General features: G+C 72.6%; 54 protein-coding genes, 1 pseudogene and 2 CRISPR repeat arrays. Of the genes and pseudogenes, 30 read left to right on the top strand and 25 right to left on the bottom strand.

The genetic code is table 11. The features are described from left to right. The first annotated feature begins 575 nt into the window (after nucleotides 1–575). On the top strand, nucleotides 576–1,406 hold the full coding sequence (locus H299_RS0121345) for a Scr1 family TA system antitoxin-like transcriptional regulator (protein ID WP_027750064.1): 831 nt from the start codon (nucleotides 576–578) through the stop codon (nucleotides 1,404–1,406). Next, complete coding sequence (locus H299_RS38515) at nucleotides 1,403–1,615, top strand: DUF397 domain-containing protein (protein ID WP_078512917.1); 213 nt, start codon at nucleotides 1,403–1,405, stop codon at nucleotides 1,613–1,615. Before H299_RS0121345 ends, H299_RS38515 begins: the two co-directional genes overlap by 4 nt. 180 nt (nucleotides 1,616–1,795) lie before the next feature. Next, a CRISPR array of direct repeats spans nucleotides 1,796–2,252; the repeat unit is 29 nt; unit sequence GGGTCCATCCCCGCGTGCGCGGGGAGCAG. Between the two features lie 776 nt (nucleotides 2,253–3,028). After that, a CRISPR array of direct repeats spans nucleotides 3,029–3,423; the repeat unit is 29 nt; unit sequence GGGTCCATCCCCGCGTGCGCGGGGAGCAG. Between the two features lie 178 nt (nucleotides 3,424–3,601). Here H299_RS38515 and H299_RS0121360 read toward each other — a convergent pair. From H299_RS0121360 to H299_RS0121385, 6 genes are read right to left on the bottom strand one after another with little or no spacing between them, the layout of a single operon-like run. After that, nucleotides 3,602–4,954: a serine hydrolase domain-containing protein gene (locus H299_RS0121360; RefSeq protein ID WP_027750065.1), complete on the bottom strand. Its 1,353-nt coding sequence runs from the start codon at nucleotides 4,952–4,954 to the stop codon at nucleotides 3,602–3,604. A 39-nt stretch (nucleotides 4,955–4,993) separates the two neighbouring features. Next, nucleotides 4,994–5,920 (bottom strand): ABC transporter permease, encoded by a 927-nt coding sequence (locus H299_RS35420; RefSeq protein WP_037759952.1) that lies wholly within the window; start codon nucleotides 5,918–5,920, stop codon nucleotides 4,994–4,996. Nucleotides 5,921–5,930: 10 nt separating this feature from the next. After that, nucleotides 5,931–6,878, bottom strand: a complete 948-nt coding sequence (locus tag H299_RS0121370; protein WP_027750066.1) for an ABC transporter permease — start codon at nucleotides 6,876–6,878, stop codon at nucleotides 5,931–5,933. 9 nt (nucleotides 6,879–6,887) lie between these two features. Beyond that, nucleotides 6,888–7,898 (bottom strand): ABC transporter ATP-binding protein, encoded by a 1,011-nt coding sequence (locus H299_RS35425; RefSeq protein ID WP_051262695.1) that lies wholly within the window; start codon nucleotides 7,896–7,898, stop codon nucleotides 6,888–6,890. Then, complete coding sequence (locus tag H299_RS35430) at nucleotides 7,895–8,752, bottom strand: ABC transporter ATP-binding protein (RefSeq protein ID WP_051262696.1); 858 nt, start codon at nucleotides 8,750–8,752, stop codon at nucleotides 7,895–7,897. Before H299_RS35430 ends, H299_RS35425 begins: the two co-directional genes overlap by 4 nt. Then, nucleotides 8,749–10,194 (bottom strand): ABC transporter substrate-binding protein, encoded by a 1,446-nt coding sequence (locus tag H299_RS0121385; protein ID WP_027750067.1) that lies wholly within the window; start codon nucleotides 10,192–10,194, stop codon nucleotides 8,749–8,751. The genes H299_RS35430 and H299_RS0121385 overlap by 4 nt, the downstream gene beginning before the upstream one ends. Before the next feature lie 437 nt (nucleotides 10,195–10,631). Here H299_RS0121385 and H299_RS0121390 point away from each other — a divergent pair, with 437 nt between their 5' ends. Then, a complete protein-coding gene (locus tag H299_RS0121390) occupies nucleotides 10,632–11,423 on the top strand; it encodes an IclR family transcriptional regulator (RefSeq protein ID WP_027750068.1) in 792 nt (263 codons plus the stop codon). Nucleotides 11,424–11,670: 247 nt separating this feature from the next. Here H299_RS0121390 and H299_RS0121395 read toward each other — a convergent pair whose 3' ends face one another. The 5 genes from H299_RS0121395 to H299_RS0121415 form a co-directional block, all read right to left on the bottom strand. Continuing rightward, a complete protein-coding gene (locus H299_RS0121395; protein WP_027750069.1) occupies nucleotides 11,671–13,776 on the bottom strand; it encodes a protein kinase domain-containing protein in 2,106 nt (701 codons plus the stop codon). 91 nt (nucleotides 13,777–13,867) lie between these two features. Then, complete coding sequence (locus tag H299_RS35435; protein WP_051262697.1) at nucleotides 13,868–16,330, bottom strand: protein kinase domain-containing protein; 2,463 nt, start codon at nucleotides 16,328–16,330, stop codon at nucleotides 13,868–13,870. Between the two features lie 45 nt (nucleotides 16,331–16,375). Then, on the bottom strand, nucleotides 16,376–17,335 hold the full coding sequence (locus H299_RS0121405; protein ID WP_027750070.1) for a hypothetical protein: 960 nt from the start codon (nucleotides 17,333–17,335) through the stop codon (nucleotides 16,376–16,378). Nucleotides 17,336–17,703: 368 nt separating this feature from the next. Beyond that, nucleotides 17,704–18,741 (bottom strand): LacI family DNA-binding transcriptional regulator, encoded by a 1,038-nt coding sequence (locus H299_RS0121410; protein ID WP_027750071.1) that lies wholly within the window; start codon nucleotides 18,739–18,741, stop codon nucleotides 17,704–17,706. Between the two features lie 10 nt (nucleotides 18,742–18,751). Then, entirely contained in the window at nucleotides 18,752–19,591 is an 840-nt protein-coding gene (locus tag H299_RS0121415) for a response regulator transcription factor (RefSeq protein ID WP_027750072.1), read from the bottom strand. A 177-nt stretch (nucleotides 19,592–19,768) separates the two neighbouring features. Between H299_RS0121415 and H299_RS0121420 the strand changes: the two genes are divergently transcribed. The 6 genes from H299_RS0121420 (at nucleotide 19,769) to H299_RS0121445 (ending at nucleotide 24,688) form a co-directional block, all read left to right on the top strand. Next, the gene (locus H299_RS0121420; protein ID WP_051262698.1) at nucleotides 19,769–20,674 is read left to right on the top strand and encodes an alpha/beta fold hydrolase; all 906 of its coding nucleotides are present in this window, start codon (nucleotides 19,769–19,771) and stop codon (nucleotides 20,672–20,674) included. Between the two features lie 150 nt (nucleotides 20,675–20,824). Next, a complete protein-coding gene (locus H299_RS0121425) occupies nucleotides 20,825–21,091 on the top strand; it encodes a MoaD/ThiS family protein (RefSeq protein ID WP_027750074.1) in 267 nt (88 codons plus the stop codon). Then, nucleotides 21,088–22,167 carry a hypothetical protein gene (locus H299_RS35440; RefSeq protein ID WP_051262699.1) on the top strand — a complete coding sequence of 360 codons (1,080 nt, stop codon included), beginning with the start codon at nucleotides 21,088–21,090 and terminating at the stop codon, nucleotides 22,165–22,167. The genes H299_RS0121425 and H299_RS35440 overlap by 4 nt, the downstream gene beginning before the upstream one ends. 173 nt (nucleotides 22,168–22,340) lie before the next feature. Then, entirely contained in the window at nucleotides 22,341–23,057 is a 717-nt protein-coding gene (locus tag H299_RS0121435; protein WP_027750075.1) for an LmeA family phospholipid-binding protein, read from the top strand. Nucleotides 23,058–23,512: 455 nt separating this feature from the next. Next, nucleotides 23,513–24,349, top strand: coding sequence for a sulfurtransferase (locus H299_RS0121440; RefSeq protein WP_027750076.1), 837 nt, complete (start codon nucleotides 23,513–23,515; stop codon nucleotides 24,347–24,349). Nucleotides 24,350–24,400: 51 nt separating this feature from the next. Next, complete coding sequence (locus H299_RS0121445; RefSeq protein WP_027750077.1) at nucleotides 24,401–24,688, top strand: DUF1416 domain-containing protein; 288 nt, start codon at nucleotides 24,401–24,403, stop codon at nucleotides 24,686–24,688. An 89-nt stretch (nucleotides 24,689–24,777) separates the two neighbouring features. Here H299_RS0121445 and H299_RS0121450 read toward each other — a convergent pair whose 3' ends face one another. Further along, entirely contained in the window at nucleotides 24,778–25,140 is a 363-nt protein-coding gene (locus H299_RS0121450; protein ID WP_027750078.1) for a DsrE family protein, read from the bottom strand. Between the two features lie 142 nt (nucleotides 25,141–25,282). Here H299_RS0121450 and H299_RS0121455 point away from each other — a divergent pair, with 142 nt between their 5' ends. The 9 genes from H299_RS0121455 (at nucleotide 25,283) to ygfZ (ending at nucleotide 33,272) form a co-directional block, all read left to right on the top strand. Continuing rightward, the gene (locus tag H299_RS0121455; protein WP_199782482.1) at nucleotides 25,283–26,149 is read left to right on the top strand and encodes a hypothetical protein; all 867 of its coding nucleotides are present in this window, start codon (nucleotides 25,283–25,285) and stop codon (nucleotides 26,147–26,149) included. Next, nucleotides 26,146–26,880, top strand: a complete 735-nt coding sequence (locus tag H299_RS35445; protein WP_051262700.1) for a hypothetical protein — start codon at nucleotides 26,146–26,148, stop codon at nucleotides 26,878–26,880. The genes H299_RS0121455 and H299_RS35445 overlap by 4 nt, the downstream gene beginning before the upstream one ends. After that, nucleotides 26,877–27,725, top strand: a complete 849-nt coding sequence (locus H299_RS0121465; protein WP_027750080.1) for a hypothetical protein — start codon at nucleotides 26,877–26,879, stop codon at nucleotides 27,723–27,725. Before H299_RS35445 ends, H299_RS0121465 begins: the two co-directional genes overlap by 4 nt. A gap of 221 nt (nucleotides 27,726–27,946) precedes the next feature. Further along, entirely contained in the window at nucleotides 27,947–28,525 is a 579-nt protein-coding gene (locus tag H299_RS0121475) for a heme-binding beta-barrel domain-containing protein (protein ID WP_027750082.1), read from the top strand. A gap of 182 nt (nucleotides 28,526–28,707) precedes the next feature. Then, nucleotides 28,708–29,787 (top strand): iron chelate uptake ABC transporter family permease subunit, encoded by a 1,080-nt coding sequence (locus H299_RS0121480; protein WP_027750083.1) that lies wholly within the window; start codon nucleotides 28,708–28,710, stop codon nucleotides 29,785–29,787. Continuing rightward, nucleotides 29,787–30,563, top strand: a complete 777-nt coding sequence (locus H299_RS0121485) for an ABC transporter ATP-binding protein (RefSeq protein ID WP_027750084.1) — start codon at nucleotides 29,787–29,789, stop codon at nucleotides 30,561–30,563. The genes H299_RS0121480 and H299_RS0121485 overlap by 1 nt, the downstream gene beginning before the upstream one ends. A 78-nt stretch (nucleotides 30,564–30,641) precedes the next feature. Further along, nucleotides 30,642–31,676 carry an ABC transporter substrate-binding protein gene (locus H299_RS0121490; RefSeq protein WP_027750085.1) on the top strand — a complete coding sequence of 345 codons (1,035 nt, stop codon included), beginning with the start codon at nucleotides 30,642–30,644 and terminating at the stop codon, nucleotides 31,674–31,676. 83 nt (nucleotides 31,677–31,759) lie between these two features. Then, the gene (locus H299_RS35450; RefSeq protein WP_037759954.1) at nucleotides 31,760–32,248 is read left to right on the top strand and encodes a Fur family transcriptional regulator; all 489 of its coding nucleotides are present in this window, start codon (nucleotides 31,760–31,762) and stop codon (nucleotides 32,246–32,248) included. 52 nt (nucleotides 32,249–32,300) lie between these two features. Then, on the top strand, nucleotides 32,301–33,272 hold the full coding sequence (ygfZ, locus tag H299_RS0121500; protein WP_027750086.1) for a CAF17-like 4Fe-4S cluster assembly/insertion protein YgfZ: 972 nt from the start codon (nucleotides 32,301–32,303) through the stop codon (nucleotides 33,270–33,272). Between the two features lie 72 nt (nucleotides 33,273–33,344). Here the strand turns inward: ygfZ and dtd are convergent, their stop codons facing one another. Then, a complete protein-coding gene (dtd, locus tag H299_RS0121505) occupies nucleotides 33,345–33,788 on the bottom strand; it encodes a D-aminoacyl-tRNA deacylase (protein ID WP_027750087.1) in 444 nt (147 codons plus the stop codon). A gap of 428 nt (nucleotides 33,789–34,216) precedes the next feature. Here dtd and H299_RS0121510 point away from each other — a divergent pair, with 428 nt between their 5' ends. From H299_RS0121510 to H299_RS0121525, 4 genes are all read left to right on the top strand, one after another. Beyond that, nucleotides 34,217–34,708: an RsiG family protein gene (locus tag H299_RS0121510; protein ID WP_486587363.1), complete on the top strand. Its 492-nt coding sequence runs from the start codon at nucleotides 34,217–34,219 to the stop codon at nucleotides 34,706–34,708. A gap of 215 nt (nucleotides 34,709–34,923) precedes the next feature. Beyond that, on the top strand, nucleotides 34,924–35,958 hold the full coding sequence (locus H299_RS0121515; protein WP_078512921.1) for an asparaginase: 1,035 nt from the start codon (nucleotides 34,924–34,926) through the stop codon (nucleotides 35,956–35,958). 80 nt (nucleotides 35,959–36,038) lie between these two features. Then, entirely contained in the window at nucleotides 36,039–36,461 is a 423-nt protein-coding gene (locus tag H299_RS0121520; RefSeq protein WP_027750090.1) for a hypothetical protein, read from the top strand. Nucleotides 36,462–36,529: 68 nt separating this feature from the next. Then, a complete protein-coding gene (locus tag H299_RS0121525) occupies nucleotides 36,530–37,783 on the top strand; it encodes a GNAT family N-acetyltransferase (protein ID WP_027750091.1) in 1,254 nt (417 codons plus the stop codon). A 65-nt stretch (nucleotides 37,784–37,848) separates the two neighbouring features. On the opposite strand, the gene H299_RS0121530 is transcribed toward H299_RS0121525, so the two are convergent. Continuing rightward, nucleotides 37,849–38,031, bottom strand: coding sequence for a hypothetical protein (locus H299_RS0121530; RefSeq protein ID WP_027750092.1), 183 nt, complete (start codon nucleotides 38,029–38,031; stop codon nucleotides 37,849–37,851). A 266-nt stretch (nucleotides 38,032–38,297) separates the two neighbouring features. Between H299_RS0121530 and H299_RS0121535 the strand changes: the two genes are divergently transcribed. Continuing rightward, nucleotides 38,298–39,209: a winged helix-turn-helix domain-containing protein gene (locus H299_RS0121535; RefSeq protein WP_078512922.1), complete on the top strand. Its 912-nt coding sequence runs from the start codon at nucleotides 38,298–38,300 to the stop codon at nucleotides 39,207–39,209. Nucleotides 39,210–39,266: 57 nt separating this feature from the next. Continuing rightward, the gene (locus H299_RS35455) at nucleotides 39,267–40,400 is read left to right on the top strand and encodes an aminoglycoside phosphotransferase family protein (RefSeq protein WP_051262703.1); all 1,134 of its coding nucleotides are present in this window, start codon (nucleotides 39,267–39,269) and stop codon (nucleotides 40,398–40,400) included. Nucleotides 40,401–40,409: 9 nt separating this feature from the next. Here the strand turns inward: H299_RS35455 and H299_RS0121545 are convergent, their stop codons facing one another. The 4 genes from H299_RS0121545 to H299_RS0121560 form a co-directional block, all read right to left on the bottom strand. Continuing rightward, on the bottom strand, nucleotides 40,410–41,546 hold the full coding sequence (locus tag H299_RS0121545) for an oxygenase MpaB family protein (RefSeq protein ID WP_037759973.1): 1,137 nt from the start codon (nucleotides 41,544–41,546) through the stop codon (nucleotides 40,410–40,412). Between the two features lie 93 nt (nucleotides 41,547–41,639). Beyond that, on the bottom strand, nucleotides 41,640–42,692 hold the full coding sequence (locus tag H299_RS0121550; protein WP_027750095.1) for a polyprenyl synthetase family protein: 1,053 nt from the start codon (nucleotides 42,690–42,692) through the stop codon (nucleotides 41,640–41,642). Then, nucleotides 42,685–42,963, bottom strand: coding sequence for a hypothetical protein (locus H299_RS0121555; protein WP_027750096.1), 279 nt, complete (start codon nucleotides 42,961–42,963; stop codon nucleotides 42,685–42,687). The genes H299_RS0121550 and H299_RS0121555 overlap by 8 nt, the downstream gene beginning before the upstream one ends. 184 nt (nucleotides 42,964–43,147) lie before the next feature. Further along, complete coding sequence (locus tag H299_RS0121560) at nucleotides 43,148–44,002, bottom strand: NAD-dependent epimerase/dehydratase family protein (protein WP_027750097.1); 855 nt, start codon at nucleotides 44,000–44,002, stop codon at nucleotides 43,148–43,150. Between the two features lie 127 nt (nucleotides 44,003–44,129). Here H299_RS0121560 and H299_RS0121565 point away from each other — a divergent pair, with 127 nt between their 5' ends. The 3 genes from H299_RS0121565 (at nucleotide 44,130) to H299_RS0121580 (ending at nucleotide 46,665) form a co-directional block, all read left to right on the top strand. Next, the gene (locus H299_RS0121565; RefSeq protein WP_027750098.1) at nucleotides 44,130–44,963 is read left to right on the top strand and encodes an MmyB family transcriptional regulator; all 834 of its coding nucleotides are present in this window, start codon (nucleotides 44,130–44,132) and stop codon (nucleotides 44,961–44,963) included. A gap of 744 nt (nucleotides 44,964–45,707) precedes the next feature. Next, nucleotides 45,708–45,854 carry a hypothetical protein gene (locus H299_RS39690; protein ID WP_158692368.1) on the top strand — a complete coding sequence of 49 codons (147 nt, stop codon included), beginning with the start codon at nucleotides 45,708–45,710 and terminating at the stop codon, nucleotides 45,852–45,854. Nucleotides 45,855–45,909: 55 nt separating this feature from the next. Next, nucleotides 45,910–46,665: a bestrophin-like domain gene (locus H299_RS0121580; protein WP_027750100.1), complete on the top strand. Its 756-nt coding sequence runs from the start codon at nucleotides 45,910–45,912 to the stop codon at nucleotides 46,663–46,665. A 136-nt stretch (nucleotides 46,666–46,801) separates the two neighbouring features. Here H299_RS0121580 and H299_RS0121585 read toward each other — a convergent pair whose 3' ends face one another. Together H299_RS0121585 and H299_RS0121590 are read right to left on the bottom strand one after the other, a co-directional pair. Continuing rightward, entirely contained in the window at nucleotides 46,802–47,383 is a 582-nt protein-coding gene (locus tag H299_RS0121585) for an SUKH-4 family immunity protein (protein WP_027750101.1), read from the bottom strand. A 199-nt stretch (nucleotides 47,384–47,582) separates the two neighbouring features. Beyond that, nucleotides 47,583–48,320, bottom strand: coding sequence for a MerR family transcriptional regulator (locus H299_RS0121590; RefSeq protein ID WP_037759955.1), 738 nt, complete (start codon nucleotides 48,318–48,320; stop codon nucleotides 47,583–47,585). A gap of 60 nt (nucleotides 48,321–48,380) precedes the next feature. Between H299_RS0121590 and H299_RS0121595 the strand changes: the two genes are divergently transcribed. The 3 genes from H299_RS0121595 to H299_RS0121605 all read left to right on the top strand — a co-directional run bounded on the left by H299_RS0121595 (nucleotide 48,381) and on the right by H299_RS0121605 (nucleotide 50,702). After that, the gene (locus H299_RS0121595) at nucleotides 48,381–48,854 is read left to right on the top strand and encodes a DUF6194 family protein (protein WP_037759956.1); all 474 of its coding nucleotides are present in this window, start codon (nucleotides 48,381–48,383) and stop codon (nucleotides 48,852–48,854) included. A gap of 649 nt (nucleotides 48,855–49,503) precedes the next feature. Further along, nucleotides 49,504–49,824 (top strand): MerR family transcriptional regulator, encoded by a 321-nt coding sequence (locus H299_RS0121600; protein WP_027750104.1) that lies wholly within the window; start codon nucleotides 49,504–49,506, stop codon nucleotides 49,822–49,824. A gap of 167 nt (nucleotides 49,825–49,991) precedes the next feature. Further along, complete coding sequence (locus H299_RS0121605; protein WP_027750105.1) at nucleotides 49,992–50,702, top strand: HAD-IA family hydrolase; 711 nt, start codon at nucleotides 49,992–49,994, stop codon at nucleotides 50,700–50,702. 48 nt (nucleotides 50,703–50,750) lie between these two features. Here the strand turns inward: H299_RS0121605 and H299_RS38525 are convergent. From H299_RS38525 to H299_RS35465, 5 genes and pseudogenes are all read right to left on the bottom strand, one after another. Then, nucleotides 50,751–50,945: pseudogene (locus tag H299_RS38525) on the bottom strand (TetR/AcrR family transcriptional regulator); the annotation flags it as partial. A gap of 97 nt (nucleotides 50,946–51,042) precedes the next feature. Beyond that, complete coding sequence (locus H299_RS0121610; protein WP_158692369.1) at nucleotides 51,043–51,585, bottom strand: hypothetical protein; 543 nt, start codon at nucleotides 51,583–51,585, stop codon at nucleotides 51,043–51,045. An 88-nt stretch (nucleotides 51,586–51,673) separates the two neighbouring features. Further along, nucleotides 51,674–52,066, bottom strand: a complete 393-nt coding sequence (locus H299_RS0121615) for a hypothetical protein (protein WP_027750107.1) — start codon at nucleotides 52,064–52,066, stop codon at nucleotides 51,674–51,676. A gap of 125 nt (nucleotides 52,067–52,191) precedes the next feature. Further along, entirely contained in the window at nucleotides 52,192–54,516 is a 2,325-nt protein-coding gene (locus H299_RS35460; protein ID WP_078512923.1) for an MMPL family transporter, read from the bottom strand. Nucleotides 54,517–54,573: 57 nt separating this feature from the next. Beyond that, nucleotides 54,574–55,356 (bottom strand): cytochrome d ubiquinol oxidase subunit II, encoded by a 783-nt coding sequence (locus H299_RS35465; protein ID WP_486587361.1) that lies wholly within the window; start codon nucleotides 55,354–55,356, stop codon nucleotides 54,574–54,576. Between the last annotated feature and the right edge of the window lie 37 nt (nucleotides 55,357–55,393).

Below are 55,393 nucleotides of genomic sequence, written 5' to 3' on the forward strand. Positions count from 1 at the left end.
CCACCCGCGCCACCACAACCCCCGCACACATCGGCCGCGCACACCGGCAGCACACCGCCGCAGCACGCAGCCGCACCCCGCTCACGACGCGACCCCCACCCGCACACCGCGGATGACCTCCGGCCCCAAATCGACGCCCCCCACCGCGAGAACCAGCACACGACGCCGCCCCCGCCGCTCCCACGCAGCCACATACGGCCGCACCATCGGCAACGCATCCGCATCAATCACCGTGTCATCGGGAAGATGACGGCGGGGAGTCGGCAACGGCAACGGCACGCAAGGCCGTACGACAGGCACACCACCCGCACGATGCCGCCCCCTCGACGGCGAAGCCAGAAACCCTCTCACCCGCACTGCGGCACGCCGGATACTCTCGAACATGTCCGTCCCTCTCACTCAGGCTCGGGCCACGCCCCCGGACCGGTCGCACGGTCGCGGGGGTTCTGTGTGCCCACTTCACGTCGTGATGTGTCAGTCACAGGATCGGCTCGCCCGCGTAGTCTTGACAGGGGGTCACGTTGGACAACTCCGGGTGTCCAAGAACAAGTTCAAGGCTTGATCGGAGTTCAGAAGTGAGTGTCGAAACGGCTTTCGCAGATCCGGCTGATCCGGCGGCCTCGCACCTTGCCCACTTCGGTGCCGAGGTGAAGCTAGAACGCGAGCAGCTGGGGTTGTCGCGCAAGCAGTTCGGCAAGGAAGCTGCTTGCGGGTACTCGCTCGTCGCGAAGATCGAGAGCGGGCAAAGAGTGCCGCCTCTGCACTTCGCCGAAGTATGTGACCGCCTGTTTCCGCACGGCAACGGCCGCTTCGTTCGACTCTGGCCACTCGTCCTGAAGTACGCGTTCCCTCCATGGTTCCGGAAGTATGTGGAGTTGGAAGGCGTAGCAACCTCCATCCATATGTTCCACCCGCAGCTCGTGCCGGGCCTCGTCCAGACAGAGCACTACGCGCGCGCTGTTCTGCGCACAGGCCGCCCCCGGAACCTGGAGGACTTGGTGACGCTTCGCATGGAACGTCAGCGGATTCTGTCGCGTGAGGTTCCGCCCAGGCTGTGGCTCGTCCTTGAAGAGAGTGTGCTGAGGCGAGCAGTCGGTGGAGCCGAGGTGATGCGGGGTCAGCTTGAACGGCTGCGCGACTTGGCCGAGACTCCGCCGCATGTCGTGCAGATAGTGCCGCAGACCATCACGTCGTATCACGCTTCGAGCAGCCCGTTCGGCATGCTGTCGTTCAGTGAAGGGTCTGACGTCGTGCACGTAGACGGGTTTCCCAGGGGTTACGTGTTGGCAGAACCGGACGATGTCCGCGCGGCAGATAATGCATATGATCTGCTGAAGGCAACGGCGCTGCCGCCCGAAGCGTCGGCCCCGCTCATCGATTCGATCCTGAAGGATTCGCACCCATGACCGACAACCACATCCCTAACGCAGTGTGGCGCAAGAGCACCCACAGCGGCAGCAATGGTGGGGAATGCCTTGAAGTGGCCGATGGGTTCGCTGGCATCCTCCCGGTGCGTGACTCGAAGTGCCCGCACGGCCCTACGCTGGTCTTCCCGGCGTCGGCCTGGACGTCGTTTGTCTCGGCGGTCAAGGGCGGAGCACACCCTGCTGCCTGACGCTCCGAGCGCGTACGCGAAGACGACGGCTCCCGCCACGGCGGGGGCCGTTTTGCTGAGCGGAGCGGCATAGACCAAGATCCCCCAATCTTGCCGACAACGCCTTGATCATGTTCTGACCTGCGTGGGTGCCTACTGGGGAGCGGCTTCCTGTAGGTAGTGCTCAGCGTCGCTTGACGAAGGCCCATCCCCGCACACGCGGGGAGCAGCAGGCCGACGCCCGCCGCCTGGCGCTATTCCCGGGACCATCCCCGCGTGCGCGGGGAGCAGTGGCGGCCGATCGTCTCCGGGTAGGTGCCGGTGGGTCCATCCCCGCGTGCGCGGGGAGCAGAACTGCTGGCGCTCTCCGACGCGCGGTTCATCGGGTCCATCCCCGCGTGCGCGGGGAGCAGTAGCCCGCCACCGGTGCTACAGCCCCCATCAAGGGTCCATCCCCGCGTGCGCGGGGAGCAGCAGTCCATGTCTTCCCCCTGGAAAATCACCGTGGGTCCATCCCCGCGTGCGCGGGGAGCAGCAGTCCGGGCCCCGCTGCACCAGCACCCGCATGGGTCCATCCCCGCGTGCGCGGGGAGCAGTCAGCAAGTCCATGAAGGATTTCATCGCCGGGGGGTCCATCCCCGCGTGCGCGGGGAGCAGGCTGGATGACCTGCGGGTTTATCCGGCCGGGAGCCTGGTTTCGTTCACTTCCCGAGAATGCGACAAAACGCTCGCTGGAGAACTCATCGGGCTAGGCTAGCGCACCGCTCAGCGCGTGAGCCGTACGAGGGCGGCCTCCTCGCGCGCCCGAATCGCGCAGCGGGCGCGCTCCGCCGAGCGGCTCGGGGAGGGCGAAGGAATCCCTGCCGAGCGTGGACGGTGATGTCGGTAGCCTGCCGGGCGGATTCGCTCCCTGGCGCACGTCTGCCCCCTGCGGTTGAATCTGACTGACACGAACGCGCAGACGGCTCTTGGGGGGCTCTGCATGGGGTGGTTACAGCGACGGCGCTTAAGGAAGATCCTCCAAGATCCCGCGACGCGCCGGATGTTGGCGGAAGATCTCCGGGCGGATCTGGTCAATCACCTGCGCGACGCGGTGCAGACCGTACTGGATTCGCGGAGTGCCAGTAGTGGCCGTTCGCGAACCTGCCACCGAACGAGCTGTGGCACACGCTGGAGGCTCCCCTGCGGGCGAGCATGAAGACCGAGTTCATCCGCCGACTCGGGGCCGAGGCCGCAGTCCAGATGGAGCCCGAACTGAACGACATCCTTGACCACGCACTGGCCACGCTACGGAATGAGTACAGGGCCCCCGACGATGCACGCGAGCCGTGAGCCGTCCCTTCTCGCGTATGTAGCCGGACACCCGCTCAGGGCGAGCGCCGTACGTCCATGCCCAGAAGGAACGCGCTCAGGAACCGGCCCAAGCACCTGAGCCGGCCCATCCCCGCGTGCGCGAGGAGCAGATCTTCTTCAGCTCCTCTCCCTTGCAGTGCTTGGGGTCATCCCCGCGTGCGCGGGGAGCAGGACGCGAGTGACGAGGACCTGCACCGTGCGCTGGGTCCATCCCCGCGTGCGCGGGGAGCAGCCGGCGTAGCGGGTGGCGGCGAGCTGGCGGTCGGGTCCATCCCCGCGTGCGCGGGGAGCAGCCCCTGAACCCCGCCACGCGGGGTTTCTGCATGGGTCCATCCCCGCGTGCGCGGGGAGCAGTTCACCCCGGATACCCGGTGGCATACCGGGTGGGGTCCATCCCCGCGTGCGCGGGGAGCAGACGCACGCGGGCCTGATGGCTGCGCAGCGGCGGGGTCCATCCCCGCGTGCGCGGGGAGCAGGCTGGATGACCTGGGGGTTTATCCGGCCGGGAGGCTGGTTTCGTTCGCTTCCCGGGAATGCGACAAAACGCTCGCTGGTCAACTCATCGGGCCAGGCTAGCGCAGCCCCCGCGAGTGGTGAACTGGACGCCTGCCCAGGCACGTTCGCGTCCGCAAGGCTGCGCCGCCCCGGCCCGGTTCAGGTGAGGCGGCGGTCGAGGCGGCCGTGGTAGCGGAGGGCCGTGACGGGGCCGTCGCCGTCGCGGACGAAGCCGACGAGGGAGCCCGGTGTCCCGTCCTCGGACAGCGTGACCAGTGAGTCGGGCCCGGCGAGCGCCACCCGGTCGGCGCCCTTCAGTTCGATCACGTACTGGCCCTCCTCGCCGCGCGCCCCGTCCGCGACGAGCGCCAGCTCGCCGGAGCGGGCGCCCGGGACGACCGAGACGGTGCCGTAGAACCCGCAGTCGTACGTCCCCCGCAGCGCCTCGGCGAGTTCGGCGGGCACCGGCTGCGCGCTCTGCGGCGTGGTGTCGACGCCTGCCGCGTCCAGGATCAGCTGCTCCAGTTCGCCCACGATCTCCCCGCCGTGCAGGGAGTTGGTCAGGATCGTGTACGCCAGTCCGGCCGACGGTACGAGTACGAGCCGCGAGGCGTAGCCGATGGTCAGGCCGCTGTGCGAGAGGGTGCGGTGGCCGCCGGTCTCCGCAAGGTGCCAGCCCAGGCCGATGTCGTGGCCCGCGATGCCCTGGCTGGCGAGGGTCTCGAAGAGGCGTTCCGGGGCGGCGTCGGAGACCGACCAGGCGGCGTACCGCAGGAGGTCGGTGGCGCAGGAGACGACCCCGCCGCCGGGTACGTCCCAGCCGGGCAGCTGCCAGTGCCGCTGCCAGCCGCCGTCGACCAGGAGTTCGGCAGAACGGTCGGCGCCGCGGCCGTGCGGCGCGGCCACCCGGTGGAAGATCGCCTCGTCGGCCGAGGTGCAGGTGAGGGCCATCCCGGCCGGTTCGATCACCAGCTCGCGCAGGAGGTCGCCGTAGCGGCGTCCGGTGGCGCGCTCGACGGCGGCGGCGGCCAGCATGATGCCCGGGCCGCTGTAGGTGAAGTCGCTGCCGGGCTCGAACATCAGCGGTTGGCCGGTGAAGTGCCGCAGGGACGCCTGGATGCTGTCGTCGGCGTGGTCGGCGAGGATGCGGGGCGCGTCGGCGATCATGTTCTGCGCGTCGGTGCCGGAGGTGTGGGTGATGGTGTGGCGCAGGGTGATCCGCTTGTCGATGCCGGAGTCCGCGTCGAAGAGCGGGGCGAGGGGTGCGTCGAGTTCCAGGACGCCCCGCTCCAGCAGCCGGCCGATGACGGCGCCGAGCAGCGTCTTGGAGATCGACCCCACCTGGAAGAGGGTGTCCGGGTCGACGGCGAGGGGGTGCGCGACGCTGGTGACGCCGTAGCCGGTCGTCCAGGTACGGCCGTCTAGCGCGATCCCCACCGCGGCGCCGGGGATGCGGTGCTCCGCGAGCAGTTCGGGGACGGCGGTGTCGAGCCGGTGGTGCAGGTCGGTCACAGGAACTCCTTGTCGGGGGGAGGGGGATGCCACCCTGGGTCAGGCACCGGCGCCGGTACGGCTGCGGGGGTCGAGCTGGTCCCGCAGGGCGTCGCCGAGCAGGTTGAACGCGAGGACGAGCGCCACGAAGAAGAGGGCAGGGTAGGCCGCCAGCCAGGGCTGGGTGAGCATGTACTGCTGTGCGCCCGCGATCATGTTGCCGAAGTCGGCGTCCGGTGGCGCGACGCCGAAGCCGAGGAAGCTGAGCGCCGCGTAGGCGCCTTCGGCCGTGGAGAGGTTGATGGCGGTCATGATGATCAGCGGTGAGCTGATGTTCGGCAGGATGTGGCGGCGCATGATCCACCACCTGCCGCGTCCGCACAGCCGGGCCGCGTCGACGTAGCTGCGTCCGGCGACCTCGATGGTGGCTCCCCGGGCGATGCGGGCGAAGCGCGGGATGATGACGAGGCCGATGGCGAACGCCGCGTTGACCATGCCGCTGCCCAGGATCGCGAGCACCAGGATCGCCAGGAGGTACTCGGGGATCGCGAAGAGCAGGTCGGTGATGCGGGACAGTACGCCGTCGGTGACCCCGCGCAGGAAGCCCGCGGCGGTCCCGATGGCGGTGCCCACCACGATCGCGAACAGCACCGCGATCAGGGCGGCCTCGATGGCGGGGCGGGCGGCGGCGATCACCCGGGAGAACTGGTCGCGGCCGAGGGCGTCGGTGCCGAGCCAGTGGTCGGCCGAGGGTCCTTGGAGCTGCGGACCGGTGTTCAGCTCGTTCGGCGCGTAGGGCGCGAGCTGCGGTCCGAAGATCGCGGCGAGCACGTAGAGGAGGAGGACGGCGAGGGCGATGTTGGCGAAGACTCCGCGGATCGGCCAGCGCCGGCGTCTGCGCGGGGTGTTCTCGGTGTCCTTCGACGGGCCGGGCGCGGCGGGGGCCGACGTGGCCGGGGCCGGCGGCGGGGCCGGAGTTGACGTCATGGCGGTCCCCTTAGGAACGAGTGATTCGGCGGTCGACGAGCGGGAGCATCAGGTCCACGAGCAGGTTGCCCAGGATGAACGCGGTGGCGAGCACCAGGGCCTGGCCGGTGGCCTGGCTGAAGTCGCGGAGTTCGAGGGAGTCGAGGATGCCGCGGCCGAGGCCGGGCAGGCTGAAGATCTGTTCGACGATGAAGAGTCCGCCGACCAGCAGCCCGAAGATCATGCCGATGAGGGTGAGTACGGGGGGCATGGCGGCCCGGAGCGCGTACACGTAGGTGACGCGCCATTCGGCGATGCCGTTGGTGCGCGCCGTCGAGATGTACGGCGTGGCGAGCACTTCCAGCATGGCGGACCGGGTCATCTGCATGATGAGCGGAGCGGTGGGGATGCCCACAGCCAGGACGGGGAGCAGCATCATCTGCGCGTTGGCGAGCAGACCGTCACTGACCGGGATGTAGTTCGGCGAGTACAGGTTCGGGAGGTAGTGCGTGGCGACGTAGAGCGCGAAGGAGCCGGAGACGAACGCCGGGAAGGCGAAGGCGATCAGCAGCGGCAGCCGTACCGCCCACACCCGTGCCTGCTTGGCGCGGGTGGCGGCGTACACGCCGGCGGGTATGCCGATGGCGACGGCGACGAGCAGGCCGAACAGCGCCAGCTGGAACGAGACGGGTGCCTGCTGGGCGATGACGTCGCGGTTGGCCTGGCCGGAGAAGGGCGAGGTGCCCAGATCGCCGCGCAGGGCGCTGCCCAGCCAGTCCAGGTACTGGGTGACGAGCGGACGGTCGAACCCCAGGGACTGCCTGATGTTCTCGACCGTCTCGGGGGACGCTTTCGGGCCCGCGATCAGCTGCGCCGGGTCGCCGGGGGCGAGGGCGCGGCCGGCCATGAAGACCAGCGCGGAGAGGGCCAGGAGGACCGCGATCGCCCCGGTCAGCTTGCGTATCGAGTAGAGAACCATGGGTTCGCCTCACTCACCTTCGACGGGGACGGCCGGAGTGAGGGCACCGGGCTTGACGCAGCGGACGAGGTGACCTGGTCTCTCCTCCACCAGCGCGGGCAACTCCGTACGGCAGCGGGGCTCGACCACCGGGCAGCGCGCGGCGAACCGGCAGCCTGGCGGCGGATCGACGGCGCTGGGCGGCTCGCCCTCCAGCACGATCCGCGGTGTGCGCTCCCCGGTGTCGTCGGGGAGGCGGGGTTCGGTGGACCGCAGGGCCACCGAGTAGGGGTGGAGCAGCCCGGTGTCGAAGTCGCGGGCCGGTGCGAGTTCGACGAGCTGCCCCAGGTACATCACCGCGACCTGGTCGCTGAAGCGGCGCACGGCCCGCAGGTCGTGCGAGATGAACACGTACGCGACGCCCGTGCGTTCCTGGAGGCGCTCCAGGAGGCCGAGCACCTGCGCCTGCAAGGAGGCGTCCAGCGAGGTGACCGCCTCATCCAGCAGGATCAGTTCCGGATCGCCGACGATCGCGCGGGCGATGCAGACCCGCTGCTGCTGGCCGCCGGACAGCTCGTGGGGGTAGCGGCCGGCGTACTCCTCGGCGAGGCCGACCTCTTCGAGCACCTCGGCGACGCGCCGGTCGCGCGCCGCCCGGTCCACGCCCGGGAGCGCCTCGGCGATGCTCTGCCGGACGGTCATCCGCGGGTCCAGCGCGCTGGCCGGGTCCTGGAAGACGGCCTGGACGACGCCGCGGGCGCCGGGGGTGCCCGCAGCGGTGGCGTCGCCACCGACGTGGACCGTGCCCGCGTCGGGTGCTTCGAGCCCGACGATCACCCGGCCCAGGGTGGACTTGCCGCATCCCGACTCGCCGACGATGCCCAGGGTCCGGCCCGCGTCGAGCGTCAGGCTGACGGAGTCGACGGCGTGTACGTAGGCGCGGGGACCGCGCAGCTTGGCCCGGCGGACCTTGAAGTACTTGCGTACGTCCTCGGCCCGCAGCACGAGGCGGGTGGCCTCGGCCGTCGTGGTGCTGGTCATGCGGCCTCCCCTGGCTGGGTGCGGTGCTCCGTGGCGTCGCCGCGTGCGGCGGCGAGCAGCGAGGCGGTGTAGGTGTGCTGTGGGTTGGTGAGGACGTCCTCGGCCGGTCCCTGTTCGACGATCCGGCCGCGGTACATCACCGCCACCTGGGTGCACAGTTCGCTGACGACGCCGATGTCGTGCGTGATGAGCAGCAGCGACATGTGCGCGGCGGTGACGCGCTCGCGCAGCAGCTCGACGATCTGGGCCTGCACGGTGACGTCGAGTGCGGTCGTGGGCTCGTCGGCTATGAGCAGCTGCGGCCGGTTGATCAGCGCCATCGCGATGATCACGCGTTGCCGCATGCCGCCGGAGAGTTCGTGCGGGAAGCTCCGGCGCTTCACCTCGACATCGGGCAGGCCGACCTGGCGGAGGACCTCCTCGGCGATGCCGATCGCCTCGGCCTTGGACGTACGGTGGTGGGCGCGTACGACGTCGGTGAGCTGCCTGCCGATGGTGAACACCGGGTTGAGGCTCGCCAGGGGGTCCTGCGGTACCCGTGCGATCCGGGTCGAGCGGATGGTGCGCAGCCCGTCCGCGTCGAGGCCGAGCAGGTCGCTGCCGCCGAAGGAGATCTCCCCCGCGGAGACGGTCGCGTTGTCGGGGAGGGTACGGAGCACCGCCGACGCCAGCGTCGACTTGCCGGAGCCGGACTCGCCGACGAGGCCGAGGCGTCCTCCGGCGGGCAGGTCGAAGCTGACCTTGTCGGCGGCGACGTGGAGGCGGCCGTCGCGCTGGTAGCTGATGGTCAGGTCGCGCACGGACAGGCCGGCGCCACCGGGAGACATGTCGGGGGCGGGGTGTGCGGTCGTCATCGCCGCTGCTCCTTCGTTACACCGGCCAGGAAGGCGCGGCTCTGGCTCGGCGGCACCGACACCTTGGCGAGCGTGTCGCGGTAGGCGGCGAACATGTTGCTGGCGAGCAGCGTGACGGTCGGGTAGACGAGCGTCGCCTCGTGCCGGGAGATCTCGGTCAGCTTGTCGTAGTAAGCGGACTGGCTGCCGGCGCTCCGGGCCTCGTCGATCAGCTTCTGCAACGACTTCGGGGTCGGCCCCTGCCGCCCCTCGGCGGGCAGGACGTACTGGAGCGGGTTGGGGTAGTAGGACTGCGCGTTCCACGACAGGGCGTAGTCCGGGCCGCCCAGCTTGGCGCTCCAGGCCGCCTGTTCCTTGGGCAGCAGCTTGACCTTGATCCCGACGCGGGCGAGCTGGTCCTGGAGCAGGGCCATCATGTTGTCGGTGCCCGGGTCGTATCCGCTGATGTACATCAGCGTGGTGGAGAACCCGCGCGGGAATCCGGCCTCGCGCAGCAGTTTCTTGGCCCGCGGGATGTCCGGCTGGTAGAAGGGCAGGTCCTTGACCTCCGGTGCCCATTCCGCCGACGGGACGTAGCCGCTGGGACGTGCGTCTCCCTGGTAGGCGCCGTCCGCCAGCTCCTGGCGGTCGATGGCCAGGGCGAGTGCCTGCCGGACGAGCTGGTTGTCGAACGGCTTGCGCAGGTTGTTGACCTGGAGGAAGAGCGTCGAGTCGGTCTTGGCCTCGCGCAGCGTCACGTCGGGGTCGTCGCGCACCGCGTCGGCGCTGGCCGAGTCGGGGAACATCAGGTCGATCTTGTCGGCCTGGAGGTTGGCCACCTGGGTGGCGACGTTGGGGATGTAGAGCACCGAGAGCGCGGGCGCGGCGGCCTTCTTTCCCCAGTAGCCCCCGTTGCGCTCGAGCTGGAGCTTGCTGTTGGCGCGGTACTCCGTCTGCTTCCAGGGGCCGGTCCCGACCATGGTGATCGCCGGGTTGGCCTCGTCGGCGGCCTTCTCGCTCATGATCGCGCAGCCCCACACCAGAGGGTTGGCCATGTTGTTGACGAAGCCCGCGTCCGGCTTCTTGAGGGTGAAGGTGACCTTGTCGGCGGCGGCCTTCTCCACCTTGTCCAGCATCGGGAAGACCTCCTTGTCGATGCCGTCCGGGCTGTTGCTCAGCCGGTCGAAGGAGAAGACGACGTCGTCCGCGGTCATCTCGGCGCCGTTGTGGAAGCGGACGTCCTCGCGCAGCGTGAAGGTGTACTTCAGGCCGTCCGCGGACTTCTCGTAGCCGGTGGCCAGGGCGGGCTCGACCCGGCCGTCGGCGGTCGTGGTGTAGAGGCACTCATAGGAGAGCTGCCAGGCGAATCGGTCCGCGAACATGCTGGAACCCTGCGGGTCCAGCGTGCTCGGGGGTGTGGTCTCGGCCACCACCAGGCCGTCCGGCCGCGCGCTCTTGGCCACGGGGGCGGAGCAGGCCGAGAAGACAAGGGCGGCCGCGAGGCAGAGAACAACCGCGGCGGTGCCACGTCGGCGCGCTGGGGGCATACGGTCCTCACTTCGCCGGCGCTCAGGGAGCGCAGTTCACGAGCACGGATTGTGCAGTGGATTGTGCAGTGGGTTTTGCAATGCAACACATCGCTTTGCATTGCATGGCGGTGACTATAATGCCTACGGCATATGACACAAGGGGCTGGGCAGAACCGGGAGGATGCTGTGATGAGGAAGCACCCGGTCCTCCCCCGGCTCCGCGCGGATCGCACCACACTGGCCGGTGCGTCGCCCCGTGCCCCCCGAAGCCTCCAGCGACGACCAGGCGGCGCACAGCGGAGAGCGAGTGCTCCGCGACAGCCGCCCGGGTTACACCACGGCCGACACCCCACTCGACGAGGAGACCTGTCTTGACCGACCAGCTGGCACCCACCCCCGGCGCACGCAACAACTCCGCCTCCGTACGCCGGGCGTTGGGGATACTCCTCAGACTCGGCGACGAATGCGAGGGCCGCGGATACACCCTCAGCCAACTCGCCGCGCACCTGGACCTGAGCAAGCCCACGACGCTGCGGCTGATCCAGCCGCTCGTCGAGGCCCACCTCGTCCAGACGCTGCCCGGCGGCACCTACCGGCTCGGCTGGCGCAACGCCCAGCTGGGCCAGGCGTACCTCGCCGGGGCCGACCCGCACCGGGACATGCACGACGTACTGGAGCGCCTCTCGGAAGCGACCCGGGAGACCGTGCACCTGGTCACCCAGGACTTCCCGCACGTGGTCTACGTCGACAAGGTCGACAGCCCGCTCGCGGTACGCATGGCGTCACGCATCGGCAGCACGCAGCCGGCGTACTGCACCAGCGTCGGCAAGGCCATGCTGGCGCACGCCGAGGAGGCCATGGTCGACGTGGTGATCGCGGCCGGGATGCCCGCCCGGCTGGAGAACACCCTCACCGAAGGCGGCGCGCTGCGCGCCGAGTTGGCGCAGATCCGGGCCCGGGGCTGGGCCATCGACGACGTGGAGAACGAGGCGGGGGTGCGCTGCGTGGCGGCGCCGATCTTCGACGCGACGGGAGCCGTGACGAGCGCGATCAGCGTCTCGGCACCCGTGGAGCGCATGTCGCTGGAGCACGCCGGGGAAGTGGCGTCACTGGTACGCGCCGCCGCCCGGGAGTGCTCGCAGCGGTGGGGCGGACACGGCTGAACGGCACCGCGTGTGCGCGCGGCGGGCGCGCGGACGGGCCCGTGCCTGGCGGGAGGCGGCCCGACAGCCGCCCCGCCAGGCGCGCGCGGCCGGACGACCGGCGCCGCCGAAAGCCTCCCACCGCACCTGCCCCGGGCAGACGCGCGCGGCCGGCCAGCGCACCACTGAGCAGACGCGCCGCCGGGCACACACCCTGCCAGGCGGGCAGGCGCGGCCAGGCATACGCGCCGCCAGCGCAAGCGCGCGGTCAGACGACCGGCATCGCCGTGAGTCTCCCGTCGCGCCACGTGAACATGCGGTTTCCCGCGCCCGCCAGGGCCCAACCGCCTTGCCCGGGCCGTCCCTTCTCGTGGCGGGTCCACAGCGGTTCCCCGGTGTCCTTGCGGAAGGCCCGCACCCCCTCCGCCTGCTGCGAGGACGAGACCCAGACCGTGTCGCCCGAGAGGACGGGCATCCCGGCGATGGCGTTCGCCAGCTCGCGCGTCCACTTCTTGGAGCCGTCCTTGACGCTGTGGCAGCGCAGTTGGCTGTCGGCGACGAGGTAGAGGTGGTCCTCGTCGGCGGTCCCCACGAACAGCCCCGCGTTGGTCGACGCGGGCACCGACCAGCCGGGGTCACCGTCGCTGAGCCGGAAGGAGCGCAGCGACTCGCCGCCCAGGCAGACGGAGTCGCCGGTGATGTACGGGGTCCACGCGCTGCCGGACTTCGCCGGGACCTTCCACACCTTGCCGCCGTCCTCCGTGTCCAGCGCGACGACCCCGTACTCCCCTGCGGCGAGCACCAGCCGGCCGCCGCCCGCGGCGGCTTCGATGTCGTCGGCTTCGAAGTCGAACGGCATCCGCTTCTGCCACAGTTCTTCCGGCGCTCCGCGCTTCCTGAGGCGGAGGGCCACCACCTTGCCGGGGTCGCCGGTGGACCAGTTGCTGGAGAGGTCGTCGTAGTAGTACACGTCGCCGGCCACGGCGAGTTTGCCCACGATGCCCACATCGTGCTTCCAGAGCTGTTTGCCGGTGCGGGGCGAGATGCCGTGGAGCGTGTCCAGGCTGGAGGCGAGGATGAGGTCGAGCTTCGGTACGTAGACCGCCGGCCAGCCGACGCCCTTCACCATCCACTTGCGCTTCCCCGTGGCGACGTCGTAGGCGATGAGGTCCGGGGACTGGCTGTCGAGGATGACCGTGTCCCGGACGACGAGCAGGCGGCCCCCGCTCGCCGACACCTTCTTGGGGCCCCACAGCGGGTCGGGCGCCTTGCCCTTCTCGTAGTCGCCCTCGGCGAGCGGGTCCGCGTCCCAGGGATGGGCGCGCGGCGGAGTCTCCTCGCGCCGCAACCACCAGGCGCCCGCGCCACCCGCCGCCGCGAGCACGGTCACCCCCGCGGCCACCCCGGTGAGCACGCGCCTGCGGGACGGGCCGCCGCCGCGCGGGGCGGCGCCGCTGAGCGTCGTGGCGGTACCCGTCTCCACCTCGGGGAAGGCCGCCAACTCCCGCACCCGCGCCTCGGACCGGCCGATCTCCTCGGCCACCGGGCCCTCCTTCCACAGCTTGTGCGCGCCGCGCGGTGCCGCCATGGCCGAGGCGACCTGGGCGGGGAGGGGGCGCTGCGCGGGGTCCTTGGCCAGGCACGGTTCGATCAGCTGCCGCAGCGCGGGCGGCAGCGCGTCCAGCCGGGGCTGCCCGTGCACCACCTCGTACTGCACGGCCGCCGCGTGACCGCCCGAGTAGGCGGGCGAGCCGGTCGAAGCGTAGACGAGGACCGTGCCCAGCGCGAAGACGTCGCCGGGCGGCCCGGTGCGCTGCCCGAGCACCTGCTCGGGCGCGCCGTAGCCCGGCGTGACGGGGGTCTGTCCGGTGGTGGTCAGGGTCAGCCCGTGCTCGGGGCGTGCGATGCCGAAGTCGATGACGCGCGGTCCGGCCGCAGTCAGCACGATGTTGGACGGCTTGAGATCGCGGTGCACCAGGCCCGCCGCGTGGATGTCGCCGAGCGTGCCGGCGAGCGCCGCACCCAGCGCCCGCACGTAGGGCTCCTGGAGCGCGCCGTAGTGCAGCACCGCCTCGTCGAGCGTCGGACCGGCCAGGAACTCCGCCGCGATGAAAGGCCTGCCGCTCTCGGTCTCCACGGACAGCACGCGCGCCACGCCCTTGCTCCGCACGGCCTGCGCCGCCTCCGCCTCCCGCACGAAGCGCTGCGACATCTGCGCGTCCTGGGCGAGTTCGGGGTGGAGCACCTTGACGGCGGCCGTACGGCCGGAGCCGTCGCGTCCGAGGTAGACCTTCCCCATCCCGCCCTCGCCGAGCACGCCGATGAGGCGGTAGGGGCCGAGCCGCAGGGGGTCGCCGTAGCCGAGGGGGTTCATCTGGTCCTTCTTCTCCTGCCGTTGCTTTCGCCGGACGCTGTCCAGGCGCTGTCCGGACGCCGTCCGGGGGCGGTGCCTGGTGGCGCGCCGGTCACTCCAGGGGAATGGCGTACGTGCCCAGCAGCGTGGAGCCGACGATCCGGCCCGACCCCTCGTCCAGGACGAGGCTCGTACCCGCTCCGTCCAGGCCGCCCATCGTGAACGTCCAGTCGGAGCGGTGGGTTTCGCGGTCGACCGCGCTGAGGTACGTGCGCTCCCGCTTGTCGACCACCAGGGTGTAGACGTAGCGCTCCCCGACGAGCGGCACGAAGCCGACCGAGGGCCGGTGTCCGGGGCGGCGCTCCTCCCGCCACAGCAGCCGCCCGTCAGCGGCGTCGACGGCGATCAGGCCCTGGCCACGCTCGGTCGCGTACACCACGCCGTCCCGCACGGACGGCGGACCGTAGAGTGCCACGAGGTGCCCCTGCTCGTCCTCCTCCACCCGGTCGGCCCGTGCGCTGGAGAACGCCCACGCCCTCTTCCCGTCCGAGAGGCGGAACGCGGCGAGCTGCCGGGAACTCAGGTAGAGGTGCCTGCGGTCGGTGGGGATCGGCGCGAGCGAGGCGGCGCCGTCGCGGGTGGCGCCGAGCGGCAGGCGGGTGCCCTCCCACAGCTTCCGGCCCGTACGGGTGTCCCGCGCCAGCGTCACGTAGCGGCTGAGGTCGTCCCGGTCCTCGCCGTCGGCCACCCGGGTGAGCAGCAGCCGGTCGCCGCTGCGGGCGGCCAGGTAGCCGCTGGTCTGGGCGTGCGTGGAGCCGTACTCGTAGTCCGCGAGCGGTGCGCGCCACAGCTCCCGGCCCGCGCGCAGGTCGAAGGCAAGGACGTACCAGCCCTTGGTGATCTCCTGGGAGGAGGCGTTCGCCTCGCGGGTCCGCGCCGCCAGGTAGAGCACGTGCCCGCTCGTGCGGAGCGGCTGGACGGTGGGCGCGCCGAAGCCGCCCTCGCGCTTCGGCCTGCCGTCGAAGTCGGGGAGGGTGCCGAGGGTTTCCCCCACGGAGCCCGAACCGGGGTCCAGCGTGCAGACGGCCACCCCCGCGCCACCGCCCTTCCGCTTGCCCCCTTTCCGCCCTGCGGGCTCGGGAAGGAGTACGTGAATCGTCTGTCCGTCGGTGCTGAGCTGCTGCGCGTGGAGGTCCGGGTTGCCCCAGCGCCGCTCCCCGCCCTTGGCATCGAACGCCACCAGGCCCTTCTTGTCCATGCTCAGCAGCAGACCGCCCGCCGCGATCGGCGGCAGGTCGTACTCGTCCTGGGTGTTCAGGGTCGGCGCCTGCCACACGGGCCGCGGCCCCCCGCCCGCCCCGCGCGAGGGCGAGGCCGCCGGTCCGGACGCACCTGCGGAGCCGCCCCTGCCGGACCACGCCCAGGCGCCCCCGGCCACGGCGGAGGCCCCGAACACGGAACCGCCCGCCCACGTCAGCACCCGGCGCCGCGAGGGCCGCCCCGGCTCCCGCGGCGCCCCCGTCGGTCCGCCCGCACCGCCCGGGGCCGCGCCTGAGCCGTACGCGCCTGAGCCGTGTGCGCCCGCGTCGTACACGCCCGCCGGCGGGGCCGCGCGCTGCGGGGCGATCTGCCAGACGGCACCGGCGTGCCAGGCGATCCGGGCCAGCAGGGCGGCCGGGAGGTGGTCGGCGAACTCGGCGCCGCCGGGGCCGTGAGGACCGCGCGGGTCGCGAGGATCGCCGGGGCCGCCGGACAGCTGCGCCGCCAGCTCCGCCGTGCCCGGCCGGTGGTGCGGCTCCTTGCGCAGCGCCCGCTCCAGCGCGGGCCGCAGCGCGTCCGGTACGCCGGCCAGGTCCGGCTCGCCGTACCGCACCCGGTAGAGCAGGTCGGCCGCCTGACCCCCGCCGAAGGGGCCGCGCCCCGTCAGCGCGAAGACCAGCACCCCGGCGAGCGCGAAGACGTCGCCCGCGGCGGTGTGTTCGCCGCCCGTGGCCTGCTCGGGCGACATGTAGGCCGGGGTTCCCGCCGCCGCTCCCGTGCGGGTCAGCCGTTCGTCGCCGATCGCGCGCGCGATGCCGAGGTCGATGACCTTGGGGCCCGAGGCGGAGAGAAGGATGTTCGACGGCTTCAGGTCCCGGTGCACGACATCCGAGCTGTGCAGCTGCCCCAGCGCCTCGCACAGCGCGGCCCCCAGCGCCCGTACGGCCGCCTCGGGTAGCGGCCCGCACTGCTCGACGGCCGCGTCCAGCGCGGGGCCGAGCACGTACTCGGTCGCCAGCCACGGGGTGGGCGCGAGCGGGTCGGCGTCGACGACCTCGGCCCCGTGACGCCCCCCCAGGACACGCGCCGCGTCCGTCTCCAGCCGGAAGCGGATACGGAATTCGGGGGAGGCGGCCAGCCGTGCGTGCGTCGTCTTGAGCGCGACCGTGCGCCCGCCGGCGTCCCGCCCGAGGTAGACGGTGCCCATGCCGCCGCTGCCGAGCCGGGCGATCAGCCGGTACGGGCCGAGCTGGTGCGGATCGTCGTAGGCGAGCGGGAGCGCGAGGGGGGTGCGGGGGGCGGGAGAAGAGGGCATCGGGTCAGCAGTCCACGGTGAGGGGGCGGTGGGGGCGGGCGCGGCTCAGCGTCTGTCCCCCGGCGCGGCCAGCGCCCTGGCGGACTGCCGGGCGAGCGCCGCGATCACCCGGCCCGGCAGCCAGCCGGGGCCGAACGCGTCGGCGCCCCCGTCCAGCGTCGTGACCGGCGCCGGCACGGGCGGAGCGGGCCCGGCGGGAGGGCCCGGCGGGACCGGCGCGGCGAGGCCCGCGCGCAGCGCGTCCCGCACCGCCGAGGCCTGCGGCCGGTCCGCCGGATCGGCGGCCAGACAGGAGCCGACCGTCTCCCGCAGACCCATGGGCAGCCCCGAGACGTCCGGCGCCAGGCGCCCCGTCGCCGCGTACGCCAGCACGGCGCCGAGCCCGTACACGTCGCCGGGCGGGCGCGGCCGTCCGCCCGAGAGCTGCTCGGGGGGCAGCGCCTCCGGCGGCAGCCCGGCCACGGCCCGGCGGTCCCGGCCCTCCGGGGCGAGGGCCCGTACGCTGCCGAAGCCGGTGAGCCTGGGCCCGTCCGCCCCCAGCAGGACGGTGCCGGGGGCCACTCCGGCGTGCGCGACGCCCTGCACGTGCAGGGCGGCAAGGGTCCCGGCCAGCTCCAGGCCGAGCGCACGCACCGTACGTTCGCCGAGGCCTCGGCCGTGCGCGGCCAGCGCGCCGGGCAGCGGCACCGCGGGTGCGTAGGGCGAGGCGTGCCAGGGCGGTTCGCCGGGGGCGCCCGCGAAGACCTCCACGAGCTGCTCCAGCGCGGGGGCGAACCCGCCCAGCCGCCGGGCCTGCTCGGCCTCTGCCACGAACCGCTGCCCGTACGCGCCGTCCCCGGCCAGCTCCGGCCGGGGCAGGGTGAGCAGCAGCGTGTGGTCGCCCCCGGGCATGCGCGCGACGAGGCGCCGCACGGGCACGGGGACCCCGGTGTCCGCCGCGTCGATCCCGCCGACGGGGCGGTAGCGGCCCGGGTGCCGTGGATCGTCCTGGCGCAGCGGCTCCATTCTGCCCCCATGGTTCAGCTGAGGGTGACGAGCCTAGACGAGTGACTCCGAAGGGGCGTCGTCCGCCCCTCGGGGGGGCTGGGCGGTGCCAGGCGCGTCCCCTGAGCCCGTAGGGCCCGGGGAGACCCCAGCGCTTGCTGCGCTCGCTTCGTCTCGGCTGCCTTTCCCGTTCCCGGATGCCGGGCGCGGTCCCAAGGCAGGGGGGAGCGCGGATGGGGCGTTCCGGTGCCGGCCGGCAGCGCAGCGGGGTGCCTCCCGGCGAAGCAAGGAGCGCCAGGAGCGTGGGGCGGGCCTTCCGCAGGCCCGAAGGGCCGGGGGGACAGGCACCGGAGGCACGCGCGCCGGGGCGCCGCCGCCCCGTCAGGGGTTCAGGCGGGGGCGGCCGTCTCGCAGCCGCAGGAGCGGCGGACGATCAGGCCGGAGGGGAACTGCCGGATGCGCTCGCGCCGCGAACCCGCCACCCGCAGGCCGTCGTCCAGGACCAGGTCGACCGCCGCGCGGGCCATCGCCTCCCGGTCGGAGCCGACCGTCGTCAGCGGCGGGTCCGTCAGTGCCGCCTCCTTGACGTTGTCGAAGCCGGTGACCGCCAGCTCGCCCGGCACGTCGATGCCCAGCTCGCGGGCGGCCCGCAGCACGCCGATGGCCTGGTCGTCCGTCGAGCAGAAGAGCGCGGTGGGGCGGTCCGGGCGGCGCAGCAGGTCGAGGGCGAGGCGGTAGGTGTCGTAGCGGTTGTACGGGGCCTTGAAGAGGCGGCCCTCCACGGAGCGCCCGGCCTCCTGCATGGCCCGGGTCCAGCCGTCGATGTGGTCGGTGACCGGGTCGCCGTTCGCGGGGGTGGACTCCATGCCGCCGAGGCAGGCGACGTCACTGTGCCCGTGCTCCAGCAGGTGGCGGGTGGCCAGTTGGGCGCCGCCCACGTCGTCGAGCACGACGGCCACGTCGTCGATCGCCTCGGGCCGCCGGTGCAGCAGGACGACGCGGGCGTCCCACGCCTCGATCTCGGTGGCCGCGTGCTCGCTGGGCCCCTGGCTGATGAGGATCAGGCCGGACACGCGCATGCCCAGGAACGCGCGCAGGTAGTGCACCTCGCGCTCGTCCAGGTAGTCGGAGTTCCCGACGAGGACCATCTTTCCCCGGTCGGCGGCGGCCTGCTCGACCGCGTGCGCCATCTCGGCGAAGAAGGGCTGGCGGGCGTCGGGGACGACCAAGCCTATCAGGTCCGTACGCCGCGAGGCCATCGCCTGGGCCACCCGGTCGGGGCGGTAGCCCAGCTCCGCGATGGCGGCGAGGACGCGCTCCTTGGTCGCCGGGGCGACCGGCCGCGGCCCGTTGTTGATCACATAGCTGACCACCGCGGTCGACGTACCCGCCAGCCTTGCCACATCGTCCCGCGTCACCTTGGCCACGGCGCTCAGTCTACGCGCGGCGATTCACCCCTTCGCCAGGGCGCGTACCGGCCTGGTTCACGCCCCCGGCCGCGTTCCTAGCGACCTCCTCGGCCGCCTCCGCGACGGCACGGGCGTCCGCCCGCGTCTTGAGGTCAGCGGCCTCCCGGGCCTCCCGGTCGCGCTTGCCGCCCTTGCCCTTCTCCGAGGCGACGAAGCGGTAGCCGACGTTCCGTACGGTGCCGATCAGCGACTCGTGCTCCGGGCCGAGCTTCGCGCGCAGCCGCCGCACGTGCACGTCGACCGTGCGGGTGCCGCCGAAGTAGTCGTAGCCCCAGACCTCCTGGAGCAGCTGGGCCCGGGTGAAGACCCGGCCGGGGTGCTGCGCGAGGTACTTGAGCAGCTCGAACTCCTTGAAGGTGAGGTCGAGCACGCGGCCCTTGAGCTTGGCGCTGTAGGTGGCCTCGTCCACGGAGAGGTCGCCGTTGCGGATCTCGGTCGGCGCACTGTCCGCGCCGGTCTGCTGGCGGCCCATGGCCAGCCGCAGCCGGGCCTCGACCTCGGCCGGCCCGGCGGTGTCCAGCAGCACGTCGTCCACGCCCCACTCGGCCGTGACGGCGGCGAGGCCGCCCTCGGTCACCACCAGGAGCAGCGGGCAGCCCGGCCCGGTGGAGCGCAGGAGTTGGCACAGCGAGCGCACCTGCGGCAGGTCGCGGCGGCCGTCGACGAGTATCACGTCGGCGCCGGGGGTGCTGACCAGGGCGGGGCCCTCGGCGGGCGAGACGCGCACCTGGTGCAGGAGGAGTCCGAGGGCCGGGAGCACCTCGGAGGACGGCTGGAGGGCGTTGGTGAGGAGCAGCAGCGAACTCATACGCGTGCGGCACCTCCGGTAGGCGGCGGTTGGTGTCCGGTTCGCTTGCCCATGACATCGTGTCCTTCCTCGGGCCCTGCGAGGACGCGGGCGACACAGCTCCGTACCGCCCGGAAAGCGCAAAAGGACCCGGGGGCAACGCTGCCCGGATCCCTCATGCGCAGCAGAATAGCCCACATGGGCAGCGCAGCGCAGTGTGAGACGGGCCGCATCCGCGTCCGCGAGAGCCCGCGCGAGCGCCTCCGCGGGGTGCTCCGGACGGACGACGGAGTGCGTATCGAGGCCGCCTACGAGCGGTACGCGGGGCCCGGTGACGGGACGGCGATCGTGCTCGCGCACGGCTTCACCGGTTCCCTCGAACGGCCCGCGCTGCGCCGCGCCGCGCGGGTGCTGACCGCGCACGGGGCGGTCGTCACCTTCTCCTTCCGCGGCCACGGCGGCTCCGGCGGCCGGTCCACGGTGGGTGACCGGGAGGTGCTCGACCTGGCGGCTGCCACGCGCTGGGCCCGCGCGCTGGGACACCGCCGGGTGGCGACGGTCGGCTTCTCGATGGGCGGCTCGGTGGCGCTGCGGCACGCGGGGCTGCGGCACGCGGGGCCGGGGGGCGCGGGGCTGGAGGACACGGGACTGGAGGACGCGGGGCCGGGGGACGCGGGGCCGGGGGACACGGCGCACCCGGACGCCGTCGTCGCCGTCAGCGCCGCCGCCCGCTGGTACTACCGGGGTACGGCGCCGATGCGGCGGCTGCACTGGGCCATCGAACGGCCCGCCGGGCGGCTCGTCTCACGCTGGGGCCTCGGCACCCGGATTCACTCGCAGGAGTGGGACCCCGTCCCCCTCCCCCCGGTGGACGCCGCCGCGATGATCACACCATTGCCCCTGCTGATCGTGCACGGCGACCGGGACCCCTACTTCCCGCTCGACCATCCCCGCTCCCTCGCCGACGCCGCCGACCCCGACCGCACACGGCTGTGGGTCGAACCGGGCTTCGGGCACGCCGAGAACGCCGCGCCCGCCGAGCTGCTCCACCGCGTCGGCGCGTGGGCGGCACAGGCGGCGGCGACGGGCGCCGTACCCGGGTGACCCGGCGCCGTCCGCGGCACGGGATGGCGCGGAACCGCACCGTGCCGCACCCCGCACCTCCGCGAGGCGCCATCATGGGTGCCGCACCCGTGCCGCGGCCACACCGCGCGCGGCGCGCACCGGAACCCGGCGAACGGCGAGAGGGACACCATGGCCAGCGGCACGATCCGCTACTGGGCGGCGGCCAGATCCGCGGCAGGCACGGCGGAGGAGGCGTACCAGGCCGGCACGCTCGCCGAGGCGCTCGACGCCGCCCGTGAGCGGCACGCCGGTTCGCCGGAGTTCGCCCGGGTGCTGGCGCGCTGCTCGTTCCTGGTGGACGGGAACCCGGCCGGGACCCGGGCGCGGGACACGGTCACGCTGAGCGAGGGCGGCACGGTCGAGGTGCTCCCGCCGTTCGCGGGCGGTGCCCGGTGACCGGCCGGTACGGCGACGGGTACGGCGCGCCGCAGCCGTACGAGCCGGCGGGCGGAGCGTGGGACGGGCCGCAGGGGCCGCCGCCCGCGGACCCGTACGGCTATGCGCAGCAGGGTCAGCCACAGCAGCCGCACCAGCACCAGCCGCACCACCACCAGCCGCACCAGCCCCGGCCGGTCCGGCCCCAGCCAGGCACCGCCACCGGCCCCGCCCCGCTCCCGCCGCAGCCCGCGGCCCCGCAGCCCGCAACCCCGCAGCCCCCGCCGCACCAGCCCGCCGACGAGCCCCGGCCCGAAGCCGCCCCCCGCGCCGCGCGCACCGGGCGCGCCGGGCGCGCCCGTCCCAGCCCGCTGATCGCGCCGGGCCTCCAGCCCGCCGTGCTCACCGTCGCGCTGGCCGCGCTGCTGGCCGGGACCTCCTCGCTGCCCCGGCCGGTGTTCGCGGTGGCCGTCGTGCTGCTCCAGGCCGTGACGGCCGCGGGCTGGTACCGGCTCAACGGCATGTGGCCCGCCCGGCAGGGCATCGCGCTCGCGTTCCTGGCCGGTGTCGCCACCGACGTCGCGCTACTGACCACGAGCCGCGCGCACACGGCCACGGCTGTCGTCGGCACCCTCGGCATCTGGTGCGTGCTGGTGATCGTGCTCCAGCTGCGCAGCCACGCCAGTCCGGACGAGCGCCTCTACGCGCTCACCGCCGGGCTCACCGCCACCGCCCTGACGGTGCTCGCCGCCGGGTACCTGGCCATCGCCCGCACCGTCGAGGAGGCCGTGATCGCGGGCGCCGCCGCGGTCGCCCTCGCCACGCTCGTACGGGCGCTGCCGCTGCCGCCGTTCGTCTCGCCGGTGCTCGCGGTGCTCGCGGGCGGCGGGGCGGGCGCGCTGGCGGGCAGGTACACCGACCTGGGGACCACGGACGGGTCGCTGCTCGGCCTGGCCGCCGCGGTGTGCGCGGTGACCGGACTGCGGGTGGCCAGCTACGACTATCCGTCCCGCTTCGTGCACATGACGGCCGGGGTCGTGCTGCCGCTGACGCTGGCGGCACCGGCCGTCTACTTCCTGGGCCGCGCGCTGGGCTGACCCGGGAGCCCGGTCCGGCCCGGCGTGCCGCGCCGTGCCGGACCGGGCCGGGCCGGGCCGGGCCGCCAGGTAGCAGCTCTGCCACGAGTCGTCTCCAGGCCCACTGCCGCCACCGCCACGCAGGAACGTCACGCTAGGCTCCGAGGCATCCGACGCCCTGGGGGAGCATTCGCATGCGCGCACTTCGCATCAGCCTGATCGTCTTCGTGGTCCTGGCGGTCCTCTTCGTCGCCGCCGACCGCATCGCGCTGAAACTGGCGGAGGACGAGGTGGCCGACAAGGTCCGCACCACGCAGGGGGTGGACGGCGCCGACTCGGCGTCCGTCTCGATCAACGGCTTCCCCTTCCTCACTCAGCTCGCGGGCAAGCAACTGGACGATGTGGACGTCGAGTTGAAGGGCATGACCGCCACCGCGGGCGGGCGCCGGATCAGCGTCACCCGGGTCGAGGCCCACCTGTCGGACGTGAAGATCAGCGGCAGCTTCAACTCCGCCGTGGCGCAGCGGGCCGAAGGCGAGGCGGAGATCTCCTACGAGGACCTCAACGCCCTGGCGCCGGACGGCGTGCGGGTGTCGTACGCGGGCAAGGAGCGGGCCGCCAAGGACCAGGTGAAGATCACCGCGAGCGTGCAGGTGCTGGGCCAGCAGGTGGAGATCCCGCAGCCGATCTACAGCACGCTGAAGGTCACCGGGAAGAACCAGCTCCAACTGCACGCCGAGTCGATACCCGCCTCCAAGCTGCCGGGCGCGGAGGGGGAGATCCGCAAGCGGGTCGACTTCACCGCCCCCATCGAGGGCCTGCCGGAGGGCCTGGAGCTGGACGAGGCGGAGCCGGGCGAGAGCGACGTCACCTTCACCCTTGAGGGCAAGGACGTGGCGCTGACGGGCTGACGCCGCCCGCTCGCTCCGGCTCCAGGCCCCGCCCCCGGCACCGCCCTGCCCAGACGCCGTCCCAGCTGGCGAGACAGCTCCGTCCGCTGGTCAGCCGTCCGCGCCCCGCCACCCGCCCCGGCCACGGCCGCACGGAGTCGGCGGGGCGTTCGAATCTCACATCACAGACAATCTTGTCTCATCATTCGGATACCCGGTGACATCACCTCCCGCCTTCCTTACGATCGGGCACATGAAGCGACAGGCGGACCTCACGAAGCGACGGACAGTCGACCTGTGCCGCGTCGCCGCCATGCTCTGTCGCACCGCCGCCTGACGACCGCCGTCCGGTGCCGCAGAGGCCGCCGTGACGCCCGCCGTCCAGCACCGCCGCAGCCCCATCCCGCTCGCGCGCCGCACAGCGCTGTGCGCGACGACCCCGCGCGCACGTACCACCGCTCCCCGGAGGAGAATCCATGAGCCGCAGTGACGTCCTGGTGGACGCCGACTGGGTCGAGTCCCGCATCGACGACCCGAAGACGGTCATCGTCGAGGTCGACGAGGACACCTCGGCCTACGAGAAGAACCACATCAAGAACGCCATCCGGATCGACTGGAAGCAGGACCTCCAGGACCCGGTCCGGCGTGACTTCGTCGACCAGGCCGGATTCGAGAAGCTGCTCTCCGAGAAGGGCATCGCCAACGACGACACGGTCGTGCTCTACGGCGGGAACAACAACTGGTTCGCGGCGTACGCCTACTGGTACTTCAAGCTCTACGGCCACGGCGACGTGAAGCTGCTGGACGGCGGGCGCAAGAAGTGGGAGCTGGACTCCCGCGACCTGGTCGCGGCGGTGCCCGAGCGCGCGAAGACCGACTACAAGGCGAAGCCGCAGGACACCTCCATCCGCGCCTTCCGCGACGAGGCCGTCGCAGCCATCGGCACCCAGAACCTCGTGGACGTCCGCTCCCCCGACGAGTTCAGCGGCAAGCTGCTCGCCCCGGCCCACCTCCCGCAGGAGCAGTCGCAGCGTCCGGGCCACATCCCGTCCGCGCGCAACATCCCGTGGTCGAAGTCGGCCAACGACGACGGCACCTTCAAGGCGGACGACGTCCTCAAGGAGCTGTACGAGAACGAGGGCGTCGACCTGGGCAAGGACACCATCGCCTACTGCCGCATCGGCGAGCGCTCCGCGCACACGTGGTTCGTGTTGCACGAGCTGCTGGGCCAGCCCAACGTCAAGAACTACGACGGCTCCTGGACCGAGTACGGCTCGCTGGTCGGCGTCCCGGTCGAGCTGGGCTCCAACTAAGCCTCCGACAGGCTCCGAGCCGACGACAACCCGACAAGGAAGCGGTATCCCATGTGCGGAGCACAGGCGGGCGGCCCGGACGCCGCCACCATCAAGCCCGGCGAGACGACGATCCAGGGCAGCGTGACGCGTGACGGCGAGCCCGTCACGGGCTACGTACGACTGCTCGACTCCACCGGCGAGTTCACGGCCGAGGTCCCCACCTCCGCCACCGGCCAGTTCCGCTTCTACGCGGCCGAGGGCACGTGGACGCTGCGCGCCCTGGTCCCCGGCGGCACGGCGGACCGTACGGTCGTGGCGCAGGACGGCGGGCTGGCCGAGGTCGCGATCGCGGTCTAGGACTGGATGCGGTGATACGAGGGGCCGCGCTCCCGGCGGAGCGCGGCCCCTCGTCGTGCGCGCCGTGCGCGCTGCGGGCGCCGTGCGCGTCAGTAGACGAGCGCCTGCACGCCGTCCTCCATCACCTCGCTCACGAAGACCTGTGCGCCCGCGATCCGCACGCCCTCCAGCAGGTCCTTCTCCTCGATGTCCCGCCGCGCCGCGCACTGCGTGCAGACGGTGACCCGCCCGCCCGCCCGGATGCCGTCGAGCAGATCCGGCAGCGGCGCCGCGTGCGGCAGCTCGAACTCCGCCGCCCGCCCCGGCAGTCCGAACCACGCGGACTCACCGGTCAGCCACAGCGAGACCTCCACGCCACTGGCCACGGCGACCGCCGCCACCGTGAACGCCTGCGAGCACCGCTCCGGGGCGTCCGACCCGGCCGTCACCTTGATCACGAGCTTCTTCGCCATGCCACCACGGTAGTCGGCCCCTGGCATGCAACCGTCCGGTCACCCACCGTGGCCTGATCGTTATCACCGTGCGTACAACCCCCCTCACTCTGCTCTGGTCTGCACCTACGCAACACAGCCGAGGAGAACCCGAGGAGAATTCGTGGAGCAAGCTCCTGCTCCGACTCCACCAGAGTCGAACACCCCCGCCACCCCCGCCACTCCGGACACCCCGGACACCCCCGCCACTCCGGACACCCCGGACACCCCGGACACGCCAGCTGCGGGCCCGCCGTCCGGGCAGCCACGGCGGCGAAGACGTACCGCCTTAACCCTCGCCTCCGCCACGGTGCTCGGTATCGTCGCGGGCCTTGCCATCGGATACACCGTGCAGGCCGACCGCGCCCCCACCCCGCTCCCGCCGCTGTCGCAGGACCGGCTCGCCTACCCGGACAAGCCCGCCCCGAAGGGCGCGGCGGAGCCGCTGTCCGCGAAGCAGGACCACAAGGTGAAGACCGACGGGGACCTGCGGAAGCTGCTGCTGCCGAAGCCGCGCGGGGCGCGGACGATGACCGCGGAGGGTGGTGAGGACGGCTGGCTGTCCCCCGTCGACTACGCGAGCTACCACCAGGATTCAGCCGGGCACTTCCGCGAACTCCTGAAGTCGGATGTACGCCGTATCGCCAGCCGCACCTGGGCCACGGACGAGCGCACGGTGATGATCGCCCTCATCCAGTACCGCAACGTCAAGGAACAGACCTCGGTCGAACAGATGCTGCGCGCTCAGGAGTCCTTGATCCGCTGGTCCGAGTACGGGGAGCCCGAATTCGGCACAGACATGAAGGACATCCCTCTGGGCATGTACTACCTCCGCGAAGCGGGCGCCGGCTCCTCGCCGCCCTCCGACACCGCGGCCGCCGCCTACGCCACGCGGGGCGACATCATGATGGAGATCACCGTCTTCAGTGCAGAGCCGGTGAAAGAGCAGGAGATCGCCGGTCTCGCCGAGCGCCAGTGGGAGCGGCTGTGAGGGGCGCCGGGAGGATCACGGCCACCGTCCTGACCACAGTGCTCGTGCTCGGCGCCGCAGGCGGCGGGATCACCTACACCGCCTTCACCGTCGGTGGAGCCGACCGCACCGCCCCGACCGACGTGTGGCGCAAGCCCGGCAAGGACCGCTCGGACGACGGACCGGCGGGCGACCTGGCCAAGGGCCGCACCGACACCGGGCTGAGCGCGCAGCTCCTGCCCGTCCCGGACGGCTACCGGCTGGGCCCGGACCACGGTACCGACGGCAACGATGCCGCCCTCGACGCCGAGGAGACCTACGCGCGCGCGGCGGAGGAGCAGAGCGCCGCACGCAGGGAGCGGATCAGGAGCTGGGGCCTCCAGGGCTCCGCGAGCCGCTCCTACACCCGCGACAACGCCAAGCTGACGTTCTCCGTCGTGCTCACCCAGGCCAAGAGCCGGAAGGCGGTGCGGGACCTGAGCAACGTACGCCACCTGGCGGCCGAAATGTTCGACGCCGGCCCGGGCCCCGTGATCGACGGCTACGACACGGCACGCTGCTATCTGCTGCACGGCCAGGGGGAGCTCAAGGTGTCCGAAACGAAGCTCCAGACGCTCTCCTGCTCGGGCTACCGGGGCAACACGGTGGTCTATCTGACGGCGAGCGGTGTCCTGCCCTTCCCCAAGGCGGAGATGGCCGAACTGCTGAAAAAGCAGCTGGACCGTCTGGAGCCGGAAGGGGAGCAAGTATGAGCGAGACCACCGGAATACCCGAACCGCGCGTGCCCGGAGCCGATCCGGTGCCGGACGCCGCACCGGCCACTGCCGCACCGCCTCCCCGCCCCGCGCTGCGCCCGGCCTGGCGCTGGGGCGCCGCCGTGCTCGTGTTCGCCCTGCTCACCGGCAGCGTCGCCTACGGTGTGACCCAGGCTGAACGCGGCGACGTGCCGGGCCTTGCCACCAAGAGCGACGGACGGTGGGACTACCCCCGGCTGAAGTTCCCGGCACTGCCCTCCGGCTCACCGCGCCCCTTCGCCAAGGGCAACCCGGCCCGCGTACACCACGCCGACCTCCGCGAGCTGCTGCTCCCCGCCCCTCGGGGCGCGAAGACGGACACATCACTTCCGGACATCGAAGGCGGCTGGATCACTCAGGACGACTACCTCGCGGTCTACGAGGAGAGCGAGCGGCGGACCCTCGGGCAGTTCGTGACCAGCTACGCGGTACGGCACATCGCCGCCCGTGGCTGGGCGATGCCGGACGGCACCCGGACTCAGATTCATCTGCTCCGGTTCAACACGCGCGCCTATCCGGAGCGTCTCGCCTACGGGACGCTGCTGGGGGAGTCGGACGTCGCACTGCCGCTGGAGGGCGGGGAGAACTCCGTGTGGGACCCGAGCTGGCCCAAGGACGCCAAGGTGCCGGGAGTCGAACGGCACGTCTACGACGAAGCAGCGCCGCGCGGCAAGCGCCACGTCCGGCATGCGTACCTCGTCGCCGGTGACACGCTGGCGCTGATCGTGCAGTCCCGGCCCGGCAGCGCCCCGGAGCTGCCGTTCCAGCAGACGGTGCTCCTCCAGTCGCAGCTGCTGGGCTGAGAACCGGCAGGCCACCGGCGCGTAGGGCGGCGGCGCACCTCACAGCGCCGCCGCCCGTGCGGACGACTAGACTCGGCGGCGGTCCCACGCCCGCCCAACCCCGCTCAAGGAGTGACCCCCGTGCTCGAGGCAGTCTTCCTGGCCCTGATGATCCTGGTAGTCATCGGGACGGGAGCGTTCTCCCTGCTGGTCGTCAAGAAGCTGTACCAGGGGCAGCGCTGATGATCGAGATCCCGTCCGACCTCCACCCCGACCTCGTCCCCCTCGCCTTCCTGCTCGGCAACTGGACCGGCGCGGGAGTGGCCGACCTGGAGGACGTCCAGGGTGCCGGGGCGGAGAAGTGCAACTTCGGGCAGGAGGTCTCCTTCCGCCACGACGGCCGGGACTTCCTGGAGTACTCCTCGCACAGCTGGGCGCTGGACGCGGAGGGCCGCAAGACCCACCCGCTGGAGACCGAGTCCGGCTACTGGCGGATCGACGAGGACCGGCAGGTCGAGGTCGTGATGATCCGCGACGCGGGCGTCGTGGAGATCTGGTACGGCTCGCTGGCCGACCAGAAGCCGCAGATCGACCTCGCCACGGACGCCGTCGCCCGGACGGCCCGCGCCACCCCGTACTCGGGCGGCAAGCGGCTCTACGGGTACGTCAACGGCGACCTGATGTGGGTGGGCGAGCGGTCCGCGCCCGAGGTGCCGCTGCACCCTTACATGTCGGCGCAGCTCAAGAAGGTCGTCGACCCGAAGGAATGGGCCAAGGACATCAAGGACCTGCCGGACGACGGCATCGCCTTCTTCCGCTAGGCTCCGCCCGCTCAACAACTCCACAGCCCACGCGCCCTACGGGGGAAGTCCGGTCCAAATCCGGCGCTGACCCGCAACGGTAGACGGAGCCGCATCTCTGCGGCCCCGTGAGCCCGATCACCCGTACGGCGCCCGCTCCTGTCGACTCGCCGTGGTCTGCGAGAAGGGTGCCGTCCTCCGTCGTGTCCGCCACCGCCGCACCACCCCGAGCAGCAGCGCCGCCGCGCCGGCTGCCCCTGCCTCCGCTGACAGCCGGGCTGGTCCTGGCCCTGCTGGTGTCCCTGATATGCGCCGTGGCGCTGGGGTCCTCGGACGTCGGCTGGGCTGAATCGTTCCGCTACCTCCGCGCGGGCCTGACCGGCGGCGGCATCGCGGCGGACGAGCAGGCCGCGTACACCATCGTCTGGGAGCTGCGCTTCCCCCGGGCCCTGCTCGCCGCCATCGTCGGAGCCGGGCTGTCGGCGGTGGGCGTCGCCGTGCAGGCCATGGTGCGCAACGCGCTCGCAGACCCCTTCATCCTGGGCATATCCTCCGGCGCCGCCGTCGGGGCCAACGCGGTGCTGTTGTTCGGCGCGTTCGCCTCGCTGGGGGTGTGGGCGCTGTCCGCCGGGGCGTTCGTCTCCGCGCTGGCCGCCATGGCACTGGTCTACGCGGTCGCCCGCACGGCGCACGGGCTCACCCCGCTGCGGCTGGTCCTCACCGGCACCTCGCTCTACTACGGCTTCACCGCCATCACCACCTTGATGGTCTTCGCCGCCGAGCACGGCGAGGCCGCCCGCTCGGCCATGATGTGGCTGCTCGGCAGCCTGGGCGGGGCGTCCTGGACCTCACTGCCGATCGCCGCCGTGGCGGTGGCCGCCGGGCTCGTGTACCTGCTCCTCTCCGCGGGCCGTCTCAACGCCCTGGCCATGGGCGACGAGACGTCCGCGACGCTGGGCGTGGACGCCGCCCGGCTGCGCCGCGAGCTGTTCGTGCTGGCCGCCGCGGTCACCGGGGCGGTGGTCGCGGTCAGCGGGGCGATCGGGTTCGTCGGCCTGATGGTGCCGCACGCCACCCGCATCCTCATCGGCGCGGACCACCGGCGGGTGCTGGTGGTGGCACCGCTGCTGGGCGCGGTGCTGCTGGTGTGGGTGGACGTGCTCTCCCGCGTCCTGCTGGCGCCGACCGAGCTGCCCGTCGGGGTGCTGACCGCCGTCATCGGCGTCCCCTGTTTTCTGCTGCTGATGCGCCGGCGCGGCGGCTATGCCTTCGGGGGTGCCTGATGCAGGTGGACGTCGAGAACCTGACCCTGACCGCCGCGGGGGCCACCCTCGTACGGGACGTCTCGCTGCGGGCGGGGAGCGGCGAGCTGGTCGGACTCGTCGGGCCCAACGGCAGCGGCAAGTCGAGCCTGCTGCGCTGCGTCTACCGCGCCGTACCGCCGGACGGCGGGACGGTGCTGCTGGACGGCGCCGACCTGCGCGCGCTCAGCCCGCGGGAGAGTGCCCGGCGGCTGGCCGCGCTGCCCCAGGAGACCGGCGGGGACTTCGAGTTCACCGTCGCCGAGGTCGTCGGGATGGGCAGACTGCCGCACCAGCGCGGCAGCGCGCGGGCCAGCGAACGCGACGTCGAGGTGTGCGCGGCGGCCCTGGAGCGGGTCGGCGCCAGGCACCTCTCCGAGCGGAGCTTCCCCAGCCTGTCCGGCGGCGAGAAGCAGCGGGTGCTGATCGCCCGCGCGCTGGCCCAGCAGCCGCGCGTCCTGGTGCTGGACGAGCCGACCAACCACCTGGACATCGCCCAGCAGCTGGAGGTCCTGGCGCTGGTACGGGACAGCGGGCTGACGGTGCTCACCGCGCTGCACGACCTCAACCTCGCCGCCGTGCACTGCGACCGGCTGTACGTGATCGCGGACGGCGAGATCGTCGCGGACGGCGCCCCGCACGACGTACTGGGGCCGGAGCTGCTGGCCGAGGTCTTCGGCGTACGGGCGCACCGGGTGCGGCATCCGGAGTCGGGCGCGGTGCAGCTGCTCTTCGACCGGCTCAAGGCGGGGCCGTAGCGCACGGCGCGCGCCCGCACGCTCCCGCACCGCCCTGTCCCGCGCTGTCCCGCTCCGCCGTCCCTGAAGGAGAGCCCCATGCCCGTACCCGCCCGCCGCCGACTCCGTACCGCCGCCCTCGGGCTGGCCCTCGGCGCGCTCACGCTGACCACCGCCGCCTGCGGCGCCGAGGTCGAGAAGGAGCCGGAGTCGGCCGCCGACAAGTCCGTCACGCTCACCAACTGCGGCAAGAAGGTGACCTACGACAAGGTCCCGGAGCGCGTGGTGACCAACGACGTCGGGATCACCGAGATCATGTTCGCGCTCGGCCTCGCCGACCGCATGGCGGGCTACGTCATGCCCGACGACAAGGGTGACCTGGACGGCGTCCCCTGGAAGGACGGCTACCGCGAGACGAAGTGGCTCTCCAAGAAGCGGCTCAACAAGGAGATCGTGCTCGACGCCCAGGCCGATTTCGTCTTCGCGGGCTGGAACTACGGCTTCAACGAGGCGGAGGGCATCACCCCGGCGGGGCTGAAGAAGCTGGGCGTCGACTCCTACCTGCTCAGCGAGTCCTGCCGCAACGGCGCGGAGACCTCGCGCGGCAAGGCCCGTGGCGTGATGCCGCCGCTCGAAGCGCTCTACACCGACCTGCGCAACCTGGGGAAGCTGTTCGGCGTGCCGGAGCGGGCCGAGAAGCTGATCAAGGGGTTCGAGCGGCAGATCGCCGACGCGCAGGCCCGTATCCCCGAAGGCCGGGACCGGCCGACGGTCTTCCTCTACGACGACGGGCGCGACAAGCCGTTCACCTCGGGCCGGTTCGCGGGCCCGCACGCGATCATCACCAAGGCAGGCGGCGACCACGTGATGAAGGACCTCGACGACAGCTGGACGACGGTCGGCTGGGAGACGGTCGTGGAGCGCGACCCGGAGGTCATCGTGATCAACGACTACGGCGACGTGAGCGCGGCGGGCAAGGAGAAGTTCCTCAAGTCGTTCGCGCCGCTGCGGAACGTCTCGGCCGTCAAGCACGACCGCATCTACACGCTGGACTACGTCGACCTCGTCGAGAGCCCGCGCAATCCGGCGGCCATCGCCGACCTTGCGGAGTACCTGCGCGGCCTCGACCTCTGAACCGCGCCCCGGGACAGCCCCCAAGGGCGCTCCCGCACCTCCGAGCCCGCCGGGAGGTGCGGGACAGCCCTTAGACTGGGCCCGTGGTTACCACAGACTGGCAGAGCGATCTCAGGGCGCGCGGTTACCGGCTCACCCCGCAGCGCCAGCTCGTGCTGGAGGCCGTGGACAAGCTGGAGCACTCCACACCGGACGACATCCTCGCCGAGGTGCGGCGTACGGCGGGCGGGGTGAACATCTCCACCGTCTACCGCACGCTGGAGCTGCTGGAGGAGCTGGACCTCGTCTCGCACGCCCACCTGGGCCACGGCGCTCCGACGTACCATCTCGCGATCCGGCACCACCACATGCACCTGGTCTGCCGCGACTGCGGCGAGGTGATCGAGGCCGACCTCGCGCTGGCGGAGCCGTTCACGGCGGCGCTGCGGGAGCGGTTCGGCTTCGAGACGGACATGCGGCACTTCGCGATCTTCGGCACGTGCCAGGACTGCGGGAAGGGCTCGGCGGCGAAGCAGGGCCCGGCAGGCGGTACGGCCACGGCAGGCGGGACAGGCGGGACAGGCGCAGCCTGATGAGGGCTGCCGGGCCCGCCGCCCTCCGGCCAAGAGCCGTACGCTGGGCGGTATGAAGAGCCCGCTCCTCGCACTCCCCGGCGCAGTGGCCGCCGAAGCCCCGGACGAAGGCGTCGCCGCGCACTACGGCGACCTCTTCCGTGAACAGCGCGCGCTGGCCGACGGCACCGGCTTCGTGGACCTCTCGCACCGCGACGTGGTCACCGTCACCGGTGACGACCGCCTCACGTGGCTGCATCTGCTGCTGACCCAGCACGTCAGCCAACTGGCCCCCGGCCACGCGACGGAGGCCCTGGTGCTCTCCGCCAACGGCCACGTCGAGCACGCCGTCTCCCTCGTCGACGACGGCACGACCACCTGGATGCACACGGAGCCGGGGAAGGCGGCGGACCTCGCCGGCTACCTGGAGAGCATGAAGTTCTTCTACCGCGTCGAGGTGGCGGACCGCACCGAGGAGTACGCGATCGTCCACCTCCCGGCGGGCTCGATCACCGAGGCCCCGGCCGGGGCGGTCGTGCGGGAGGCGGCGTACGGCCGCGAGCTGTTCCTGCCGCGCGGGGCGCTGGAGGAGTTCGCCTCGGCGCACGGCCCCGCCATCGGCGTGCTGGCGCACGAGGCGCTGCGCGTCGAGGGCCACCGGCCGCGTCTGGGGCTGGAGACGGACCACCGCACCATCCCGCACGAGGTGGGCTGGATCGGCCCGGCCGTCCATCTGGACAAGGGCTGCTACCGGGGCCAGGAGACCGTCGCCCGGGTGCAGAACCTGGGCAAGCCGCCGCGCCGCCTGGTCTTCCTGCACCTGGACGGCAGCGAGGTGCGCATCCCCGTGCACGGCGACGCGGTCCGGCTCGCGTCGGACGGCGCGGAGGGCCGCCAGATCGGCTTCATCACCACCTCGGCCCGCCACCACGAGCTGGGGCCGGTCGCCCTGGCCCTGGTGAAGCGGAACGTGCCGACGGACGCCGCGCTGATCGCGGGCGAGGAGGCGACGGCGGCGGCCCAGGAGGTCGTGGTCACCCCCTGAGAGAGGCTCTTGCGCCTCCCGCGCGCCACGGGCGCACCGTGGCACGGGAGGCGCACCGGGGAGCACGCCGCGTCAGACCTCCAGCAGGACGGTGAACGGGCCGTCGTTCGTCATCGAGACCCGCATCGGGGCGCCGAACCGACCCGTCGCCACCTCGGCGCCCAACGCCCGCAGCCGTGCGACGAGTTCGTCCACCAAGGGCTCGGCCACCGGCCCCGGAGCGGCGGCCTGCCAGGTCGGCCGGCGCCCCTTGCGCGCGTCGCCGTAGAGCGTGAACTGGCTGATGACCAGCAGCGGAGCACCCAGGTCCGAGCAGGAGCGCTCGGGCCCGGTGCCGTCCGGCGGCTCGAAGAGGCGCACGGTCCACAGCTTGCGGGCGAGCCGCTCCGCGTGCTCCGGCGTGTCCTGGTGTGTCACGCCCACCAGGACGCAGAGCCCCTGTCCGCCGATCTCGCCGACGGTCTCCCCGCCCACCTCGACCCGCGCCCCGTCCACCCGCTGCACCACTGCTCGCATGGCCGCCATCATGCCCCGTTCGCCCACGGGTGGTGGCATGCGGCCGTATGGGTGCGAGGGCGGTGCGACCGGCGGCCACGCAGTGACACGATGCGGGTACGCGATGCGTACACGAGGTGCGTACCATTGCGACGCGGGCAAAGGGGACGAGGGGACGAAATAGCATGACAACATCCGGAGCCGGACGGACGCCTCGCGGTGCACCGGACGTCCCTACGACCACGGCAGACACACCTGCCCCAGGAGTCCTGGAGGGACCCACGCGTCCTCACCACCGGCCCCCGCGCCAGCGCGGCCCGCACGAGACCCGTACGGCGCGAGAGGCCCGCGAGCCGCGAGAGGCCCGCGAGCCGCGTGCGGTCCGCGAGCCCGGCGGGCCGTACGAGGCGCGCGGCGACGCCCCCGGCGTCCGGGACGCCCTCGACGCCCTGTGGGCGGACCAGCCGCCCGACCTCCTGGCCCTGCACCTGCCCGAGCTGCGCACCCTGCGCCGCTCGGCCCAGCAGGAGGAGGCCGACCTCAGCTACGTCCGGCGCATGCTCCAGGGCCGGATCGACATCCTGCGGGCCGAGCTGACCCGGCGTACGGCCCCGACGTCGGCGCTGATCGACCTGCTGCCGCAGATCCTGGCGGACGGCCCGTCCCGGCACCGCTCCTCCGCCCGCCATGTGACACTCGGCACCCCGCACGGCGAGGAGTACCGGCAGCTGGCCGAGGACATGCTCGGCGAGGTGGAGCTGTCCGACCTCACCGCCCGTACCGACGAGGAGCTGCGCACCGCGATGGCCCGGCTGGTCGGCTACGAGCAACAGGTCTCCCGGGGCCGCCAGTCGCTCCAGCGGACGGCGGACGGGTGCAGCGCCGAGATCGCCCGCAGGTACCGCATGGGCGAGGCGCAGGTGGACGACCTGCTGCCCTGACACCCCCGGCGGGCGCACGGCGGCGCAGGTCCGGCGGGGGTGCGGACGGCGGGGGTGCGGACGGCGGGGGTGCCCAGGTGAGGCGCCTGTCGGGGCCGCGGCGCGGGCGGCTACCGTGAGAGGCACAGACCTGCCACACAGCGCACCGCCGCACCCCCGCCCACCACCCTCGGGCGAGCGGGAGCGGAGGGGCGCAGGGAACCGGAAGGCCCCCGATGTCCTCCACCACGCCCGCGGGCGCCCCCGTCCCGCCCGCCGCAGCGGCCTCGCGCGACGGCCGCGCCGGCCGCACCGGAGCCTCCGCCGCTCCGCCCGTGCTGGCGGAGGTGGTGCGTTCCGGCTTCGTGGAGGGGCGGCACCGCGGCTCGCTGGTCGTGCTGGACGCCGACGGCGGCGTACGCGAGGACCTGTCCCTGGGTGACGTCGCCTCCCCCGTCTTCCCCCGCTCCGCCAACAAGCCGGTGCAGGCCGCCGCCGTGCTGCACGCCGGGCTCGACCTCGCCGGGGAGCGCCTGGCGCTGGCGGCGGCGAGCCACTCCGGCGAGGCGTTCCACCTGGAGCTGGTGGAGCGGATGCTCGCCGAGGAGGGCCTCACCGAGGGGGACCTCCAGTGCCCGCCGGACGCGCCGCTCGACCCGGTGGAGGCGGCGGCGCACCTGGCCGCCGGGCGGCCCCGTACCCGGCTGGTGATGAACTGCTCGGGCAAGCACACGGCCATGCTCGCCGCCTGTGTGCGGCAGGGCTGGCCGCGGGAGAGCTATCTCTCCCCGGAGCACCCCTTGCAGCGGCTGGTCGCCCAGCGGCTCGCCGCGCTGGCCGGCGAGCCCGTCGCGCACACCGGCACGGACGGCTGCGGGGCGCCGCTGCTGGCGATCTCGCTCACCGGGCTCGCCCGTACGTTCCGCGCCTTCGCGCTCGCCGACGGGCGGAGCCCGGAGGGGCGGGTGGCGGCGGCGATGCGCGCGCACCCCGAGTACGTCGCCGGGACGCGGCGCCCCGACACCTGGCTGATGCGCGAACTGCCGGGCACGCTGGCGAAGATGGGCGCGGAGGCCGTCCAGGCGGTGGCGCTGCCGGACGGGCGGGCGCTGGCGTTCAAGATCGAGGACGGGTCGACCCGCGCGCTGGCCCCGGTCCTCGCCCGTGCGCTGTCCCGGCTCGGTGAGCGCGCCCCGGTCCTGGACCGGCTCGCGGACGCCCCGCTGCTGGGCGGGGACGCGCAGGTCGGCGCCGTGCGGGCGGCGTTCTGAAGGGTTGGCGCAGGCCCCGCGCGGGCGCCCGCCGGGTCTGACGCGTGCGCGGAGCCCGCCCGCACCTACACTCTCGGCGCATGAAGCAGATCCTCTCCCTTGCGCCCAACTCACCGCTGGCCACAGCTGTTTCCGAGGACGGGGGCCTGGTCCCGCTGCGCGTCCCCGCCGGCTGGCAGGTCATCCACAACCAGATCTTCGCCCGGCGCCTGCCGGATGGAAGGGTCGAGGTCAACGACTCCGAGGACCTGTACTGGGCGCGTACCGCACCCGCACCGTGGCTGACGGCGGAGGAAGTGGCGGAGCACGGCGGCCTGCGGGCCCGGAAGATCACCATAGACGCCGGCTGGTACAGCGGCGCGGGCTTCCGCATCGTCGTCCTCGACCCCGGCTGGGACGAGGAGCGGGCCTCCTTCACCACCGAGGACCTCGACGAGTTCGTCAGCACCCTGGAGGAGTGGATGCGGATGATCACCCAGGAGGAGACGCTCCCCACGTCGTGAACACACCCGCGCGAGGCCGCACCCGGGGCGGACACCGCCCGGCAGAACACACCCTCTAGCTTGTGGTCATGACAGTCGACATCCGCACGCCGACCGAGGACGACCTCCGCGGCTGGCACTCCGCCGTTTCCACCGCCTTCCTCACGGGGCCGCAGGTCAGCGACGCCTGGATGGCGGCCCGGCGCCCGCCCATCGACCTGGACCGCACCCAGGGCGCGTACGACGGGGAACGCTGCGTGGGCACCTTCCGCACCACCCCGCAACGGATGACCGTCCCCGGCGGCGCCGAGCTGCCGTCCTGCGCGGTGACCAACGTGACGGTCTCCCCCACCCACCGCCGCCGCGGCCTGCTGACCCGCATGATGGGCAACGCGCTGACCGCCGCCAAGGAACGCGGCGACGCCTTCGCCTCCCTCGTCGCCGCCGAGTACCCGATATACGGGCGCTACGGCTTCGGCCCGGCCGCCTGGTGCACGCAGTACGAGGTGGACGTCTCCCGCAGCGGGCTCGACCCGCGCTACGCGGGCCCGCCGCCGGGCGAGGGCACCGTCACGTTGGTCGACACCGCCGAGGCCCGCCGCATCGGCCCCGCCTTCCACGACCGCTTCCGCGCCCAGCCGGACCGGGCCGGGGTCATCGACCGCATCCCGCACTGGTGGCGGCGCCACACCCGCGAGATCGACTACGACGACGGCCTGACCGTCCCGTACGTCGCCGTGTACCGGGACGCGTCCGGCGAGGTCCAGGGCCTCGCCACCTACCGGGCCACCGTGGACTGGCCCGGCAAGGTCCCCGACTGCACGCTCACCGTGGCCTCCCTCACCGGCACCACGCCCGCCGCCGAACGCGCGCTGTGGCACTACCTGCTGTCGGTCGACTGGGTCACCACCGTCCGCACCGGTCTGCGCGCCCCCGACGACCTGCTGCCCCTCCTGCTGCCGGACCCGCGCGCCGCCCGGATCAGCGCGCACGCGGACTTCCTGTGGCTGCGGCCCCTGGACGTGCCCCGGATGCTGTCGGCCCGTACGTACGCCGCCACCGGGACGCTGGTGCTGGAGCTGCACGACGCCGCCGGGCTGGCAGGCGGGCGCTTCCGGCTGGAGGCGGCGGCGGGCGGTGGCGGGGCGAAGGCGTCGCCCACCTCGGACTCCCCCGATCTCTCCCTGGACGTGGGCGAGCTGGGCACGCTCTACCTGGGCGACGAGGCGGCGACGCGCCTGGTGGCGCTCGGCCGGATCACCGAGCACACCCCGGGCGCCGCCGTGACGGCGGACGCCATGCTGCGCACCGCGCGCCGCCCCTGGTGCCCCGACGTCTTCTGACGGGCGCCGGGCGCGGGCGCGGGCGGGCACGCTCAGGCGCGGGCGGGCGTGCCTGGGCGCGGCCGTCAGGCGTGCACGAGGAGCATGGCCAGCAGCGCCGCTCCGGCGCAGCTGCACTTCACGTTCCCCGCCTTGATCCCGATACTCAGCAGCGAGAATCCGACCACGCCCAGCACTCCGAAGTGCCACTGCACCAACTGTTCGAAACCGACGACGAAGGCCGCGAAGGCCAGGGCGAGGACAGGCATGGCGATCCCTCCTTCTGGAGGACGTGGAGACAACTCATGACGGACGCCGGGGCCGGAGGCCCAGGGGCCGGGCCCCTGTGGCGCGGGGGCATCCGTACGCCATCGGACGGGGTGCCGGACGAGAACCAGTCACACGCGGTGGATTCCTCCACCACCATCGTTAGGTTGGCCACCAACTATGCTGCAATCTTTCCCAGTTGGCGCGAAGTTGAAAACCCTTGACAGACAACTCCCGCGAGTTGAGCGCAAGTTGTAACCTTCTCCGGGTGAGTCCTGATGAGACCGCCCCCGGAGCACACCGTCCCGAAGCCAGCAGAGAGGTGGCCGACGCACTGCGCCTGCGCATCCGCCAGAGCCTGTTGGCCCCCGGCGCCCGCCTCCCCACCCAGCAGGAGCTGGCGGCCGAGTTCGGCGTCCGGCGCACGGTCGTACGCCAGGCCCTCGGCCTGCTGGAGAGCGAGGGGCTGGTGGCCATGGGCCGGGGCGCTCCCGCGACCGTCACCGAACGCCCGCCGGAGCGGCCCGCGCCGTCCCGGGGCCCGCGCCAGGCGAGCGTGGAGCTGGCGGACCGCGTCCGCGCCGCCCTCGGCGCCGAGCACGTCACCCTGGACGCCTTCTCGCTCACCACGGAGACCCTCAACTCCGCCCTCTCCGGCGCGATGCCCGAGCTGACCACCGGGCGGCTGGCCCCCCGCTCCCTGACCGCCCGCGTGTTGCTGCCCAGCCCGGAGGCCCGGCTCGCCTTCCCCCGGGTGGTCTCCGAGGACCCCGCCGTCCCGGCCGCTTCGGCCGACTCCCGGCCGCTGTGGCGCCTCCAGGACAAGATGCGGCTGTACGCGGGCGCGCTGCGCGACCAGATCCTCTCGCTCCAGGAACTGGAGCTGGTCCCCGAGGTCTCCGTCGAGATCCGCACCGTGCCCCTCACCCCGGTGCACAAGCTGTACGTGCTCAACGGCGCCGAGTCGCTGATCGGCTACTACCAGCTGGTCGAGCACTCGGTGGAGATCGACGACGAGGAGCTGGAGATCTACGACTCGTTCGGCTTCCGCACCAAGCTCTTCCGCTCCACCAGCGGCCCGGGCAGCCGCGACGCGCAGGGCGCCGCCTTCGTCGAGGAGTCGCGGCTGTGGTTCGACTCGCTGTGGTCGACCCTGGCGCGGCCGTTCACCTTCGGCTGAGGGATAGTCTCAGCTCCCTGTGAACCCGTGAGCCCCACCAGCCCCGTACGGTGCCCGATGACGAAGCCGTCCCTCTCGCTGATCCCGCAGCCCTGGAAGCCCCTGTGGTGGCGCTTCGAGCAGCACCGCCGCCGGGCCGGCGGCATCACCCTGGAGGGCCACCACAACCGGAACTACGTCGTGGAACTGCGCGAACCCTTCGCCTCGACGGTGGGCGCGCGCGAGGGCGAGTACGCCAAGTTCCGCCGTCCGCTGCGTACGGTGCGGGTCGTGCCCCGGCTCTGGCGCAACGAGGCCGAGGTGCTGCGCGCGGTGCGCCCGTACGTGCCGCACGTGCCGCGCTGCCTGACCGCCTTCGGCCGCACCGCGCTCTACACCTACGCCGACGGCGTCCCGCTCTCACGCCTGGCACCGGCGGCGGGGCCGGTGGGTGAGGAGGCGATGGCGCGGATCGCGGAGATCTTCGGCCAGCTCGCGGCGGTCCCCCCGGCCGTGCTCCCCGCGCACCGCGAGCGGCTGCCGGCCGACGGGGACAGTGCCGGATTCCTGTGCCACCTCGCCGACTTCGCGGAGCACCGCGTCCACCAGCCGAGCCGCCGGGTCTTCGGCGAACTCTTCGACGCGCTGGGCATCCCCCGCGACGCCGTCACCCGCTTCCGCACCGAGGCCAAGGCGCTGCGCCCCCGGCCGTTCGGCCTGCTCCACACCGACCTGCACCGGGCGAACCTGGTGGTCCGGCCGGGCGGCGAACTCTTCGTCCTCGACTGGGAGACGGCACTTCTGGGTGACCCGCTGCACGACCTCGCCACGCATCTGGTCCGGATGGACTACGCACCGGACGAGCGCCGCAGGATGACGGAACTCTGGCAGGCCCGGATGTGCCGGGGCGGACTGCACGACCGGCTGCTCGGCTTCGAGGCCGACCTGCCGGTCTACCTCGGCTTCGAGTACGCGCAGTCGGTCTACCCGGACACGCTGCGCGCGGCGCTCTCGCTGGGGCCGGACGCGCCCACCCCCGCGTTCACCCGCGCCGCCGAGGCGGTCCACCGCGCGCTGGCGCGCGCCCGCGAACCGCTGGGCCTGACCGGCGTACCGTCGCCGGAGGAGGCGTACGAGGCGCTGCGCGCCTGGCACGCCACCCGCCGGGGGCGGTGGCGGCGGCGTACCGGACAAGACCGGCCCCGCGCCTGACGGGGCCGCTCACACCGTGGCGGGGGGCGGGGTCCAGCGGTGTGAGCGGGGCACCGCGCCGTCCACGCCGTAGTCCTTCTTGAGCTGTTCGGGGATGGCGTAGTGCATGACGCGGCCACGGGTGAGCGTCGACAGTTCGAGGACGGTCGTCAGCTGCCCGAGCCGGTCCAGGGCCCAGGCCCCGAAGGGGGAGCGGTCCTCCACGGTCTCCAGCACCTCCAGCAGGCTCGGCGCGATCCGCACCACGCTGTCCCAGGCCGTGCGCGGCACGCCCAGCCAGTCGGCGCCGGTGTCCCCGACCAGGTAGCGGATCAGTGCGGAGACGACCGGGTCGAAGAACGTGCCGGGCACGATCTCCTCGTACAGGTCGATGAGTTGGCGGGTCAGGTGCGCGCCCTCGTCGGAGGGCCCCATGTGGCGCAGCATGTACAGGTCGAGGAACTGCCGCGCCTCCTCGATGGTCTTCGGGGCCGCCTCCTGGTCGACCCCGAGGATGGCGCCCACCACCCGCCACGCGTAGAAGTAGGCCTCCGCGCCCTCGGTGGACATGTGGATGCCCAGGCGGTGCAGGCTGTCCAGTACGAGCAGGGAGAAGAACATCTGCCCGCCGATCAGGTCCTCCTGGCAGATCGGCGTCCCGAGGGCGGCGGTGTCCCAGCGGCCCTCCCGGGTGAGGTGGTGGCGGATGGAGGCGTGCAGCAGGCGCACCTTCTGCGCGGCGGGCAGGAAGCGGCCCCCGGCCTCGAACGCGTCGGGCTGCATCAGGTAGACGGTGAACTGGCCGGTCTCCGCCATACGCTTGGAGGGGTACTTCAGACCGTGGGTGGCCGAGAGCAGCCTCGCCACATTCGGCACGAGGTAGCAGGCGGGCATCGAGGCGAAGGAGAGGGCGGTCGAGATGTGCACGTTGTTGTCGAGGAAGAAGAGCCGGGCGCGCTCCATCTCGTCCCAGTCCACCCACGCCGGGGGTGTGCCGGTCGCGCGCAGATAGGTGTCCGCCGCCTCGGGCAGGCCGTCCGGCAGCGGGGCGCCGGCGGTGGACACGTACCGCATCAGGGAGTTGAAGCGGCCCACCTCGCCGCGCTCGAAGAGGGTGGCCACGACGGCGTCGGCGAGTGTGTCGCCGCTGCGGCGCAGGGCGTCCATGGAGTCCTGGGTGTACGTCGTCACGGGTGCGTCCTCACTTCGGCGGGCTGGTGGGCAAGGGGGCGGGGCGGGGGGGTGCGCCGTACGCAGGGGTCAGTGCAGCCGGTCCGTCGCCGACAGCGCGAGGTCGCTCAGGGCGCGCCGCGCGGGTGCCGGCGCGGCGAAGCCGTCCAGTACGCGGGTGGCGTCCTCGACCCGCGCGCTGATCATGTGCTCGATCCGCTGCGGTGCCCGCAGCGCCTTCATCAGCTCTCGGACGGCCGCGAGGTGGGCGCCGTCCAGCTCCTCGTGGCCCAACAGACCTGTCAACTGAGCCCGTTGGGCGGCGTCGGCGCTCTTCCAGGTCTCGGCCAGCAGCGCGGTGGGCCGCTGCGTACGGAGGTCGTCCAGGCTGGCCTTGCCGGTGCGCTCCGGGTCACCGAAGAGGCCGAGCAGGTCGTCGCGCAGCTGGAACGCCTCGCCCAGCGGCAGGCCGTACGCGGAGTAGCCCGCGCGCAGCCGCGGCCCGGCTCCCGCGAGCAGCCCGCCGATGAGCAGCGGCTGCTCCACGGTGTACTTGGCCGTCTTGTAGCGGATCACCTGGAGAGAGGCGGCTGTGTCCGGGCGGGAGCCGGTCCGCAGGAGTTCCAGGCACTCGCCCGCGATCAACTCCCGTGCCAGCGTGGCCCACAGCGGCCGGGCACGGGCGAGGTAGGCGGCGGGAAGGCCGCTGGTGGCGAAGAGCTGCCCGGCGAGCGCCATCAGCAGGTCGCCCACGAGCATCGCCAACGCCCGTGCCTGGGCGTCGCTTTGCGGCTGCTGCGCCACCGCGCTGCGCAGCGCGACGTGCACGGTGGGACGGCCGTGGCGCAGCGGGCTGTCGTCGATGAGGTCGTCGTGGACGACGGCGGCGGCGTGCACGAGCTCCATCGAGGCCGCCGCCCGCAGCAGCGCCTCGCTGTCCGGCTGCCCGGCGGCCCGCCAGCCCCAGTAGCAGAACGCCGCCCGCAGCCGCTTGCCCTCCCCGGCCGCCGCCAGGACCTGTTCCGCCACCGGCGCCAGTTCGGCGTCGACGGCCAGCAGCAGCCCCGTCTCCTCCGCCAGGAACGCGCGTAAGACGGCGTCGACACGGGCCTTGAACGCCTTCGGCTCCCACCGTTCAGACATCGCTGCGCGGCGCCGCCCGGCGGGCCAGCACCTGCTGGGCCAGCACCTCCAGGTGGGCGGGCGGCGCCACCGCGTAGCGGTCCAGGACGAGTCGGCCGCGCGCGCTCAGCTCCTTCTCGGCGTCGGCGGCGAGTTCGGCTCCGTCGGCGCGGCGCAGCAGCCCGCGCACCTTCCCCACGGCGGAGCCGACCCCGCTCACGGCCACATCCGCCAGGCCCACCGCCAGGACGATCACCTGCCGGTCCAGGCCACGGCTCGTCTCGTACGTCATCCGTCCCCCCTTCGTCCCGGCTCAGCGCCTCGCCGGCCGGACACGGTCGACCACAGGCTCCCGCGCCTGCGACGGGCGAAACGGCGAATCCCCCCAACGGGTGAGGCGCGAGACATACGTCCGAGAACGACCCGGCGGGTGTCGGGTGGACAGCGGCACGCTCCGGCCGGTGCCGCGACCCGCCCTACATCACCCCCGCGTCCCACGCCGCCCACACCGTCGGGAAGTGCGGGCGGTAGCCCAGTTCGTGGCGGATGCGGGCCGTCGAGAGCACGCTGTGCCAGGGGTCCGGGACCTCCCTGCCGTACGCCTCCGGAGGCACCGGCAGACCGTGGAGCTGGAAGAGATCGACGGCGGTGACCGGGGCGTCGTCCGCGATGTTGTAGACACCCCGCGCCCCGGGCGCGTACAGGAGCCGCCGCAGGCCCTGCGCCACATCCGCGTGGTGGCCCATGTGCAGGCGCTGCATGGCGGGCCAGTGCGCCGCCCGCTCCATCGCGTCGGGCAGGTGCGGGTCCCCGTCGCCGTACACGAACGGCAGGCGTCCGATGCGCAGGTCCGCCAAGCCGTCCAACGCCGCGAGCCCGCGCTCCGCCTCCCACTTGGACTCGGGGTACGCGCTCCACAGCTGGCCGCCCGGCACCGTCTCGTCGTCCTCCACCAGCGCCCTGCCCCGCCCCGTGCCGTACACGAGTCCCGTGCTGACCTGCACGAACCGTCGCACGCCGGAGGCCACCGCGGCCCGGCCCAGCTCGATCGCCGCGTCCCGGTTCACCGCCCGCGCCTCCTCGTCCGGCACCCCGCGGAACGCGGCGGCGACGTTCACCACCGCGTCCACGCCGGCCGTCGCCTTGCCGAGGACCTCCGCGTCGCGCAGATCGCCGACGCTCACCTGCGCCCCGAGCCCGGCGAAGTGCTCACCGCTCGCCGCGTCCCGCACCAGAACCCGCACCTCGTGGCCGGGCACCGCGCTCCCCAGGAGCCGCGGCACGAACCGCCGCCCCACCTGGCCCGTCGCTCCCGTCACCAATGTCAGCATGGCCGCCTCCTCGTCGTCGTCGCCATCTCCGAAGCCTGCGGGAGCGCCGTCGGCGGCGGGAGAGACGCGGTTGTCCAGGGACCGGCGCTCCCTGGATACGGCCTCGGCTCCGGGGGATGCTGGCACCGTGGACCGAATCGAACTCGCCGACTTCCTGCGGCGCGCCCGCACCCGCCTGGCCCCTGCCGACGTGGGCCTGAGCGCGGGTCCGCGGCGCCGCACTCCGGGCCTGCGCCGCGAGGAGGTGGCGCAGCTCGCCGGCATGTCCACGGACTACTACACGCGGCTGGAGCAGCGCCGCGGCTCCCACCCGTCGCGGCAGCTGCTCACCGCGCTCACCCGCGCCCTGCGGCTCACGAGCGCGGAGCGCGATCACCTGTTCCACCTGGCAGGCGTGGAGCCGCCGCGGCCCGGCGGCTCCTCGGACCACGTCCGCCCGGGGCTGCTGCTGATCCTGGACCGGTTGCACGACCTCCCGGCGGCGGTGCTCAGCGACTGGGGCGAGGTGCTCGCGCAGAACACGATGTCGGTGGCCCTGACCGGCGACCACACCGGGGCGAATCTGGTCCGCCGGTGGTTCACGGTGCCCGGCACGCGGCTCCTCTTCCCGCCCGAGCACCGCGAACAGCAGGCCCGCGCACACGTGGCAAGCCTGCGGGCGGTCGCCGCGGCCCGCCCCGACGACCCGGGTCCGGCCGCCCTGGTGAGCGAACTCCGTACCGGCTCACGGGAGTTCGAGGCGCTGTGGACGTCGCATGACGTCGCGGTGCGGCGCCCGTCGCCGAAGCGCTTCGTGCACCCGGTCGTCGGCATCCTCGACCTCGACTGCGAAGTGCTGCTCAGCGACGGCCACAGCCAGCAGCTCGTCGTGCACTCGGCGCGGCCGGGCACGCAGACGTACGAGCGGCTCGAACTGCTGCGGGTCGTCGGCCCCCAGGACCTGGTCCCCAGTTCGTCCTGAGCGGGGGCACCGCAGCCGTTCCCGCGCCGGGCGCACCCCCGACGGGCGAAGCGTCGGACGTATGACCGACACCTCGCCCAGCGAGTGTCGGGTGGACAGCCCGTCCCGGCACCGTGTCCTTGGGACCGCTCGCTCGTTGCTCAGACGCCAAGGCCGCCACTGAGGCGCGTCGAGGGGGGACGGACGATGAGCGATTGGTTCACCGCCGGGATCGCGGCAGCAGCCGTACTCTGCCCGGTGCCTCAGCACTCCGGTACGTCCGTGGCGGTCGAGCACGGGCCCGCCGGGAGCAGCGTGGTGGTGTGCGTGGGCGACGCGCGGGTGCAGCTCGGCGGCACCTGGCCGCACCCGCCCCGGCACCCGCATCCGCCCTGGCCACACTGGCCACCCTGTCCGCCGCACCCGCCGCGGCCTACCCCGCCCGCGCCCTCGCCGACACCTACCCCCCCGCCTACGCCCACCCCGACACCCCCGCCGCCCGAGCCCTCACCCCCGACTCCGACACCCACTCCCACGCCCGCACCTCCCGCGCCCTCACCCACCCCCACACCCCCCGCGCCGCCCTCACCCTCCGCCGCCCCCGCGCCCCCTCCACGGCCGACACCGACCCCGCCCCCGGCGGCGCCCCGCGCACCGGCGGACGAGACCACGGCGGCGGCCCCGCCCCCGCACCGGCCGCCGCCTCCCCCGCCCCCGCCGAGCGCGCGCCCAGGCCCCACCACCTCACCCTCGGAGTTCCGCTGGGTGGCCCGCGAGCACTACGTCGGCGGATCGCACCGCCCGGCGCCCGCGACGCTCTCCGTACTCACCACGACCGTCGTGATCACCATCCCCGCGATCCTCGCCGGAGCCGCCCTGCGGCCCCGCTCCCGCCCCCACAGCCGCAGTTGACCCGCTGCCCCCTCTCCCGCCATCCCTCCCCGACGGCTTGCTTGGAGTGAACGCTGTGCCCGAATGGCTGATCTACACCCTGACCTCGGTCCTGGTCTGCGCCCTGGTCGTCATCGCCACGATGGTGCGGCAGCGCCGGGTGGCGGACGAGGACACCTCCGGCACCCCGGACGTACTCGAGTACCTGGTGATGATGGTCGGCGTCGTCTACGCCATCGTCCTGGGCCTGGCGGTCGCCGCCGTGTGGGAGGCGCGCAACGCGGCGGACGACACCGTGCAGCGCGAAGCCCAGGCGCTCTACGAGATCGACCAGCGCCTGGACGTCTACCCGGCCGACTTCCGTACCCAGGTCCGCGACCGCATCGACACGTACGCCCGCCACGCGGTGCGGGACGAGTGGCCGGCCATGCGGGCGGACGAACAGCCGGGCGCGACGGGCGGCAAGCTCCTGCGCCAGATCCGTACCGACCTGGCCCGCCACACCCCGCAGAACGAACTGCAGGCGCAGGCGTACCAGCCGCTGATGGACCAGGTCGCCGCCGCCGACGACGCCCGCCACCAGCGCCTGGACACCTCCGGGACGACCCTCCCCGGCACGGTGTGGTTCGGCCTGGTGGCCGGGGCCGTCGTCATCCTGGGCCTGATGTACATCCTCCAGATCCGCCGCTCCGCCCGCGAGTTGCTCCTCGCCACGGCCTTCAGCGCCCTGATCGTCTTCCTGCTCTTCCTGGTGTGGAGCTTCGACGCCCCCTTCGGCCACGACGGCGGCGACTCGGCCCAGCCTCTGGCAGACCTCTACTCCGCCACCTGACCGCGCCCCCGCCGTCGGCCACGTGCCGCAGGCCCGTCACGACGCTTCACCCATGGTGCGCAGATCGTCAACCTCAAGAAATGAGAGCGCCGAACATCGGGTGGCAGGCCACGGATATTTCGGTGGTTGACAACTCCTACTCCGCCGCAATGGATTTCAAGGAAAACAGCAGCACATGTTGCCAGTACATCGCGGAACTCTCGAAGGACGGTGGGTCGATGTCACGCAGCTCCGCTACCAGGCGGCGAAGCTCCTCACCGATCTCGGCCGGCGATCCCACGTCGTCTGACGCATAGGCCAGGTTGAGATCCTTCAAGTGCAGCCAGACTTGGTGCAACGTCTCGACGAACAGCTCCAGGGACGAATTGATGAGTGCACGGTTCCGCTTCTCGTCCCCGGGTGCGTACCAATAGACGCAGTGCTCCGCACGGGACAGACAGGCCAGGCCGCCTATCCCGTTGGCGATCACGATGTCGTCCTTGATGTCCGGCGGATCGGTGCCCTGTTCTCCGATGTGAAGAACCTGGGCGAGGGTGCGGGGCCGCGCGGTCCCGATGCTCTCGAAGACAAGCAGGTCCATGAGCGCGTCGGGCAGGCCCACCTCGGTAAGGACCCTTCTGTCCTCCGGATTGCCGAAGTACCGCTCAGCGATCTCCGACGGCATGGTGTCGACCCGGTCCGAGCCGAATGCTGCCGCCAGTTCCGCTTGCGTGACCATGTCGGGCTCCTCAGTCACCCAAGAACCACAAGTAGCTGCCCGACGTCTCCGCACATACTTGAGACGCTCGGCGAGGTCGGGCAAAGCCGCCTCCTGCTGGTCGTCAGTACACTCTGCATCAGGGCGGCGTTTTCCCGGCGGGCGAGTTGGGCTTCCTGTTCGTTGAACAGAGTAGCTGCCCTGCGCCGCCCGGCACAGGTCAGGCGGTCGTCGGGGCCTGTGCGGACGTCACGACGGCTGCCAGGTCCGTGCCCGCCCGGAGCAGCGCCACGGACCTGGCCGCGATCTGGTCGAGACGCCGCTCCAGGATGCGCGGCGTCTCTCCCCCGCCGTCGAGCCTGCGCAGGGAGTCCATGAGCTCGCGCACGGCGGGAATGCCGTATCCGGCGCCGCGCAGGGCCGCGACGATACGGGCCGTCCGCACCGCCGCAGGCCCGTAGCGACGCGCTCGCAGTGACGTGACGCGCTCGGGCACGACCAGTCCTTCCTGCTCCCAGAACCGCAGAGCGGAGGGACGTACCGCGAGTGCGCCCGCGAGCTCCGTGATCGTCATGGTGTCGCCATCGCGCTCGTACTCGCCCGCGTTCGCCTCCGCCTGGATGGCACGCAGCGCTTCCTGCGCGCGCAGAGCCTCCTCCCGTTCCCGCGCGAGCCGCACATGCACCGCGTTGACCGCCGAGGCTGCCGCCTCGATCGACGCTGTTCGCAGCTGCGGGAGCAGTTGCCGGGCCGCGACAGGCCCGACAGCGCTCGCGAGCCCCCGATAGGCGCGAAGGGCGTGGATGTGGACCGGGCCGTAGGCACGGTAGCCGTTGCTCGACCGGGGAGCGGGGGGAATGACTCCCAGCCGCTCCAGGTCGCGCACCTGCTGCACCGAGTATCCCGACTCTTCAGCCACGTCGGCTGTCCTCAGCAGTGCCCGCCGCGCAGCGCCCATGCTCTCGCTCACCAGGCAAACCCCACAGAAGCACTTGAAGGTGATGCTTGAACCATGAGTATGGAACAGATCACCATGTCCGTGCGAGGGCTCGACGGCGCGCTCGTCCTTGCCCCGGAACCAGGCAGCGCCTTTCCCGAGCTTGCGTGGGGGGACGCGTTCTTCTACTACGCCCCCGACGGCCAGGTGCCCACGAACGTCCAGCCCTACGGGACGATCGTCACGAAGGACTACCCCGACGACGCCGCTTCCGATCTTGACCCTCCGGGCCGCTGGCGCGTGAACATCCACGTCGACCGTGCGACGTTCCAGCAGCTCACCGGGGAGGAGCCGCGCAGCCTCAGCCGCCCTCGCGACTACGCAGCCTCCGACAGCGTGATGCCGCACCCGGTGTACGGCGCGGCCGGCTGGATCTCCGTCGTGAATCCCGGCGAACGGACGACGGACACCGTCATCCGGCTTCTGCGCGGCGCCCATGACGCCGCTCGCGACCGGTTCGCACGGCGGCACGGACGGACCGCCGCCGAGCACTGACCGCCCCCGCCCCCGCCCCCCGCCCGCAAGGGCCGGGGGCGAGGGCGGACTGCTGTGCCGGGGCGTTCTGGCGTGGTGCCCGGACCAGCAGCTTTCGCCCGTTCGGTGGAGGAGCTTCCCTTGTGCGGCGGCGGCAGAGGACCGGCTCTCCGACCCGGCATAAAATCTGTCGTGGACGGAGTAGACATTCGGCAGCTCCGTGGTTAGTGTTTTCCCCGTAGCCAAGACAGCGAAGAGGGCGGGGCAGACACGAACTGCCACGCATGCAGGTCACCGCAGGATGCGGAACGGCAGTGGAGCGGCGGAGCCGGAAGTGGTGGGTTCCTTCGCTGACTGCCGGGCCGGGCGGCCCGAGGGGCCGCAGGTAGCACCGCAAGATCCGTAGTAGCGAATCACCGCAGGAACGAGGTAAGGAGCAGACGCCATCAGGATCGCCCGGGCGAGGAACACGCCGCTCGGGTACCGCAGACCCCAGAACGGAAGGTGGTCCCCGGTCACGCATTCGCGATCCCCGCATCTCCGCCCCCATAGGTGGACCTGCGGAAAAAGAGGCCCGGCGCAGCGCGCCGGTAGATGGTGTTGACAGCTCGGGGCCCGGGTGCCAGGACGGCACTCGGGCCCCTCGACGCGCCCAAGAAAGAAGAGGTCTATGCCCCCTGGCAGTCCCCGCCCCGCCGACAAGTTCGATGACGACGACTATCCCGCCTACACCATGGGCCGGGCCGCCGAGATGCTCGGCACCAGCGCCGCCTTCCTCCGCACCCTCGGCGAAAACCGCCTGATCACCCCGCTGCGCTCCGAGGGCGGCCATCGCCGCTACTCCCGGTACCAGCTGCGCATCGCCGCGCGCGCCCGGGAACTCGTGGACCAGGGCACCAAGATCGAAGACGCCTGCCGCATCGTGATCCTTGAGGACCAGCTCGAAGAGGCAAGGCGCATCAACGAGGAGTTGCGCGCCGACGGAAGCTGACGGCCGGCGCGGAGGCCCCAGGAGACTCGGGCGGGGGCGGCAGAGCGGGGCGGCCGTCCCTCTGTCAGCCGCCCCCGGCGCCCGGTCCGCTCCCGGCGGTACGCTCCTGTGAGCTGCTGTTCGCGAGAGGCCCCAGTACCCCCGACGGACGGACCGACGTGCCAGAAATGCGCGATGTAGCGAACGGGCCGGAGGAGATCCTCGCCCAGGCGGACTGTGTGTTCCTCGACTTCGACGGACCCGTGTGCGATCTCTTCCACGGTCATCCCTCCGCCGGTATCGCCCGGCGGCTCCGCGAGATCCTTCGGGAGCACGGTGCGGCCGAACCGCTGGGCGATGCGGCGGCGTCCACCGACGATCCTCATCTGATTCTCCGTCAAACTCACTGGTCTCGGGGGCAGTCTGACCTCGTGGCACTCCTGGAGCGGACCCTCGCCGCCGAGGAGGAGCGGGCCGCGCGGACCGCGGCGCCCACCCCGTACGCCGCGGCACTGATCGACGTACTGGCTGCCGCCGGGCGGGCGTTGGCCCTCACGACGAACAACTCCGCTTCTGCTGCCGAGAGTTACCTGCGGCGGCTCGGGCTGCTGCGGCACTTCACCGGGCGGGTGCACGGTCGGCTCGGCGATCCCGGGCTGCTCAAGCCCCACCCGGACTGCCTGGTACGGGCATTGAAGTCGACCGGCGCGCAGGCGGCGCGCACCGTGCTGATCGGTGACGCGGTCTCCGACTTCCTGGCGGCGCGAGAGACCGGCGTGGCCTTCATAGGCTACGCCTCCCGCCCGGGGAAGCTCGCCCGGCTCCGCGCGGCAGGCGCGACGTGCGCCGTCACCTCGCTGGAGCCACTCGTCCGGGCGGCGCGCGGCTCGGCCGGATAGCCGGGCGGCGACGGGACCGGCGGCCGTGGTGTGCTTCAGCTCACGGGTCAGGACGGTGGCCATCTGGTCGAACAGCTGCTGCGCACAGCGCGCACAGAGGGCTGCGGCGAGTCCGTCGAAGCTACCGAAGTGGTGGTAGAGGCTACCGGCGCTGATGCCGCTGGCCTTGGTGACGGCGTGCACCGTGAACCCGTCGTGGCCGGACTCCGCGTACACCTGTAGCGCCGCAGACAGGAGCCGCAGCGATGACCTTCAGCATGAGAGTGCCCGGCAGTAGGCGTTACTTCAGGCGCTTGGTCGTGGGTCGGCCGTCCCGACTTCGGCGTTGGGCCTGAAACTGTCATCGGAGGGTTTCCAGGAGGGCCTCACAGAACTGGACGTCGCGCACATCGGCGGGGATGAGGTGGTCTGCCTGGTTCAGCAGCGTGATCGCGTCGCGCGTGACGTCAACGTGGGCGATGCTCGCTGTGAGCCCCACGCCCTCCCCCATGAGTTGAAAGCCCAGGCTGGTGGACCTACAGGTGGACATGTCGAAGTCACGGGCTGTGAACCACAGCGCCTCCAGGCTGTACACCGCATCGACGGCGTCGCACGCTCCGAGACGCCAGGAACGGGCGACAAGCCCACAGGCGCTGTCCCAGAAGGGCAGCGCGGCCACTTCCCCCAGCTCTTCGCATGCCTGGACGGCGATACGGGCGACCACGTCATCCTCGGCCTGCGGTCGCGGTGGCGCTGTCGCGGCAAGCTCCTCAAGAGAGGGCCAATCACAGCCCAGGCGCAGCAAGGACGATGCGACGTCACGCCAGCCGTCACCGGCGACCAGCCATCCGACCGGGCAGGAGGCCACGGAATGGGTCACTTGGGCGAGGCTGCGTCGGGGCATGGAACTGAGCGTAGACAACTCCGGGGCGCCCCGCGGACCAGCCGGTGCGCCTACTGCCGGGCGCTCTGATGAGAAGTGGTGACGGCGTTCAGGGGCACGTGGGAGGGGGGTCGTCCCGGAAGCGGACGGGGGCTCCGTAGCGAGCCCGATAGGTCTGGACGACGGTGCCGGTCCACAGCGGCAACGCGGCACCGGACGGCAGGGCGGGAGGCATTCTCGACGGCTCCGTCATGATCGCCTCGTAGTAGTCCAAGCCCTGCGCGACGATCCACTGGGCGACGTCGTCGACGAAGTCCTCGGTGCGGGGAGGGTCCAGGAACGCGGTGAACTCCTCGTCCTTCAGGTCCGCGGCGGACTCCTCGTACATCCAGTAGAAGTCGACCAGCTCGGCCTCGGACATCTCGGTGATTCTGCGCCCGAGTTCGTCCGGGCGGTCGATCCCGAGGGCGATCGACTCCCAGAAGCCTGCCCATCCCGGCATAACTCCCCTGACTACGACCAGTACATGGATCTGTCCCCCGTAGCGGACAGCGGACGCAGCCCAACGTACAGAGCTGCGCCCACTGTCCGGCGTCCCGGGGGAACTCCGGCTCGCCCGACGGTGGTTCAGCGGTGCGAGTCGGCGTAGCGCTCGCGGCCCGTGCCCTCCGGGTCCGGCTGCTCGCCGGGGCCGCCGGCCGGCGCCGGGCGGTCGTGGTGCTCCAGTTCCACCCGGGGCAGCAGGCGGGCCAGCGGCGCCGGGAGCCACCAGGCACGGCGGCCCAGCACCTGCATCACGGCCGGGACGATCAGGCAGCGGATCACCACGGCGTCCAGCAGGATCGCGACGGCCAGGCCGAGGCCGAACTGCTGGAGCAGCCGCTCCGGGCTCAGGATGAAGGCCGCGAAGACCACGATCATGATGGCGGCGGCGGCCGTGATGACCTTGCCGGTGTGCGCCAGTCCCTCGCGGACGGCCAGTGCCGGGTCCTTGGTGCGCTCCCACTCCTCGTGGATGCGGGAGAGCAGGAAGACCTCGTAGTCCATCGAGAGGCCGAAGACGATCGCGAAGATCATCACCGGGATGTACGACTCGACCGGCCCCGGCTGGGCACCGAACCAGCCCTCCTGGAAGACCAGGGTGACCGCGCCCAGCGACGCGCCGATGCTCAGGAGGTTGAGCACCGCGGCCTTCAGCGGGATCAGCACCGAGCGGAAGACAGCCATCAGCAGCAGCGCCGAGAGGCCCACCACGATGGCGACGAAGACCGGGATGCGGTCCTTGACCTTCGCGGAGAAGTCCTCCGCTCCCGCGGTGGAACCGCCCACCAGGAACTCCGTGCCCGTCTCCCGCTCCACCGGCGGCAGTACGTCCTCGCGCAGCGAGGTGACCAGCTCCGAGGTGGCCGCGTCCTGCGGCGCGGACTCGGGGTAGGCGATGACCAGGGCCGCCGAGGGGTCCTTGGTCGGGATGGCCGGGGAGACCGCCGCGATGCCCGAGGTGTCCTGGAGCGCCGTACGGAGCGCGCCCGCCGCGTCTTTGACCGGTTCGCCGTCGGCCCCGTCGGCGACGACGATCAGCGGGCCGTTGAAGCCGGGGCCGAAGCCGTCGGCGAGCAGGTCGTACGCCTGGCGGCTGGTCGCCGTCTCCGCGTCGTTGCCGGCGTCGGCGAAGCCGAGCCGCATGTTCAGCGCGGGTGCCGCCAGGGCACCCAGGGCCACCACGGCGACCAGCAGCGCCGCCCACGGGTGCCGCTGCACGCCGCTGCCCCAGCGGCGCCAGACCGCGCCCTCCTCCTTGGCCCCGCGGGCGGCCTGCTTGCGGGCCCGCTTGAGTACGCTGCGCCGGATGCGGGCGCCGAAGACGTTCAGCAGCGCGGGCAGCAGGGTCAGCGAGGCGACCATGGTGATCAGGACGGTCAGGGCCATCGCGAGGGCCACGCCCTGGACCGAGCCGAGGCCGAGTGCGAACAGGCCGAGCAGCGCGATGATCACGGTGCAGCCCGCGAAGAAGACGGTACGGCCGCCCGCGTCCAGCGCCACCCGCACCGCGCGCTCCAGCCCGGCCTGCCCGTCGGTGCCGTCGCTGCCGCTGCCGTGCGCGAGGGAGCCGTCCCTGGCCGCCTCGACCAGCAGCTCGCTGCGGTAGCGGGAGAAGATCAGCAGCGCGTAGTCGATGCCGACGCCCAGCCCGACCAGCATCATCAGCGGCGGGGTGTAGTCCGCGAGCGTCACGAAGTGCGAGGCCAGCACGATCAGGCCCATGGTGCTGCCCACCGCGAACAGCGCGGTGACCACCGGCAGGCTGGCCGCGATCAGCGAGCCGAACAGGAAGACCAGGATCACCAGCGCGCCCAGGATGCCCGCGCCCTCGGCGCCGCCGCCACCGCCCTCCTCCGCGGTCCGGATGGCCTCGCCGCCCAGCTCGACGCGCAGCCCGTCCTTGTCGTACTCCTGCGCGGTGTCGATCAGGCGAGTGCGGTCCGCCTTGGGGACCTCCTCCGCCTTGCCCTCCAGCGTGACGGTCGCGTAGCCGGTCTTGCCGTCGCGGGAGACGGCGGCCTCGTCGTCGTACGGGCTCACCACCTCCGCCACGCCGTCCAGTCCGGAGACGTCCTCCAGCATGGCGCCGACGCGCTGCTCGCTCGCGGCGGTGCGCAGGCCGCCCTCGCTCCGCACGACGATCTGCACGCTGTCGCCCGCCTGGGCGGCGCCGTGCTTCTCCATCGTCTCCAGCGCCTGGTTCGACTCGGTGCCGGGGAGGGAGTTGTCGTTGCGGTAGTCGTTGCCCGCGACCCCGGCCAGCACCTGGACGCCGATGAGCACCGCGGCCCACAGCGCCAGCGCCCGCCACTTGTGGCGGAAGGAGAAGCCCGCGATCCGTTCGAAGATCCCCGGCCCTCCTCCGGTTGCGGCCGTACGGGCGCGCGGCCCGGTCCGTGCGTCACTCATGACGGTTCCTCTGCTTTCGTGGTCCGTAGACGGTTTTCCGTGGACGGTTTTCCGTGATCAGTGGTCCGTGGCCGGTGGCCCGTGGTCGTGATCCCGGTGCCGGAAGGTGCGCCAGGCCCGCGCCTGCGCGGCGACCAGCGGCGGCCCGCAGGCCAGCAGCAGCGGCACCGCCAGCCACGGCAGGGGCCCGTCGGCCGCCGTGTCCCGCAGGGGCAGCCGGGCGGCGCCGACCAGCGGCAGGGCAGCCATCGCGGCGGCGGTCAGCACGAAGGTCTGGCGTCCTTCGCGGCGGCCTGCCAGCAGCCGTGCCCGCTCGAACGGCTCGCCGGTCAGCCGCAGCGAAGCGAAGGCCAGCCCGTGCAGGGCGAAGAGCGCGGTCACGCCGAGTGCGGTGCACAGGAGCGGTCCGAAGGCGGGGAAGGCCACGCCGCCGTTGAGCACCGCGCCGGTCAGCAGCGCAGCCAGCAGCCAGCCCCAGGAGAGCGCCACGAGCCAACTGCCGCACACCAGCAGGCCGCTGCGCAGCTGTCCGCGCCGCGGCCGGCCCGCCGCGCGGGCCGCCAGGCCGAGGAGCAGCGGCAGGAGGATCGCGTACCGGCCCCGGAGGAGTTCCTCCGGCAGCCCCGGGAAGCACCCGAGGACCACGCCCGCCGCCGCGAGCAGCCACATCCCTCCGCCGCGGGCGCACGGCGCCTCGGCGGCGGCCAGCGTCAGCCGCCGCTCACGCGGGTCCCGGGCGAGGTAGGGCAGCAGCATGCCGACGCCGAGGTCGGCCCCGGACAGCACGAAGTAGCCGGCGGCGAAGAAGGCGAGCTGTGCCGCCGCGAGCGTCTCGATCACCGTCCGGCCCCCCGTCCCCGTCCCGTGGCGGCGGGTC

The sequence above is a fragment of the Streptomyces sp. CNH287 genome (assembly GCF_000424825.1).

Excerpts from the sequence above, each read along its gene's own strand:
- H299_RS38515 (WP_078512917.1), top strand. The coding sequence starts at position 1,403 with ATGACCGACAACCACATCCCTAACGCAGTGTGGCGCAAGAGCACCCAC.
- H299_RS35420 (WP_037759952.1), bottom strand. The coding sequence starts at position 5,920 with ATGACGTCAACTCCGGCCCCGCCGCCGGCCCCGGCCACGTCGGCCCCC.
- H299_RS0121370 (WP_027750066.1), bottom strand. The coding sequence starts at position 6,878 with ATGGTTCTCTACTCGATACGCAAGCTGACCGGGGCGATCGCGGTCCTC.
- H299_RS35425 (WP_051262695.1), bottom strand. The coding sequence starts at position 7,898 with ATGACCAGCACCACGACGGCCGAGGCCACCCGCCTCGTGCTGCGGGCC.
- H299_RS35430 (WP_051262696.1), bottom strand. The coding sequence starts at position 8,752 with ATGACGACCGCACACCCCGCCCCCGACATGTCTCCCGGTGGCGCCGGC.
- H299_RS0121395 (WP_027750069.1), bottom strand. The coding sequence starts at position 13,776 with ATGAACCCCCTCGGCTACGGCGACCCCCTGCGGCTCGGCCCCTACCGC.
- H299_RS35435 (WP_051262697.1), bottom strand. The coding sequence starts at position 16,330 with ATGCCCTCTTCTCCCGCCCCCCGCACCCCCCTCGCGCTCCCGCTCGCC.
- H299_RS0121405 (WP_027750070.1), bottom strand. The coding sequence starts at position 17,335 with ATGGAGCCGCTGCGCCAGGACGATCCACGGCACCCGGGCCGCTACCGC.
- H299_RS0121415 (WP_027750072.1), bottom strand. The coding sequence starts at position 19,591 with ATGAGTTCGCTGCTGCTCCTCACCAACGCCCTCCAGCCGTCCTCCGAG.
- H299_RS0121420 (WP_051262698.1), top strand. The coding sequence starts at position 19,769 with ATGGGCAGCGCAGCGCAGTGTGAGACGGGCCGCATCCGCGTCCGCGAG.
- H299_RS0121425 (WP_027750074.1), top strand. The coding sequence starts at position 20,825 with ATGGCCAGCGGCACGATCCGCTACTGGGCGGCGGCCAGATCCGCGGCA.
- H299_RS0121435 (WP_027750075.1), top strand. The coding sequence starts at position 22,341 with ATGCGCGCACTTCGCATCAGCCTGATCGTCTTCGTGGTCCTGGCGGTC.
- H299_RS0121440 (WP_027750076.1), top strand. The coding sequence starts at position 23,513 with ATGAGCCGCAGTGACGTCCTGGTGGACGCCGACTGGGTCGAGTCCCGC.
- H299_RS0121445 (WP_027750077.1), top strand. The coding sequence starts at position 24,401 with ATGTGCGGAGCACAGGCGGGCGGCCCGGACGCCGCCACCATCAAGCCC.
- H299_RS0121450 (WP_027750078.1), bottom strand. The coding sequence starts at position 25,140 with ATGGCGAAGAAGCTCGTGATCAAGGTGACGGCCGGGTCGGACGCCCCG.
- H299_RS0121465 (WP_027750080.1), top strand. The coding sequence starts at position 26,877 with ATGAGCGAGACCACCGGAATACCCGAACCGCGCGTGCCCGGAGCCGAT.
- H299_RS0121475 (WP_027750082.1), top strand. The coding sequence starts at position 27,947 with ATGATCGAGATCCCGTCCGACCTCCACCCCGACCTCGTCCCCCTCGCC.
- H299_RS0121485 (WP_027750084.1), top strand. The coding sequence starts at position 29,787 with ATGCAGGTGGACGTCGAGAACCTGACCCTGACCGCCGCGGGGGCCACC.
- H299_RS0121490 (WP_027750085.1), top strand. The coding sequence starts at position 30,642 with ATGCCCGTACCCGCCCGCCGCCGACTCCGTACCGCCGCCCTCGGGCTG.
- ygfZ (WP_027750086.1), top strand. The coding sequence starts at position 32,301 with ATGAAGAGCCCGCTCCTCGCACTCCCCGGCGCAGTGGCCGCCGAAGCC.
- dtd (WP_027750087.1), bottom strand. The coding sequence starts at position 33,788 with ATGCGAGCAGTGGTGCAGCGGGTGGACGGGGCGCGGGTCGAGGTGGGC.
- H299_RS0121515 (WP_078512921.1), top strand. The coding sequence starts at position 34,924 with ATGTCCTCCACCACGCCCGCGGGCGCCCCCGTCCCGCCCGCCGCAGCG.
- H299_RS0121520 (WP_027750090.1), top strand. The coding sequence starts at position 36,039 with ATGAAGCAGATCCTCTCCCTTGCGCCCAACTCACCGCTGGCCACAGCT.
- H299_RS0121525 (WP_027750091.1), top strand. The coding sequence starts at position 36,530 with ATGACAGTCGACATCCGCACGCCGACCGAGGACGACCTCCGCGGCTGG.
- H299_RS0121530 (WP_027750092.1), bottom strand. The coding sequence starts at position 38,031 with ATGCCTGTCCTCGCCCTGGCCTTCGCGGCCTTCGTCGTCGGTTTCGAA.
- H299_RS35455 (WP_051262703.1), top strand. The coding sequence starts at position 39,267 with ATGACGAAGCCGTCCCTCTCGCTGATCCCGCAGCCCTGGAAGCCCCTG.
- H299_RS0121545 (WP_037759973.1), bottom strand. The coding sequence starts at position 41,546 with ATGGACGCCCTGCGCCGCAGCGGCGACACACTCGCCGACGCCGTCGTG.
- H299_RS0121550 (WP_027750095.1), bottom strand. The coding sequence starts at position 42,692 with ATGTCTGAACGGTGGGAGCCGAAGGCGTTCAAGGCCCGTGTCGACGCC.
- H299_RS0121555 (WP_027750096.1), bottom strand. The coding sequence starts at position 42,963 with ATGACGTACGAGACGAGCCGTGGCCTGGACCGGCAGGTGATCGTCCTG.
- H299_RS0121560 (WP_027750097.1), bottom strand. The coding sequence starts at position 44,002 with ATGCTGACATTGGTGACGGGAGCGACGGGCCAGGTGGGGCGGCGGTTC.
- H299_RS0121585 (WP_027750101.1), bottom strand. The coding sequence starts at position 47,383 with ATGGTCACGCAAGCGGAACTGGCGGCAGCATTCGGCTCGGACCGGGTC.
- H299_RS0121590 (WP_037759955.1), bottom strand. The coding sequence starts at position 48,320 with ATGGGCGCTGCGCGGCGGGCACTGCTGAGGACAGCCGACGTGGCTGAA.
- H299_RS0121595 (WP_037759956.1), top strand. The coding sequence starts at position 48,381 with ATGGAACAGATCACCATGTCCGTGCGAGGGCTCGACGGCGCGCTCGTC.
- H299_RS0121600 (WP_027750104.1), top strand. The coding sequence starts at position 49,504 with ATGCCCCCTGGCAGTCCCCGCCCCGCCGACAAGTTCGATGACGACGAC.
- H299_RS0121605 (WP_027750105.1), top strand. The coding sequence starts at position 49,992 with ATGCGCGATGTAGCGAACGGGCCGGAGGAGATCCTCGCCCAGGCGGAC.
- H299_RS0121610 (WP_158692369.1), bottom strand. The coding sequence starts at position 51,585 with ATGCCCCGACGCAGCCTCGCCCAAGTGACCCATTCCGTGGCCTCCTGC.
- H299_RS0121615 (WP_027750107.1), bottom strand. The coding sequence starts at position 52,066 with ATGCCGGGATGGGCAGGCTTCTGGGAGTCGATCGCCCTCGGGATCGAC.
- H299_RS35460 (WP_078512923.1), bottom strand. The coding sequence starts at position 54,516 with ATGAGTGACGCACGGACCGGGCCGCGCGCCCGTACGGCCGCAACCGGA.